The sequence below is a fragment of the Acinetobacter sp. 25-47-130 genome (assembly GCF_056779705.1).
The window spans coordinates 1-57,671 of record NZ_JBWYII010000008.1; the positions used below are offsets into that span (position 1 = coordinate 1).

General features: G+C 38.2%; 50 protein-coding genes and 1 pseudogene (1 of these 51 running past the window's edge). 29 read left to right on the forward strand and 22 right to left on the reverse strand.

Annotation, left to right across the window (positions count from 1 at the left end; all coding sequences use genetic code 11):
* From AC1M83_RS10115 to pcaG, 6 genes and pseudogenes are all read left to right on the forward strand, one after another.
* A pseudogene (locus AC1M83_RS10115) lies at positions 1 to 107 on the forward strand (hypothetical protein); the annotation flags it as partial.
* 62 nt (positions 108 to 169) lie between these two features.
* Entirely contained in the window at positions 170 to 1,528 is a 1,359-nt protein-coding gene (gene pcaB / locus AC1M83_RS10120) for a 3-carboxy-cis,cis-muconate cycloisomerase (RefSeq protein WP_481590582.1), read from the forward strand.
* Positions 1,525 to 2,307, forward strand: coding sequence for a 3-oxoadipate enol-lactonase (gene pcaD / locus AC1M83_RS10125; protein WP_171076801.1), 783 nt, complete (start codon positions 1,525 to 1,527; stop codon positions 2,305 to 2,307). The genes pcaB and pcaD overlap by 4 nt, the downstream gene beginning before the upstream one ends.
* Before the next feature lie 47 nt (positions 2,308 to 2,354).
* Entirely contained in the window at positions 2,355 to 2,753 is a 399-nt protein-coding gene (pcaC, locus tag AC1M83_RS10130) for a 4-carboxymuconolactone decarboxylase (protein ID WP_035269644.1), read from the forward strand.
* A 35-nt stretch (positions 2,754 to 2,788) separates the two neighbouring features.
* Complete coding sequence (gene pcaH, locus AC1M83_RS10135; RefSeq protein ID WP_481588854.1) at positions 2,789 to 3,514, forward strand: protocatechuate 3,4-dioxygenase subunit beta; 726 nt, start codon at positions 2,789 to 2,791, stop codon at positions 3,512 to 3,514.
* Between the two features lie 14 nt (positions 3,515 to 3,528).
* On the forward strand, positions 3,529 to 4,158 hold the full coding sequence (pcaG, locus tag AC1M83_RS10140; protein WP_481590583.1) for a protocatechuate 3,4-dioxygenase subunit alpha: 630 nt from the start codon (positions 3,529 to 3,531) through the stop codon (positions 4,156 to 4,158).
* Positions 4,159 to 4,277: 119 nt separating this feature from the next.
* Here pcaG and AC1M83_RS10145 read toward each other — a convergent pair whose 3' ends face one another.
* The 8 genes from AC1M83_RS10145 to AC1M83_RS10180 form a co-directional block, all read right to left on the reverse strand.
* On the reverse strand, positions 4,278 to 5,627 hold the full coding sequence (locus AC1M83_RS10145; RefSeq protein WP_481590584.1) for an MFS transporter: 1,350 nt from the start codon (positions 5,625 to 5,627) through the stop codon (positions 4,278 to 4,280).
* A gap of 14 nt (positions 5,628 to 5,641) precedes the next feature.
* The gene (locus AC1M83_RS10150) at positions 5,642 to 6,028 is read right to left on the reverse strand and encodes a PaaI family thioesterase (protein ID WP_481588857.1); all 387 of its coding nucleotides are present in this window, start codon (positions 6,026 to 6,028) and stop codon (positions 5,642 to 5,644) included.
* 22 nt (positions 6,029 to 6,050) lie between these two features.
* Entirely contained in the window at positions 6,051 to 6,584 is a 534-nt protein-coding gene (locus tag AC1M83_RS10155) for a DUF3237 domain-containing protein (RefSeq protein WP_481588858.1), read from the reverse strand.
* A gap of 52 nt (positions 6,585 to 6,636) precedes the next feature.
* Positions 6,637 to 7,890: an OprD family outer membrane porin gene (locus tag AC1M83_RS10160; RefSeq protein ID WP_481590585.1), complete on the reverse strand. Its 1,254-nt coding sequence runs from the start codon at positions 7,888 to 7,890 to the stop codon at positions 6,637 to 6,639.
* Between the two features lie 48 nt (positions 7,891 to 7,938).
* Complete coding sequence (locus AC1M83_RS10165; RefSeq protein ID WP_481590586.1) at positions 7,939 to 9,078, reverse strand: acyl-CoA dehydrogenase family protein; 1,140 nt, start codon at positions 9,076 to 9,078, stop codon at positions 7,939 to 7,941.
* Positions 9,079 to 9,150: 72 nt separating this feature from the next.
* Positions 9,151 to 11,037 carry a feruloyl-CoA synthase gene (locus tag AC1M83_RS10170; protein WP_481590587.1) on the reverse strand — a complete coding sequence of 629 codons (1,887 nt, stop codon included), beginning with the start codon at positions 11,035 to 11,037 and terminating at the stop codon, positions 9,151 to 9,153.
* A gap of 78 nt (positions 11,038 to 11,115) precedes the next feature.
* A complete protein-coding gene (locus AC1M83_RS10175; RefSeq protein WP_481590588.1) occupies positions 11,116 to 12,567 on the reverse strand; it encodes an aldehyde dehydrogenase in 1,452 nt (483 codons plus the stop codon).
* A gap of 49 nt (positions 12,568 to 12,616) precedes the next feature.
* On the reverse strand, positions 12,617 to 13,450 hold the full coding sequence (locus AC1M83_RS10180) for a p-hydroxycinnamoyl CoA hydratase/lyase (RefSeq protein ID WP_035270071.1): 834 nt from the start codon (positions 13,448 to 13,450) through the stop codon (positions 12,617 to 12,619).
* Positions 13,451 to 13,721: 271 nt separating this feature from the next.
* Here AC1M83_RS10180 and mhpT point away from each other — a divergent pair, with 271 nt between their 5' ends.
* The 3 genes from mhpT (at position 13,722) to AC1M83_RS10195 (ending at position 16,293) form a co-directional block, all read left to right on the forward strand.
* Complete coding sequence (gene mhpT, locus AC1M83_RS10185) at positions 13,722 to 14,954, forward strand: 3-(3-hydroxy-phenyl)propionate transporter MhpT (RefSeq protein ID WP_481590589.1); 1,233 nt, start codon at positions 13,722 to 13,724, stop codon at positions 14,952 to 14,954.
* Positions 14,955 to 15,018: 64 nt separating this feature from the next.
* Positions 15,019 to 15,477 carry a MarR family winged helix-turn-helix transcriptional regulator gene (locus AC1M83_RS10190; RefSeq protein WP_179997673.1) on the forward strand — a complete coding sequence of 153 codons (459 nt, stop codon included), beginning with the start codon at positions 15,019 to 15,021 and terminating at the stop codon, positions 15,475 to 15,477.
* A gap of 126 nt (positions 15,478 to 15,603) precedes the next feature.
* Positions 15,604 to 16,293: a GntR family transcriptional regulator gene (locus AC1M83_RS10195; protein ID WP_481590590.1), complete on the forward strand. Its 690-nt coding sequence runs from the start codon at positions 15,604 to 15,606 to the stop codon at positions 16,291 to 16,293.
* Positions 16,294 to 16,343: 50 nt separating this feature from the next.
* Here the strand turns inward: AC1M83_RS10195 and AC1M83_RS10200 are convergent, their stop codons facing one another.
* The 3 genes from AC1M83_RS10200 to AC1M83_RS10210 form a co-directional block, all read right to left on the reverse strand.
* Positions 16,344 to 17,285, reverse strand: a complete 942-nt coding sequence (locus AC1M83_RS10200) for a PDR/VanB family oxidoreductase (RefSeq protein ID WP_481590591.1) — start codon at positions 17,283 to 17,285, stop codon at positions 16,344 to 16,346.
* A 51-nt stretch (positions 17,286 to 17,336) separates the two neighbouring features.
* Positions 17,337 to 18,401, reverse strand: a complete 1,065-nt coding sequence (locus tag AC1M83_RS10205) for an aromatic ring-hydroxylating dioxygenase subunit alpha (RefSeq protein WP_481590592.1) — start codon at positions 18,399 to 18,401, stop codon at positions 17,337 to 17,339.
* Positions 18,402 to 18,668: 267 nt separating this feature from the next.
* The gene (locus AC1M83_RS10210) at positions 18,669 to 18,872 is read right to left on the reverse strand and encodes an acyl-CoA thioesterase (protein ID WP_481590593.1); all 204 of its coding nucleotides are present in this window, start codon (positions 18,870 to 18,872) and stop codon (positions 18,669 to 18,671) included.
* A 353-nt stretch (positions 18,873 to 19,225) separates the two neighbouring features.
* Between AC1M83_RS10210 and AC1M83_RS10215 the strand changes: the two genes are divergently transcribed.
* The gene (locus AC1M83_RS10215; protein ID WP_051586611.1) at positions 19,226 to 19,675 is read left to right on the forward strand and encodes a hypothetical protein; all 450 of its coding nucleotides are present in this window, start codon (positions 19,226 to 19,228) and stop codon (positions 19,673 to 19,675) included.
* 8 nt (positions 19,676 to 19,683) lie between these two features.
* On the opposite strand, the gene AC1M83_RS10220 is transcribed toward AC1M83_RS10215, so the two are convergent.
* On the reverse strand, positions 19,684 to 20,580 hold the full coding sequence (locus AC1M83_RS10220) for an alpha/beta hydrolase family protein (protein WP_481590594.1): 897 nt from the start codon (positions 20,578 to 20,580) through the stop codon (positions 19,684 to 19,686).
* Positions 20,581 to 20,602: 22 nt separating this feature from the next.
* Entirely contained in the window at positions 20,603 to 21,394 is a 792-nt protein-coding gene (locus AC1M83_RS10225; RefSeq protein WP_481590595.1) for a crotonase/enoyl-CoA hydratase family protein, read from the reverse strand.
* Positions 21,395 to 21,567: 173 nt separating this feature from the next.
* Here AC1M83_RS10225 and pnuC point away from each other — a divergent pair, with 173 nt between their 5' ends.
* The 8 genes from pnuC (at position 21,568) to AC1M83_RS10265 (ending at position 28,985) form a co-directional block, all read left to right on the forward strand.
* A complete protein-coding gene (pnuC, locus tag AC1M83_RS10230) occupies positions 21,568 to 22,149 on the forward strand; it encodes a nicotinamide riboside transporter PnuC (RefSeq protein ID WP_481590596.1) in 582 nt (193 codons plus the stop codon).
* 101 nt (positions 22,150 to 22,250) lie between these two features.
* Entirely contained in the window at positions 22,251 to 22,517 is a 267-nt protein-coding gene (locus AC1M83_RS10235) for a hypothetical protein (protein ID WP_481590597.1), read from the forward strand.
* Between the two features lie 366 nt (positions 22,518 to 22,883).
* Entirely contained in the window at positions 22,884 to 24,017 is a 1,134-nt protein-coding gene (locus AC1M83_RS10240; RefSeq protein WP_481590598.1) for a GGDEF domain-containing protein, read from the forward strand.
* 151 nt (positions 24,018 to 24,168) lie between these two features.
* Positions 24,169 to 24,657 carry a peptide deformylase gene (gene def, locus AC1M83_RS10245; RefSeq protein ID WP_481586554.1) on the forward strand — a complete coding sequence of 163 codons (489 nt, stop codon included), beginning with the start codon at positions 24,169 to 24,171 and terminating at the stop codon, positions 24,655 to 24,657.
* A gap of 56 nt (positions 24,658 to 24,713) precedes the next feature.
* Positions 24,714 to 25,874: a GGDEF domain-containing protein gene (locus tag AC1M83_RS10250; protein WP_179997681.1), complete on the forward strand. Its 1,161-nt coding sequence runs from the start codon at positions 24,714 to 24,716 to the stop codon at positions 25,872 to 25,874.
* A 225-nt stretch (positions 25,875 to 26,099) separates the two neighbouring features.
* Positions 26,100 to 27,320 carry a GGDEF domain-containing protein gene (locus tag AC1M83_RS10255; protein ID WP_481590599.1) on the forward strand — a complete coding sequence of 407 codons (1,221 nt, stop codon included), beginning with the start codon at positions 26,100 to 26,102 and terminating at the stop codon, positions 27,318 to 27,320.
* Positions 27,321 to 27,361: 41 nt separating this feature from the next.
* A complete protein-coding gene (locus AC1M83_RS10260; protein ID WP_481590600.1) occupies positions 27,362 to 28,621 on the forward strand; it encodes a glutaminase in 1,260 nt (419 codons plus the stop codon).
* A gap of 70 nt (positions 28,622 to 28,691) precedes the next feature.
* A complete protein-coding gene (locus tag AC1M83_RS10265) occupies positions 28,692 to 28,985 on the forward strand; it encodes a cold shock domain-containing protein (protein WP_481586536.1) in 294 nt (97 codons plus the stop codon).
* Positions 28,986 to 29,057: 72 nt separating this feature from the next.
* Here AC1M83_RS10265 and dhaK read toward each other — a convergent pair whose 3' ends face one another.
* Positions 29,058 to 30,788: a dihydroxyacetone kinase subunit DhaK gene (gene dhaK / locus AC1M83_RS10270; protein WP_481590601.1), complete on the reverse strand. Its 1,731-nt coding sequence runs from the start codon at positions 30,786 to 30,788 to the stop codon at positions 29,058 to 29,060.
* A 440-nt stretch (positions 30,789 to 31,228) separates the two neighbouring features.
* Between dhaK and AC1M83_RS10275 the strand changes: the two genes are divergently transcribed.
* Together AC1M83_RS10275 and AC1M83_RS10280 are read left to right on the forward strand one after the other, a co-directional pair.
* On the forward strand, positions 31,229 to 33,067 hold the full coding sequence (locus tag AC1M83_RS10275; protein ID WP_481590602.1) for a Piwi domain-containing protein: 1,839 nt from the start codon (positions 31,229 to 31,231) through the stop codon (positions 33,065 to 33,067).
* Positions 33,068 to 34,153 carry an SIR2 family protein gene (locus AC1M83_RS10280; protein ID WP_481590603.1) on the forward strand — a complete coding sequence of 362 codons (1,086 nt, stop codon included), beginning with the start codon at positions 33,068 to 33,070 and terminating at the stop codon, positions 34,151 to 34,153.
* A gap of 30 nt (positions 34,154 to 34,183) precedes the next feature.
* Here the strand turns inward: AC1M83_RS10280 and metH are convergent, their stop codons facing one another.
* On the reverse strand, positions 34,184 to 37,870 hold the full coding sequence (gene metH, locus AC1M83_RS10285) for a methionine synthase (RefSeq protein WP_481590604.1): 3,687 nt from the start codon (positions 37,868 to 37,870) through the stop codon (positions 34,184 to 34,186).
* 458 nt (positions 37,871 to 38,328) lie between these two features.
* Here metH and AC1M83_RS10290 point away from each other — a divergent pair, with 458 nt between their 5' ends.
* Positions 38,329 to 39,951, forward strand: a complete 1,623-nt coding sequence (locus AC1M83_RS10290) for an inorganic phosphate transporter (protein ID WP_035269616.1) — start codon at positions 38,329 to 38,331, stop codon at positions 39,949 to 39,951.
* Positions 39,952 to 40,025: 74 nt separating this feature from the next.
* Here the strand turns inward: AC1M83_RS10290 and AC1M83_RS10295 are convergent, their stop codons facing one another.
* The 3 genes from AC1M83_RS10295 to AC1M83_RS10305 all read right to left on the reverse strand — a co-directional run bounded on the left by AC1M83_RS10295 (position 40,026) and on the right by AC1M83_RS10305 (position 43,453).
* Positions 40,026 to 41,567, reverse strand: a complete 1,542-nt coding sequence (locus tag AC1M83_RS10295; protein WP_481590605.1) for a hypothetical protein — start codon at positions 41,565 to 41,567, stop codon at positions 40,026 to 40,028.
* Positions 41,568 to 41,725: 158 nt separating this feature from the next.
* On the reverse strand, positions 41,726 to 42,679 hold the full coding sequence (locus AC1M83_RS10300; RefSeq protein ID WP_481586530.1) for an ABC transporter substrate-binding protein: 954 nt from the start codon (positions 42,677 to 42,679) through the stop codon (positions 41,726 to 41,728).
* Between the two features lie 156 nt (positions 42,680 to 42,835).
* The gene (locus AC1M83_RS10305) at positions 42,836 to 43,453 is read right to left on the reverse strand and encodes a rhomboid family intramembrane serine protease (RefSeq protein ID WP_035269610.1); all 618 of its coding nucleotides are present in this window, start codon (positions 43,451 to 43,453) and stop codon (positions 42,836 to 42,838) included.
* Between the two features lie 159 nt (positions 43,454 to 43,612).
* Here AC1M83_RS10305 and nfuA point away from each other — a divergent pair, with 159 nt between their 5' ends.
* The 3 genes from nfuA (at position 43,613) to AC1M83_RS10320 (ending at position 48,074) form a co-directional block, all read left to right on the forward strand.
* The gene (gene nfuA / locus AC1M83_RS10310; protein ID WP_035269609.1) at positions 43,613 to 44,251 is read left to right on the forward strand and encodes a Fe-S biogenesis protein NfuA; all 639 of its coding nucleotides are present in this window, start codon (positions 43,613 to 43,615) and stop codon (positions 44,249 to 44,251) included.
* A 222-nt stretch (positions 44,252 to 44,473) separates the two neighbouring features.
* On the forward strand, positions 44,474 to 46,732 hold the full coding sequence (locus tag AC1M83_RS10315) for a TonB-dependent receptor domain-containing protein (protein WP_481590606.1): 2,259 nt from the start codon (positions 44,474 to 44,476) through the stop codon (positions 46,730 to 46,732).
* Positions 46,733 to 46,802: 70 nt separating this feature from the next.
* Entirely contained in the window at positions 46,803 to 48,074 is a 1,272-nt protein-coding gene (locus AC1M83_RS10320; protein ID WP_481590607.1) for a class I SAM-dependent methyltransferase, read from the forward strand.
* Positions 48,075 to 48,102: 28 nt separating this feature from the next.
* Here the strand turns inward: AC1M83_RS10320 and AC1M83_RS10325 are convergent, their stop codons facing one another.
* Both AC1M83_RS10325 and AC1M83_RS10330 read right to left on the reverse strand, forming a co-directional pair.
* Positions 48,103 to 49,104 carry a hypothetical protein gene (locus AC1M83_RS10325; RefSeq protein WP_481590608.1) on the reverse strand — a complete coding sequence of 334 codons (1,002 nt, stop codon included), beginning with the start codon at positions 49,102 to 49,104 and terminating at the stop codon, positions 48,103 to 48,105.
* A gap of 17 nt (positions 49,105 to 49,121) precedes the next feature.
* The gene (locus tag AC1M83_RS10330) at positions 49,122 to 50,132 is read right to left on the reverse strand and encodes an alpha/beta fold hydrolase (RefSeq protein WP_481590609.1); all 1,011 of its coding nucleotides are present in this window, start codon (positions 50,130 to 50,132) and stop codon (positions 49,122 to 49,124) included.
* 320 nt (positions 50,133 to 50,452) lie between these two features.
* On the opposite strand from AC1M83_RS10330, the gene AC1M83_RS10335 reads away from it, so the two are divergent.
* A complete protein-coding gene (locus AC1M83_RS10335; RefSeq protein WP_035266649.1) occupies positions 50,453 to 51,067 on the forward strand; it encodes a carbonic anhydrase in 615 nt (204 codons plus the stop codon).
* A gap of 76 nt (positions 51,068 to 51,143) precedes the next feature.
* Here AC1M83_RS10335 and AC1M83_RS10340 read toward each other — a convergent pair whose 3' ends face one another.
* Positions 51,144 to 51,788, reverse strand: a complete 645-nt coding sequence (locus AC1M83_RS10340) for an arylesterase (protein WP_481586523.1) — start codon at positions 51,786 to 51,788, stop codon at positions 51,144 to 51,146.
* Between the two features lie 41 nt (positions 51,789 to 51,829).
* On the opposite strand from AC1M83_RS10340, the gene AC1M83_RS10345 reads away from it, so the two are divergent.
* Together AC1M83_RS10345 and AC1M83_RS10350 are read left to right on the forward strand one after the other, a co-directional pair.
* Positions 51,830 to 52,543 carry an ABC transporter ATP-binding protein gene (locus AC1M83_RS10345; RefSeq protein WP_481590640.1) on the forward strand — a complete coding sequence of 238 codons (714 nt, stop codon included), beginning with the start codon at positions 51,830 to 51,832 and terminating at the stop codon, positions 52,541 to 52,543.
* Positions 52,540 to 55,026: an ABC transporter permease gene (locus AC1M83_RS10350; protein WP_481590610.1), complete on the forward strand. Its 2,487-nt coding sequence runs from the start codon at positions 52,540 to 52,542 to the stop codon at positions 55,024 to 55,026. Before AC1M83_RS10345 ends, AC1M83_RS10350 begins: the two co-directional genes overlap by 4 nt.
* A 31-nt stretch (positions 55,027 to 55,057) precedes the next feature.
* On the opposite strand, the gene AC1M83_RS10355 is transcribed toward AC1M83_RS10350, so the two are convergent.
* Positions 55,058 to 55,870: a rhomboid family intramembrane serine protease gene (locus tag AC1M83_RS10355; RefSeq protein ID WP_481590611.1), complete on the reverse strand. Its 813-nt coding sequence runs from the start codon at positions 55,868 to 55,870 to the stop codon at positions 55,058 to 55,060.
* Between the two features lie 76 nt (positions 55,871 to 55,946).
* Here AC1M83_RS10355 and mtgA point away from each other — a divergent pair, with 76 nt between their 5' ends.
* Positions 55,947 to 56,621 carry a monofunctional biosynthetic peptidoglycan transglycosylase gene (mtgA, locus tag AC1M83_RS10360; RefSeq protein WP_035266660.1) on the forward strand — a complete coding sequence of 225 codons (675 nt, stop codon included), beginning with the start codon at positions 55,947 to 55,949 and terminating at the stop codon, positions 56,619 to 56,621.
* 124 nt (positions 56,622 to 56,745) lie between these two features.
* Positions 56,746 to 57,671 carry the beginning of a polyphosphate kinase 1 gene (gene ppk1 / locus AC1M83_RS10365; protein WP_035266707.1) on the forward strand. The gene runs 1,153 nt beyond the window's last position, so the window shows 926 of its 2,079 coding nt (coding positions 1-926); it begins with the start codon at positions 56,746 to 56,748; its stop codon lies off the right edge, out of view.

The following is a 57,671-nucleotide window of genomic DNA, read 5'->3' on the forward strand; positions in this document are numbered from 1 at the left end:
TGACGACTGCACTGAATCAACTTGAAGCAACTGGTGGCAAATATGCATTGTGCTCTATGTGTATCGGTGTGGGTCAAGGCATCGCTTTAATAATTGAAAAAGTTTAACAGCAATTTTTGGACAGACGCTTTATGGTGAAACACATGATGAAGCGTAATAGGGATAAGTTATGAGTCAGTTATATGCGAGTTTGTTTTATCAGAATGATGTAAATATCATATTTAGTGATGAAGCACTCGTAAAATATATGTTGCGTGCAGAGGTTGCACTGGCTCAAGCTCAAGCTGAAGTTGGTGTTATTCCCTTAATTGCTGCTGAAACGATTCAACGTGTTGCAGCACAAGAAATTCATTCCATTATTAATTTTGATCATTTGGCACAGTCCAGTGGTCTCGCTGGCAATATTGCAATTCCATTCGTAAAGCAATTCACTGCTGCTGTGAAAAAAATCAATGAAGATGCTTCTCGTTATGTGCATTGGGGTGCGACCAGCCAAGATATCATTGATACGGCCTTTATGCTGCAAGCTCAAGATGCGTTACAGCTGATCGAAAAGCAACTTATTCAAGCTATTCAGGCAACTAAAAAACTGACGATTCAATACCGTGATCAGGTGATGATTGGACGTACATGGTTGCAACAAGGTTTACCACTTACCTTTGGACATAAAACAGCACGGTGGCTCTCTAGTTTAGATCGAGATTTAAAGCGTGTTCAGCAGTTACAGCAACATGTCTTAACAGCACAGTTAGGGGGTGCGGTAGGTACTTTAGCTTCACTAACTGAATATGGTTCGGCTGTAGTGAGTACCTACGCACAAAAACTTGGTTTAAATACGCCCGTATGTACATGGCATGGGGAGCGAGATCGTGTAGCCGACATTGCACATGTACTTGCAACGATTACAGGAAACTTGGGCAAGATGGCCCGTGACTGGTCACTCATGATGCAAACAGAAATTGCAGAAGTGTTTGAACCGAGTGGTGCTGGGCGTGGAGGGTCATCGACGATGCCTCATAAGCGTAATCCTGTTGCAGCTGCTTCAATTCTAGCCGCTGCAAATCGCGTCCCTGCATTAATGTCAAGTATCTACCAAAGCTTAGTACAAGAACATGAACGAAGTTTAGGTGCATGGCATGCTGAATGGCTAGCGTTACCAGAGTTATTTCAACTGACGGCGGGTAGTTTAAGTAGAGCAATCGATGTATTTACGGGATTAGAAGTAGATCCTGAAAATATGTTCAGAAATTTAGAGTGCACGCAAGGATTAATCATGGCTGAAGCACTGATGATGTCACTCGCATCTCAGATGGGTCGATTGAATGCACATCATCTTGTGGAAGCTGCTTGTAAGCAAGCAGTTGCCGAACAACGACACTTACTCGATGTTGTACAAAATAATCCAGAAATATTAGCTATTTTTGATCTAGATCAACTCCGTCAGATTTTTAATCCGCAACATTATCTAGGAAATACTCAAGCACAAATAGATGCGGTACTAGAGAGCGTTCAAGGAAGTACACCATAATGACATTAATCAATAATCGTAATGGTCAGCAGCTTGCGGTCTATCGTTTTGGTGACGATACAAAACCAAGCATCATTTTTTCAAACTCACTGGGCACTGATCATGGCATGTGGCAAGCCCAAATTGATTATTTTTCCAAAGATTATGATGTGATTTGCTACGACACACGTGGTCATGGAAGAAGTAGTGTCATTGAAAATACCACAATCATTGATTTAGCCAATGATGTCCTTGATGTACTCAATCATTTCTCTATAGAAAAAGCGCATTTTTGTGGTATCTCCATGGGAGGAGTTACTGGGATTCAATTAGGCATAATTGCACCAGAGCGTTTTAACTCTATTACCATTGCAAATTCAGCAGCAAAAATTGGAAATGCCGAGGCATGGTTGAGTCGTGCAGATGCGGTTGAACAAAATGGTTTGGCTGATATCGTCAGTACTACACATACGCGTTGGTTTAGTGAACAATTTGATTATTTACACGATGTGACAGCTCAAAAAACCATTCAGAGTTTGTCTGTCACTCAGCCTAAAGGCTATGCAGCCTCTTGTCGTGCTTTAGCTCAGACGGATTTACGCAATCAACTTGGAAAAATTATTGTGCCTTGTTTGGCATTATGTGGCGGCTTAGATCCTGTGACCACAGTGAATGATGGTGAGTTTTTAAAACAACATATACCTGACTGTCAACTTGCAGTCATAGATGCATCGCATTTATCCAATATTGAGCGACCAGTTGAATTTAACCAAGCATTGCTTGCTTTTATTCAGTCTTAAGCACATCTGAACATCAAATAATTTCAATTTTAAAGAGGAACAACCCCATGAATGATGAAGAACGTTATAAGCAGGGGCTAGAAGTCCGTACTGAAGTCTTGGGTGAAGCCCATGTCGGGCGTTCACTTGAAAATTTAAACGAATTTAATGCTGATTTTCAAAACTTTATTAGTCGTTTTGCATGGGGTGAGGTTTGGTCAAGACCAGGACTGCCAAGACACACACGTAGTTTGGTGACGATTGGAATCTTACTTGCATTGGGGCGTGAAGCAGAGCTCAGAATGCATATTCGTGCTTGTTTCAACAATGGCGTTACCAAAGATGATCTTAAAGAATTATTTTTGCATGCGTCTTTATATGCAGGACTTCCTGCAGCCAATGCTGCAATGCATATGGCAGAAGAAGTATTTGCAGAGTTAGGCATTTCGCCTGAGAAAATTAAATAAACGGACGATATTTTAAATTGAATAAGGAGAGATTCATGTCTCAAATTCTGATGGGTGCTTATGCACAGCGAAATACAGATGATCATCCGCCAGCATATGCGCCGGGATATAAAACCAGTGTATTACGTTCGCCGAAAAATGCACTGATTTCGATTGCGCAAACATTAACCGAGGTTACTGCACCTCACTTTAGCGCAGACTTATTGGGTCCTAAAGACAATGATTTAATTTTAAATTATGCAAAAGATGGTTTACCTGTTGGTGAACGGGTCATTATTCATGGTTATTTACGTGATCAATTTGGTCGTGCTGTCAAAAATGCTCTGATTGAAGTATGGCAAGCAAATGCCTCAGGACGTTATCGCCATCCAAATGATCAGTATGTGGGAGCTATGGACCCTAACTTTGGTGGTTGCGGTCGAATGCTCACAGATGAAAATGGATTCTTCATTTTTAGAACGATAAAGCCAGGACCTTATCCGTGGCGTAACCGTATCAATGAGTGGCGTCCAGCACATATCCATTTTTCTGTGATGGCAGATGGCTGGGCACAGCGTTTGATTTCCCAGTTTTATTTTGAAGGCGATACATTAATTGATAGCTGTCCAATTTTAAAAACTGTTCCTTCAGAACAACAGCGAAGAGCTTTAATTGCGCTCGAAGACAAGAGCAACTTTATTGAAGCAGATAGTCGTTGCTATCGTTTTGACATTACTTTACGTGGTCGTCGTGCGACATATTTTGAAAATGATTTGACTTGATAGGGAGCATCAGGATGAATGGCTGGAAATTTGAAGAATTACATGAAACACCATCTCAAACAGGTGGTCCATATGTCCATATTGGATTAATGCCTAATCAAGCTGGTATAGAAGTATTTGAGCATAGCTTCAATAATCAAATGGTGAAAGATGGCACTCAAGGTGAATGTATTCGCCTCGAAGGGCAAGTTTTTGACGGTTTGGGTTTACCACTTCGCGATGTACTCGTAGAAATTTGGCAAGCTGATGCCAATGGTGTTTATCCAAGTCAGCAGGATACGCAAGGGAAGCAGCCAGATCCAAACTTTTTAGGTTGGGGTAGAGCGGGTGCGGATTTTGACACTGGTTTTTGGAGCTTTGATACCATCAAACCAGGTGCTGTTCCTGGACGTAAGGGTTCACAGCAAGCACCACATATCGCGCTGGTTATTTTTGCGCGTGGTATCAATTTAGGTTTACATACTCGAGTTTACTTCGAGGATGAAGCTGAAGCGAATGCGAAAGACCCAATTTTGAATGGTATTGAGTGGGCGCCACGTCGTCAAACACTCATTGCTAAGCGTGAAGAGCGTGATGGTCAGATCGTTTATCGTTTCGATATTCGTATTCAAGGTGAAAATGAAACTGTATTCTTTGATATTTAAACTTTGAACAAGAAATTAAAAAGGTCAGTGATTTCACTGACCTTTTGTTGTTTCTATCAATAGATTTTGATGAAACAACTTATCTTAACAATACAAAGTTATATATTCGTGAGCATAAATTATTGAGGCTCTTTTTGTAAAACGACATATGGTGTATTTACTACGGATTTTTGTTTTAACTTATAGATGATGAAAATGGCAATAGCTGCTAAAACAAATGCAAAACCAAAATTTCCGTACAATTCTAAAGGCGAGTTCCCTAGGTCTAAAAAGTATCCCGCAATGATTGGAGAGAAAATACCACCAAAACGACCAACACCAGTTGCAATCCCCACGCCTGTTGATCGTACATCTGCCTCATAGAGCTGTGTAGAAATGGCATAGATTCCAGCTAAACAGCCATTAATAAAGAATCCTAGCGTTGTGGCAACGATGATTAATATATTTAAATTATCTGTATTGTTCACAAACAATAAAATACATACGTACGTGAGGATTAAAAAGGCAATTTGATTGATGTATACGCTGACTTTAGAACTAAGAACACCAATGATAAAACTACCTAAAATACCACCCACGCTGATCATCATGGCAGTTTTAATAGATAATGAGTTATCTAGACCAGAACTATTGAGAATTTTAGGTGTCCAGCCCATCACGAAATAAAAACCAAAAAGAATAAAGAATATAGAAACCCATAATACAAGGGATTTAACTAAATACTTGTGGTTAAATATTTCTACGTAAGAAGACTTTTGATTTTTTACATATGCTTTGGGGAGTGTGAGAATTGGTTTTTTATGCATTTTAGAGAAAATTTGATTCAATTTTTCCAAAGCATGTTTTGGTTGTTTTAGTAATAAATAATCGATCGATTCTGGTAAAAATTTCAATGAGCAAAGAAAAGCAAATGTAGTAACGAATCCACCAATTAGTAATACTTGTCTCCAACCGATACTTTCTAAGCTATATACAGCAAGTAGTGCTCCGCTAATTGCTCCAATCCCATAACCGGCAGATAATATCCCAACACTAAAACTTTTATATTTAGTTGGAGAATATTCACTGGCCAAAATCATAGCACTGATTTGAACACCACCAATACCAACACCAGTGAAAAATCTGCACAGAACCAATTGCTTAAAATCGGTGGCAAATGCAGATGCAAACATGCTCAAACCACAGATTAATAGACAAAGGTTAATTAAATTACGTCTACCGATTTTATCTGCGAGAGGTGCAAGTAAAAATGAGCAGACGGTCATACCAATTAAACCAGCACTAATTAAAGTTCCTATATTAGTACCAGTTAATGAAAACTCATTGGCAACTGAACTTGCCAAATAAGCCATTATCATGAAATCGAATCCATCGATAATGTATAAAATAAAACAGAAAAAAACGACAAATTTTTGATATAAACTTATTTTGTCGTTGTCGACACAGTCCTTTAATTTTAAGATATCCATTCTTTTTTTAATCCTTATAGAACCATAAATGCAGCACTGGTTTTTGCCACTAACTTTCCATGCTGCCAAGCTTCACTTTGAATGCTTAAAATTTTACGTCCTTCTTTGATGAACCACGCTTTTGCCAATACTTCACCAACTTCACATGGTCTGAAGAAATCAATTGTTAAATTAATTGTGGCAGCTGGTTTTTCTGTTTGATTTAAGGCAGCTAAAATACCCATTGCATCATCAAGCATGGCGCAGATCATGCCTCCTTCAACACTTCCCCTAGGATTGGTAAAACTTTCAAGAGCAATATATTGAACTGAAATTACTCGCTTTTCCTTGTCCCACTGAAGTTGATGACCACCTAATAAATGATGAATAGGGGGTAAATTAGATAAAACTTGTTCGTCCATTGAAAAGTACTCCTTTTAATATTTATTTCACTGCAAATGCATCATAGATCACGGCTTTTCCGAGACGCATTGCGCTTCCAACTGCAATTGTCTGATTTAACCATGCATATTTTTCTGAGCTAGTTTCAAACTGCATGGTTAATTTGAAGTAATATTGAGAGGGATTAACATCTTCGCCACGACTTAATTGTTCTAGTACTTGTGGTGAAGCATGGCGATAACCTTTAGTTTGTAAATAAATCAGAGCACCATCATCAGTTTCTAATAAATAGCGCGTATCTATATATGCCAAACCTTTGCTATCGACCTTTTGCCAATCTGCACCATTGTTAAGAATACGCCCCTTCAAACTTGGTCCAGAAAAAGTTCCTCCAGTGATTGGGATAATGCGTCTTTGCCCTAAATCTGAAGTTTTACCGAGTTCCCAAACTGGGGCTGTGAGTTCAACATTGAATGTTGCAAGGGGTTCAAGTTTTATGGGTTGTGGTGAATATTGGGTATTTGCCAGACTTAATGCACTGGTGGTATAGACCAATAAGCCGATTAGATATTTCATACTTATTATCCTTAGAGAGGGTAGGGTTCCTCAGTAAAGAACCCTTTTGTTATTATTTAAATTTCCACGTGTAATCAATATTGATACGAGTTTCATTGGCTGGCTTAATATTGGCGGTAATTGGCATATCATTATCGTAGATCGCGTAACGCGCGCGTAAACCTAAATTTTTTAGTGGACCATTTTGAACTGTGTAAGCTAGATCAAAATCCAATTCATCTTCCGAAAAATCTGTACCACCCAACTGTGGTGCGTAAATATTGCTACCATGGGTATAGCGGGTCATAAAACGAAGACCTGGAATATAGTCTTTAAAATCGTATTCATAACGTAGGCTATAAACACGCTCTTTCGCATTCAAAAACTCACCAGTCCAAGTATCAATTGCTAGTCCAGTTTCTCCTCCTGTTAAGTACGGAAAAGCAGTATCTCCAAAGTGGTGAAATGTAGAAAAGATAAACTTATGGTTTTGGTGTTGAAGTTCTGAATGGCTATGAAGTAAATGATTGTCAACTAAACCCGCTTTAGCAGTCCCATCTTCATCGCTAATGTAGTAACGCAACTGTGTTGTAAAAGTGGATTGATTTGAGATTGGATATTTATAGGTTATGCCTAACAACGATTGGCGATATAAGTCGTTAACATCCATATGAAATGCAGTCAACCGCAATGGATTATGAGTCAAGTCATAATGTCCACCTAAGTAATACAAATAATCTGTTTCTTCAGAAATATAACGACCATTTACTCCAGAGATCTTTATAGCTTCATAATTTGTAGAATCACGTTGATTGACTTCATCAATATAGGATGCTTGGAGATCCAGACCTTGAATATCTTTAGATTGAACTGCAACACCTCGATACGTTTGAGGTAAAAGTCGTGCTGGAGAGCCGACTAAAACAGGGGTCATGGGTTGAAGAGTCCCTATACGTACCTCGGTTTCAGAAACTTTAGCTTTTAAAGTGACTCCAACTTCACCATATTGATCTGCAGGCTCATTGGTTGCCAAGGAACGAATTAAGTTTCCTGTGCCTCCATATTTAGCATCAGCATCCAGTTTAAAACCTGCGGTCGCTAATAGATCTAAACCAAAACCAATCGTTCCATCGGTGAATCCAGATTGCGCTTTAAAGATAAATCCTTGTGTCCAGTCTCTTAATGCGGGGTATCTATTCTCAACTTTAAAGTCACGGTCAAAGTAGAAGTTACGTGCAGTTAATTCGACTTTACTTTGGTCGATAAAATTATTTGCAAATACTGGAGCGGTACATAATAGAAGTGGTGTGATCCATAATTTTTTCATCTTTATTTCATCCTGAAATAGTATTAATACATAGAGGTAATCTTTGTGTTATTTTCCTAAAAGTTCTCTTGCAACGATTTCTTTCATAATTTCATTGGTTCCCCCATAAATTTTTTGAACACGTGCATCGACATAAAATCGAGATATTGGATATTCCCGCATGTATCCATATCCCCCGAACAATTGCAGAAGTTGATCAATGACTTCACATTGGGTATCAGTGATGAAGCATTTCAATGCCGCAACTTCGCTTACATCCAATACTCCCTGTTGATAAAGCGACTTACATTTTTCGACAAAGGCTTCGGCTGCTAGAGTTTTAATTTTGGCTTGAGCGATTACAAAACGAGTATTTTGAAATTGTGCAATTGATTGTCCAAAAGCTTTACGTTCGAGGACATATTCTTGAGTAATTTCTAAAGCACCTTGCAAAGCGCCTAATGCCATGAGAGAAATACTCAAACGCTCACGTGGAAGTTCTTGCATGAGATAGCTAAAGCCTTGACCTTCCTGACCTAATAATTGGTCTTTAGGAACTCTGACTTGGTCAAAAAATAATTCGGCAGTGTCTTGAGATTGAAGTCCAATTTTTTTTAGACCACGACCTTTTTTTACTCCATCTAAATGAGCATCCACCAATAAAATCGAAATACCTTTAGCTCTTGCTTGAGGATCAGTTTTAGCAATTAAAACTATGAGATCTGCATGTTGACCATTCGATATAAACGTTTTTGAGCCATTTACCACATAATGATCGCCATCTAATAAGGCTTGAGTGCGGATGGCTTGTAGGTCTGAACCTGCATTGGCTTCAGTCATTGCAATAGCTGTAACAACTTCACCGGATACCATTTTAGGTAACCAATATTGTTTTTGATCTTCACTTCCAATATTCTGGATATAGGGTGAAACAAGCTCACTCTGACCACCGATTGCAACGGCTAACGCAGAGAAGCCCGCTCGAGCAGTTTCTTGAACGATCATTTGTGAATAATATATCGGTGCGCCGTAACCTCCATATTGTTCAGGCACATCGACGCATAAAAATCCATTTTGTCCAAGTTGATCCCAAACTTGTCGAGGCATGAGTCCTTGCTCTTCCCATGACTCATAATATGGGGCGACAAACTCTGCTAGGAAGCGTCGATAATTGTCCCGAAACAGCTCAAAATCACTATCTTTCTGCATAGCGTTATCCTAATTTTGAATGCAACTGTCTAAGCAGCGTTTGACTAAACGCTGCTGAATAAAAAAGTTGAGTTAATTTCTAAGGGTTGGAATGCGAATAATGAGAGGATTATTAATGTTTTTTTCGTATAACTCTTCCACCATTGCTATGCGACGTTTCAAGATACCACTTTGATTGAGATTGCCTTTATCAGTGGTTTCTCCTGCATCAAGAAGTGGAGGTTCAATCATGAGGTAAAGCATTGAAACAGTGTTTGAACTACCTGTCGCATCTTTGTTGAAATCAATTAAAAACTGCTTAAACCACTGTTGAACTTTAGGGTGTAGAAGCACCTCTTTAGTATCCACTAGACTCAAATCTAATCCTGCATACTCAGCGCAATCTGCAATTTTGGGAAATATTAAAAATCCAATCGCACTTAAATTAGAACCGGTGATACATACATCTTGAATAAGTCGATTACCTGTAATGAGAACTTTATTGCGTAAAGTTCCAACATTGACAAAGGTACCTGTATTCAACTTAAAATCTTCAGCTATACGGCCATCATACATGAGTCCTTGACTCGGGTCGGATGGATCCACTAACTTCACTGCATCCCCAGTGCGATAAAAGCCTTCATCATCAAAGATATTAGCTTGTTGTTCCATAGGCAGACGCCAGTAATGTTTCATGACATTTTTACCACGAACACAAAACTCAAGTTTGTCACCATAAGGAACTAATTTCACTTCACAACCTGGAGCTGGATATCCAATGAACCCAGCCATTACTTTGGGACCAGTTGTAAACACACATGATGGTGCAGTCTCAGTCATCCCCAAACCGCTCATGATACGAATACGTTCTCCACAGTGTGACTGCGCGATTTGATCAAGTCTGTTCCAACCAGCTTCTGATAGTGCAGCACCAGCAAAAAACAAAATTTTAACTCGACTAAAAAATTTTTCGCGTAACTCAGCATCTTGTTCAAGTGCTACGGTTATTTCTTCCCATCCTTTAGGAACGTTTAAATACACAGTAGGTGCAATTTCCTTAAGATTCCTGATGGTTTCTTCCATCTTTCCTGGAACTGGCTTGCCGTCATCAATATAAATTGTGCCGCCGTTATATAATGCGATTCCTACATTATGACTGCCACCAAAAGTATGATGCCATGCTAACCAATCAACTAATACTGGGGGGGTCTCTTCAAACTCAGGGAAGGTCTGAAGCAGCATCTGTTGATTGGTACATAGCATTAGATGCGTTGTAGGTACCGCTTTCGGCATTTTAGTTGAGCCAGATGTAAATAGAAATTTCGCTATTTGATGTTCATCAATGGTCTCATAATGATCTTTAATATCACTAATTTCAGAGGAGAGGAGTGAAGAGAAAGCAAGGCAATTTTTCTCACCAAATTTTCCAGAATTCGTAACGATCACAATATCATCTGTATCACAGCAATGTTCAATCGCTTTAGCAAAATCTTGACCATCATTAGCAAAAACCAAACCTGGTGTTAGAACATCAAACACATGTTTGAGCTTGCCAAAATCTTTAGAAATAAGTGAATAGGCAGGAGAAATTGCGGAGAATGGAATCCCTGCAAGCATTGCTCCCATTGACAAAGTAAGATGCTCTAGATCATTTCCAGATAGAATGACAATAGGACGTTCAATTGAAAGATGTGAATATTGTTTCAAACTTTGTGCAATACGCCATGCTCGATCTAATGTTTCTGCGTATGTAAGCTTAATCCATTCATCATCATGACCACGTTTTGCTGCGAATACACGATCGGGATGTGTTTGAGCATATTGAATTAAACGGTCAGTAATTTTTTGTGGGTATGGTTTAAGTTGTTCTTTTGGGGAAATATACAAAGTGCCATTTTTAGATTGAAACTCAATCTCGTGACTGCCTAATTTAACAAATCGCTCAGGATATTTATGCGTATGAACCGTCATATTCGACATTGTTTTCACTCCATGTATTTTTAGCTATTCTTTTCCAACGAAAAGAGCTGACTTCATGTCAACTCTTTGAAATATTCGTTAAATAGGGTAGTGACGAGTTTTGGTTTGCATGGTGATCCAACGCAGCTCAGTGAACTCTGCAACTGAGACTTTACTCCCAAATCGTCCATAACCACTTTGTTTCACGCCACCAAAAGGCATTTGCGCTTCATCATGAACGGTTGCACCATTAATATGACAAATACCTGATTCGATACGTTTAGCAACATCTAGAGCTAGGGATAAATCTTGACTAAAAACTGCTGCAGATAATCCAAATTCTGAGTCATTTGCTAAATCGATTGCTTCATCAACAGTTTTAAAACGTTGAACGGTGCACACAGGACCAAAAGACTCTTCGGCATAAATCTGCATATCTTTAGTGACGTCAACTACGATAGTAGGTTGCATCATAGCACCATCAATGCTTAAACCTAGTGGTAAATATGCACCTTTTTCACGTGCATCTTCAATTAAATTTTTGATTCTTGTTGCAGCTTTTAAACTTTCTAGAACGCCCAGGGGTTCTTCACTCTCAAGTGGATTTCCTGCTCTGATATTCTGAACTTTATTGATCAATTTTTCGATGAATTGGTCTGCAATTTTTTCATCCACAAGAACACGCTCTGTCGACATACAGATCTGTCCCTGATTGAAAAAAGCGCCGAAACTGATGGCATTAACGGCTTCGTCCAGGTCCGCTTGCTCCAATACAATGACCGGTGCTTTGCCACCAAGTTCCAGCAACACTGGTTTGAGGTATTTCGCTGCAGTTTGTGCAATTATTCGTCCTACATGCGTTGAACCTGTAAAATTAATTCTTTTAGTCAATGGATGACTGATTAAACGCTCTACAATCTGTGGAGCATCTTGCGGAGCATGAGTAATGACATTGACAACACCATCGCCAATACCTGCTTCATGAAGTACTTCCCCAATTAATCGATGTGTTGCAGGGCAAGCTTCAGATGCTTTAAGTACGACTGTATTCCCACAAGCCAGAGGCATCGCTAAGGCACGAGTGGCTAAGATAACAGGAGCATTCCACGGCGCCATACCAACGATGACACCACATGGAACGCGAACACCCATAGCGATATTGCCAGGAACATCTGATGGAATAATATTTCCATCAATTTGTGTAGTCATGGCTGCCGCTTCTCTCAGCATATTGGCAGCAAGATGGACATTAAAGCCATACCACGTCGCAGTTGAACCTATTTCATGTATTGCAGTTTGAATAAACTGTTCAGTTTTTTGATCCATCAAATCTGCAGCTTTAAGCAATTTTAAACGTCGGTCTGTTGGTGATAGAGCAGACCAAGTTTTGAATGCTTCATGCGCTGACTCAATTGCACGATCAACATCGCTTAAAGTCGCTGCTGCACTTGTTGATGCGATTGAGCCATTAATTGGACTGATTCTTTCAAAAGTTTGTCCTGAACTTGCTGCAACAGATTGGCCGTGAATAAGTAACTGTACGTTTTGCATGGTGAATGTTTCCTTACATGTCCATCATGACGAAAAAAGTAGATTCTGCTTAAGCAGGACGTTTATAAGTTTGAAGACCTGGTTTGATTGTTTTGTCATCCAAGAATTGCTTCATACCTTGTGCACGACCACCTTCATCATCACGGTAGTTGCATTGATCCAGTTTGGCGTATAAGTAATCTTCGTTTTGCTCCCAAGTCAGCTCACGACAGCGCTTAAAACCATTCTTCGCTGTACGCAGTACAACTGGATTCTTTTCAAGCAAATTATTTGCCAATTCAGTTACTTCTGCACGTAATTGAGCAAGTGGAACACTCTTGTTCACTAAGCCCATATTTGCAGCTTCAACACCAGAGAAGGTTTTGCCTGTCATGATGTAGTACATAGAAGCACGATGACCGACTGTATCAGCCATAGCTTTGCTCACTAAGTTACCTGGAGGAATTCCCCAATTCACTTCAGACAAGCCAAATGTAGCTTCATCTGCTGCAATGGCTAGATCACATGCGACTAGTGGTGAGAATCCACCACCGAAGCACCAGCCGTTTACCATTGCAATCGTTGGTTTTGAATAAAAACGAAGTAAATGCCATTGCCAACGTGATGCATCACGACGAATTCGCTCTTGGAAAATTTCTGGCTGGCTGTCAACCTCACGGAAGTACTCTTTCAAGTCCATACCTGCTGTCCAAGAATCCCCAGCACCAGTGAGTACCAAAACACCTGCTTCTGGATCGAGTTCAAGCGTTTCAAGTACATCAATCATTTCTTTATTTAAGGTTGGACTCATCGCATTTTTCTTTTCTGGGCGATTTAAAGTGACCCAAGCAATGCCAGCTTCAACTTTTACATCAACAGTGGACCAGCGATTTTGATAAGACATGATAAGCTCCTTAGTGTTTGTTTTATGTCCTGTTGGAATTAAGATAATATCAGTTAAACTTACATACAAGTGTTTTTTTGAATTTTTTATATAATTTTTATAATATATTGATATTTAATAAAATAATATTTTAAATGAATTTTATTTAAAAAAAAATATTGATTATTTTATAAGTTTAGGTGATATTTTTTGAGTTGCCTGGACGGAGGCAATACATAGGATGTGTATTTTTTTAAAAGTATTTTAAAAGCTCTAAAAGGGACAATAAAAAATGGAACAAAGTGTAAGTAGTAAGACTAAAGCTACGCTTACACTCGTACTGTGTTTCGCTATCGCTGTATTTGAAGGTTTCGATCTTCAATCAATGGGCGTAGCAGCACCACGGATGCGAGCAGAGTTTGGCTTAGATAATACTCAAATGGCATGGGCATTTAGCGCGGCAATCTTGGGTACTTTACCTGGTGCATTATTAGGAGGTCGTTACGCTGATAAAATTGGGCGTAAGGCAGTTCTATTGACCAGTATTTTAATTTTTGGAGTGATGTCAGTTCTAACGGCATATGCTTCTGATTATACACTGCTTTTAATCATTCGTTTCTTGACTGGTTTAGGGATGGGTGGCGCTTTACCAATGATGATCACCATGGCATCTGAGGCAGTATCAGAGAAACATAAAGGCATTGCAGTCAGTATTATGTATAGCGGTATTCCATTTGGTGGAATGTTGACATCATTCGTGGCAATGGGTTTAGCTGGTGATGCGCAATGGAGACATATCTTCTACATTGGTGGCTTCGCTCCAATTCTTTTAATCCCTTTGCTAATGAAGTATTTGCCGGAGTCTAAAGACTATTTAACAGCGACGAAGAATAAAACTTCTACCCCATTCTTTGAAGTGTTGTTTGCAAAAGAACGGCGTTTTTCCACGATTCAAATTTGGATCAGTTTTTTCTTTACGTTAGTTGTTTTATATTTTTTACTCAACTGGTTGCCACTATTGATGGGTGCACAAGGTTTAGGAAAAACAGAAGCGAACTATGTTCAAATTGGTTACAACATCGGTGGTATCTTCGGGTCGATTCTCATGGGAACTTTACTTGATAAGATTCGCATGAGTACTGTAATTAAATTTATATATATTGGCATCTTGTTATCACTGTGCTGTCTTGCAATATCTCCAACTGTTGCTTTACTTGTATTGTCTGCTGTGGGTTGTGGTCTATTTATTGTAGGTGGCCAATCAGCGCTCTATGGATTGGCAGCGATGTTCTATCCAACAGAAATGCGTGGCACGGGCGTAGGAGCTGCAGTCGCAGTAGGGCGTATAGGATCTTTTGCAGGGCCACTATTTGCTGGCATGCTACTGTCGTTAGGTTCTAGTTCAGCAATGGTCATTGGTGCAAGTATTCCACTGATTTTATTTGCAGCTATTGCGGCATTAATGCTTGTACGCAAGCCACGTCCAGAGCAGTCTGATGCTGTTCTAAATATAACTACACGTTAAACTTATGTTAAAAGTATGATTACGACAGTAGTCATACTTTTGTTCATCTATTAAGGAATATAAAATGTCAGAAGTTAATCATTCGATTCCGACACTGAGCTATATAATTGCAAGGGTTGATCGTATTGTGAGTAAACTTTTAACTGAACGTTTAAAAGACTTAGATATCACCTTATCTCAGTTTACAGCATTGTCAGTTATCGCTGCGAAAGGCAATCTATCTAATGCAAAACTTGCAGAACGTTCATTTATTAAACCGCAATCTACCAATAAAATTCTACAAGATTTACAAAACCACGATTGGATCAGTAGAGCTTCAGATCCCTCACATGGACGAAGAATTTTAATTAATGTAACGCCTAAAGGATTTGAAAAACTCGAACAATGTCGAAACATTGTTAATGAGATAGAACAAAAAATGTTAGATGGGGTAGATATCCATTTAGCTTATTTAATTCGAAACAATCTAGAGTTAATGGCAACCAATCTTCAAAAAATAAATATTGATGATACGAACTCATAATCACCTCAGTTATCAAAAATAGAATAGTGAATTTCCGGCCTAAAAGAGTCCTTTAAGTCAACAGAGATTGATATTCCAAATCTGACTCGTTAGGATCAATCATGATCAAAAAAATTGAGTAGTTATATGTCTTCAGGGCAGCAAGTGTTAATTGAACTTCGCAAAATGATTATTTCTGGGGAGATTGCAGGAGGTTCCCGTTTGGCTGAAATTCCGACTGCTGAAATGCTAGGTGTATCACGTCAACCCATTCGAATGGCTTTTCGGCTTTTAGAGCAAGAAGGCTTACTCGTTAAAAATCCAACTCGAGGCTATACTGTTCGAGAAATTTCATCCAAATTAGTTCATGATGCGTTGCATGTACGTGGCGTTTTAGAAGGTCTAGCTGCAAAAACGCTTGCTGAAAAAGGCATGACGATAGATCAACATCAAACACTTTTGAATTGTATTACCCAAATTGATTCCATATTCAATAAACCAGAATTAACAAGCGATGATTTAGAAACCTACCATCATTACAACACTATTTTTCACAATACTATTATTCAAGGCTCGGATAATATTGCAATTGTGCAAGCACTTAGTAAAAACAATCAGTTACCTATGGCATCTGCACAAGCACTGACTTATGATAAAAATAATGCGCTGTCTGAAATTCGTCGTTTGCAATATGCGCATATCCAACACTGCTCAATATTCAATGCATTAAAGCAAAAAGACTCAGCACGCGCTGAAAGTTTAATGCGTGAGCATAGTCATGTGGTTACTTTAGGGGAGACTATGCGTTCAATATTTCACACAGATGGGTCTATATAAAAAACCCTTCAATTAATGAAGGGCTACACTTGAAAATCTATCGATCCCAATTAAACATCAATGATAATTCGTTGAGATTTGGCTCTTGAGCAACAAGGTGTGAATTGATCATTTGCAGCTTGTTCCTCTTCAGTTAAATACATATCTCTGTGATCAATTTCACCTTCAACTACATTCACTAAACAAGTGCCACAAATACCTTGTTCACAAGATAAAGGGATACAGATTCCAGCATGTTCTAAAGCTTGTGCTGCAGATTGATCAGCTGCGACATGAATACGTTGCCCTGTTTTTAAAATCTCAATTTCAAAACTGCCATCTTGACTGGTATCAATAGCTTGTGCGCTGAAATGCTCTTTATGTACTTGATGACTAGGCCAAGAGAGCGTATCAGCGGTATGGATCACATAGTTCATAAAACCATCTGGGCCACATACATAAATATGATGATCGATATGAGGAGAGGCAAAGACCGTATTCAAAAGAATATGTGTTTCAGGTTCATCATCAATATGGATGTGGACGGAATCTCCTAGACCCTCTAAATCTTGTTGGAATGCAATAGAAGCTCTCGTTTTCACAAAATACAGTAATTGGAAGGACTGATTATTGCGTTTAAGCTCTTTAGCCATTGCTAAGATAGGAGTGATACCGATTCCACCTGCACACAAATATGCATATTCTGTCTCAGGAACCAAGGCAAACAAATTTCGTGGTTCACTAATCTTGAGCTGCTGACCCTCACGAAGTTGTTCATGAATAAATTTAGAACCACCACGTGATAAAGGATCATTCAGGACACCAATGACGTAACGGTGCTGCTCTGAACTACAATTTGCCAAAGAATACTGTCTAATTAATTGATTACCTAAGTGCACATCAATATGTGCACCGGCTTGAAAAGCTGGTAATAATTCACCATGGGTGTTTACCAGTTCGAAAGATAAAATGTGTTCATTATGACGATAAATCTTCTGAATAGTCACATCCATGTGAGTATTGCTCCTTGGTAAAATGAAAAACTGATAAAATGTGGGTTTACTTTAAACAACATTCAAAGTTGTAATTTTCTGCTCATCATTCGTTTGCTCTAAGCTGATCAAGCGGTCAATTACTTTTCGAGATTGAACACCGCCTGCATCAATATTCAGCATCAGCAATTTACGATCAGGATGTCTCAATAAATTCTGTTGCTGTTGTTCAAGCATATTTAAATCTTCCGAGAAAATTTTGCCCTGTCCCTCACGAATTTGGTTAGTTAATTCGATGTTGTCAGGTTGGAAGTGTCGAGCCATTCCCCAGAAATACCAGTGAGACGTTTCCGTTTCAGGGGTAATAAAATCTACAACGATTGAAGACACTTTTTTATTTTCCGGTGCGTTGTAACCACCATGTCCTGCGTGGGCAACACCAACTTCAATATGAACATTGCTAGGTGCATGAAAGTGACAAATTTGCCAACGGTCTACTAGAACATCTGCAGCGAGATTATTACCTTTTAGAGCCATTTGCCAAAATGGAGGTGCATAAATGTTTTCCATATGACGTTCAGTCACAACGTGGTCACCATCAACACGAGTGGTTGGTGCAGCTTCATCAATTTCTTTTTGACCAATGCTGTTTGCATGAACATATGTTTCATGGGTGAGATCCATTAAGTTATCAATCATCAAGCGGTAATCACAGTTGATGTGGAATAGTCCACCACCATAGGCCCATTCTGGATTTTCAGCCCACTCTAAAGTTGGGAGTTGATCTTCACTTGCAAGCGATTGGTCTCCTGGCCATACCCAAATAAAGCCAAATTTTTCAATTGCGCGATAGCTTTTATTGCAAGGAAAGCCACGTACACGTTGCCCAGGCATTGAAACCGTTTTGCCGTCACATCCCATCACTAACCCATGATAACCACAGACCAGTTGACCATCTTCAACAAAGCCTAATGACAAAGGTGCACCGCGATGTGGGCAAAAATCTTCAACGGCATGTATTTGGTTTTCTTTTCCACGATAAAAAACCATTTTTTCACCGCAAATTTGTCTTCCTAGAGGCTTATCTTGTACTTCTTCAGGTCGTGCCGCCACATACCAAGCATTTTTTACAAACATGAGTTGATCTCCTTATCAATTGGATCCAATAATTCTATTTTTTAGATAGAAAGTCAATAATAATCTTTAAAAATAAATATTTTGGATCCATTTTTGAGAGAGCATTTAAATAATAATTATTTTTGAGCAAAAATGATGGCAAATCACCATCCAAGAATATGGCGAAATTGATTCATTGTCAGAGAGGGCACGAGGGTTAATTTATTAAACAAAAAATGCTTAAACTTGATGGATTATTGGGATTTAATTTTTAGCTTCATTAGAAAATTAAAATTGACCTAATTTTTTCATTTGACGACGACGTCTCGTGAGCCCCAAGATTTCTTGGCGATCTTGAATTTCTTGAGCAGAATAAGGAAGCGTCTGTTGCAATGCTTCGAGTTGTTGAAGATGACTGTTTTCAATGAGGAAGCAATCATGCTCAACAGGCCATGCACTGGTAATGGGTTTGCGTTTACGGGAATAGTTCATGGTTAAATTATAAAATTTGAGAAAAGAATAGTGTAGATGCGTATCAAGTTAAACGACAAAACATGTCGTAATGATTTAGAACACTGAGATTTTAAACCCTATTTTAATGAGAATCTTTCAACGTACTTTTAAGTCATATTCATTGAATAAAATTACCTAGATTTACACGGTTTACATAACATGTGGATTTTGAAATGAGTTGTTACGTTTCGTGCCATCCCTCTACTGGTTTTTAAGTTAATATTTTAAAAGTTAAAACTTAATAACACCAAGAAAATTAACAATAAAAATAAAGAAATAATCATTTCTGTAATGAACGATTCAATGAATAATCATCGGAATGAGTAAAAAATATGATGCTAATCGTGGTGTGTTTTGCTTTGGTCAGTTGCTATGCCGTATGGCGACTATTATTACAACCTAAATTGATTATGGGGAATACGCAGAGGCACTTTGATTTAACAAAACTCCTCAAGCCTACTGATCTCAGCCAGCCGGCGCGCTTGGTGTATGATACGGATTCTGTCGAAGATATTCGTATGTTTGATGAGGTTGCAAAATTACTGTTTGAGAAACGTGTAAATCATCGTGATATCAAGTTTGCTCAGCAAATTCAATATGAGTTTTTGAACAAGATGCCATCACGAACTTTATGTCAGATCAATCAATTTGATTTAGGTGAGTGGTCGATTTTATGGGAATATCGTAATCAATCCCTTGAATACTATGTGAGTCAATATGGCATCATGTATCGACATACTGACGCACAAGGGGTAGAGCATCAATCTGACTTTATTCAGTAATTTAGAATTTAATCATTAACTAAATTGAGATAATTTTGGAGCATGTCATCCCAAATTTTTTCTGCGCCTTTTTTGAAATATCCCATGTGTCCAATTGCAGGCATTTGATACTGTTTGGCTGTGATATCAATGTAGCGCATATCAGCAGAACGATAATGTTGCATAAAGGCTTGCCTCGAATTTGGGAGAGCCCAATCATCATCTAATGCTGAAACAGCATAAATTTTGGTTTTAACACTTGCATATTGTGCTTTTAAATCTTGTTGCTCGGGGTCAGCGAAAAAATATAACGGATTTTTGCACCAACGACGCCACTGTTGATATACCCCTAAAGGCAGATCAGAGCCCATATTGAATTTACTCCAAGGTAAATAACCTGTGACTGCGACAATGGGTGGAAACACAATACTCCACATCACGGATACTTTGAATCTTTCTTTGAACGGCATATATCCTGCCCAACCTGCACCTGTACCGTAGCAACACATGGCACTGACTTGATGATGATTAGGGGTAAGTCCCAAGGCTTGACCACCATAAGAGTGTGCAGTCATAAATAAGGGGAAAGTATCGCTAGAAAAGTATTCAATGGCACCAGCGAGATCAAGTTTCCCCCAATCCAAATAACTCATTTTAAAACCTTTGAGTTGTGCTGGAGATGATGCCCCCACACCACGATAATCAAAGGTTAGCACTTCAAAACCACGTTCTGCAGCATACTCTGCAAATCTGCGATAAAAAGGTTGGGGAACCGCTGTCGCTGAAGCCACAATAATACGTGCAACAGTCTTCACACCAGATGATAGGTAGCGAGTGCCGGTGAGCATATAGTTATCTAAGGCAGGAAACTGAACTTGAGTTTTATTGATGCTCGGCATCTGGTTCACATTTGGAATAGCTTGCATGTCTATATTTCCCGATATTGAACTATTGACCTTTAAAGCGAGGTTGACGTTTTTCGCTCATTGCTCGCATACCTTCGACTGCATCTTCAGATTGTATTAGTGGAAGAAGATGAGTCTTTAACTGATTAAAAGCGTACTGCTCATCATGTGAAATCGCTTCGTGAGCAGCTGTCAAGGTGGCTTGAACAGCGAGTGGAGCAGCTGAAGCGATGGATTCGGCAAGTTCAATGGCACGGTCAAGCGGATCTTGTTCTGTTACTTCAGTAATCAAATGAAGTCGAAATGCAGTTGCAGCATCAAAAAAATCCCCCGTCAATAAGTAGCGCATTGCATTAGACCAACCTGCAGTTTTAACGAAGCGTGAAGTTGCTCCGCCAAAGGGGAGGATGCCACGTTGCACTTCAAGTTGAGTAAATTGGGTATTTTGATGGGCAATACAGATATCGGCATTCAACATCAGTTCGATTCCAGCAGTAAAACAATACCCCTTCACAGCGACAACGACTGGTTTTTTTCGTTTACGACCAGTCGTGCCCCATGGGTTAATCAAGTTCATATCTTCCGAAAATATACCATCTGACATACGCGGCTGAAGCTCAACCAGATCTAATCCTGCCGTAAAGTGCTCTCCATGTGCATAAATCACAGCACAGCGTAAATCAGACTGGTCTTCATAGGTGGTAAGTGCTTGTGAAAGTTCATCAATCATAGGACTGTCGAATGCATTGCGCTTCGCAGCACGGTTTAAACCAATCAACATCAGATGATTGCGAATTTCAATGGTTATTCTGGTCGTTTGAGTTGTATTCATCATTATTATTTTCCATTGAGGATATTCTATTTTTAGAGGAGTTTAATGGTTAGGTCAAAACTGTGCAGTTCAAATTGAACAGCGCTAAGTCGTGTTCGTTAAGAATCATGTATGGTGCCATTCAATATGCGTTAGGATAGGCGTATCAAATAAACCACGATCATTTTACGTAGTGTATGAGCCTTTTAGAAATTATTTCAGTATTGATGAGTGTATTGGGTGTAACCCTCACGATTCGCCGTAATATTTGGTGTTGGCCTGTGAATCTCGTGGCTTATGGCTTATATGCAAAGTTATTTTATGACTATCAACTCTATGGTGAAACGATATTGCAATGCGTGTTTATCGGTTTAGGAGTGTATGGTTGGTGGATATGGAAAGCTCAGTTTAAACAGCAAGAGCAACTTGCCATCAATCGTATTCAAGGGTTGAGAATTATCAAACATGTGTTTTTTACAATGTTGGCAGGATTTATTTTTGGTTTAGGTTTGGATTATTTTACGGATGCTTCCATTCCTTATTTAGATGCTCAATTGGCGAGTTTGAGTTTGCTCATTACATATTGGACGTCTAAACGATATTTGGAAATTTGGCCTGCTTGGATCGCAGTGGATATCATCTATGTCATGATGTTTATGTATAAAGATCTATACTTGACGGCTGGTCTTTATGGCGCATTTACTGTTTTAGCATTCTTAGGTTATCTTCAGTGGAAGAAAAAATATCAAGTTCAACAGCAAACCGTCTACTCACTCTGAAAAATTTACATCCTTGGACATTGATTTGAATGATTCGATCTGCAAAATTAAGCAGATCGATGTAACAATGAAATTGAATTTAACCAGTAGACTTTAAATGTATGATTATCCACTTTTGGGAAGCTCGATTTCTGCAATTTGTAAAATCATTACAACAGCATCCTCACCGTTATCTTAATTTTGTATCCGTTGCCGATTTTTATCAATGTCAGTGGTTAAAAACGCTTCCTCCTCATACTGAATATTTTTGTACTGGATTAGACGATGGTGCAGAGCAATTTGATATTTTGATTCAATATTTGCATCATCAAGTCAGTATTCACATTGCACAAGAAATTAAAGTAATTTATCGAGAACTCGATCTCTAAGAGTTCTAAGAGTTAGGAGTGTACTTAGCAATTTTTAGCTGAGTCAAATCAAAATGCTTGAGCGTATCGCTAGCTGGATTTAAGCAAAAAAAGCTTTAAAAAAAAATAGAATAAATGGTAAAAAAACCTTGATAAATCCTAATCTTAAGGTTAGATTGTGATAATAAGTGCAATTATAATAAAAAATATGTGACTTTAGTCACTATATTTTATAGGGGTGAAATAAATTTAATGATTTTAGAGTCAAATGAAAATATAGTTTATTTTGATGAGCTGTTTCAATTGAGTTAGTTCATTATGTTAAGACTATTCAATCGAATTTTTCGCCCCTATACACTTCATTCATTTATGAATCAAAGTGTGTTGATGAATTGGAGTAACTTAAATAAATGTATTCTGGTCATGGTATTGGGCGGGCTTGCACATATCACCTGGATTACATGGTATTTATTTTCATTTCATCATCCTGCATTACATCATTGGCTCAATCCTGATTATTATTATTTTCACCTATCACGGATGTTGCTGTGCTGTGTATTACAGTTCTTACTGATTATTCCTTGTGTCATATGGCGTCATAAAGAATGGGTGATACAATATTTACCTTACTTTATTATTTTGGTATTTTCCGTAAGCTTTATTTATGGTGGCTATTCGGTTGGTATCAGTAGTCCTGCTACCGTTGCGGGATTTATCAGTATTTTAACAGTTGGTCTGGTTTTATTTGAACGCAAGATTGTATATCTGCTTTTTTTACCAGTCACTGTATATATGCTCATTGCAATTGTCAGTAGTGCATTAGGTTATATGACCTACGCACCGGTCTTTAGTGATCAGCTCAATTATTCAGTCATGGTATTTAATGAATTCTGGGTTTATTCACAACTTTATTTTTACGTGCCTATTTTTTTTGCGACTTTTGTATTGTTTGAGATTTTGTTGACGCAATGGAGAAATCGAGAAAAACAAATTAATTTAATGAGTCAAATGGACCCGCTGACGGGGATTTATAACCGTCGAAAAATAGGTTTAGAACTCAATGAAATTCAATTACAAGAACGAAAATTTGCTCTCATTCTGTTAGATCTTGATCATTTTAAGAGTATTAATGATAACTATGGTCATGATATCGGAGACAACGTCTTAAAGCGTGTTGCCAATGTACTACGTCAAAATATACGTGATACAGATATTGTCGGGCGATTTGGTGGTGAAGAGTTTGTGATGCTGTTGCAGAATAAAAACCTCAGAGCTGCGATGGAGGTCGCAGAGCGGTGTCGCAAAGAAATTGAAAATGAGCTCTTTTATATCGATGAACGTACGACGATCAGAGTGACAGCAAGCTTTGGTATAGCCATTTCTGAATTTAATTTAAATAAAGAAGCGGTGATTCGTCATGCAGATCAAGCATTATATCTAGCAAAAAAACGTGGTCGTAATCAGGTTAGACACTACTACGAACTTCAGGATGCTGATGTCATACAAAAAAGTGAAACTTGAGCCGTAAAATTATCAGGTCACAAATTCGTCATTTAAATCAGTTTTACTTCATCTTGAAATGCTTTAAGATTGGTTGACTATTAATCAAATATTTGATTTAAAATTTAAAAAATTATGAAGATCAAATTCTTATCATAATTGAGATGAACGTATTATGACGATACTACCCGTTGCTCAAAAAGGTGAAGTGATCCTTGAATTGGTTGCATCGCCGGTAAGTGAACTTGAGTTTAGTAGTAGCTGGTTAACGCATCTGGTTGAAGCAATGAATTTTACGATGCAACAGCGCAATGGTGTCGGTATTGCTGCACCACAAGTTTATGTCTCTAAAAGGATTATTATCGTCGCTTCAAAACCCAATATACGGTATCCCGATGCGCCTGAGATGGAGCCTATTTACATGATTAATCCTGAAATATTGGAGCGTTCTGATCATGTTGTTTTAGGAGAAGAGGGATGTTTAAGTGTAGAGAATCGACGTGCGGAAGTAGCTCGAGCTTCATCAATCCGTGTCCGTTATCGTAATATGCAAGGACAGGAAATTACTGAGACTTTTTCAGGATTCCCTGCACGAATTATTCAACACGAAATTGACCATCTTGATGGGATCTTGTTTGTAGAGCGAGTTCACGCTGCTTAAAAAGACAATATAAAAGATAAAAGGACAGAATGAAGTTAATCAGGAAGATTCAACATATGATTAAGCGATTGTATCGTATGGCCAATACGTACATCCTTGATCCTCAAAATATGCTGATCAATTGGAGTGATTTTAAAAAGGGACGGCTTATCCTCTTTTTTGGAATTCTAAGCCAACTTGAGGTCGCTCGCTGGTTAATTGTGGCTTTTTATACTCCTGAAAAAGCACAGTGGTTAAATCCTGACTATTTTGAATTACGTGTTACCCAATTGTTGGTGACCTCCGTGATTTATCTTGTCCTGTTTTGGAGTTGTTTCAAGTTTCAGCATATCGCTAAGTTTCAAACCTTCATTGCTTACTTTGCCCCTAGTTTCTTTGGAATGACCATGATTTATTCAGGGTATTCGATTGGAATTTATAGTCCTGCAACAATGGCAGGGTTCATTAGTATTGTATTGGTCGGGTTGGTATTTTATAGCCGTAAAATTATTTATGGGATTGCAATTCCAATTACGATATACACGTTATTAACGTGTTACTTGACGCATATCGATCGAATTCGTTATGCACCTATGTTTAGTGATGAGTTGAATAAAAGTATCGTTTACCAAAATGATTTTTGGGTCATGAGCATGGTACAGCTCTACGTGCCCATTTTACTTATGAGTGTTTTATTCTTTGAGATTTTACTCACCCAATGGCGCAGTCGTGAAAAACAATTCGAAACCAGCAGTAAATTTGATGCACTAACGAACGTTTATAACCGTCGTCAAATCAATGAAGTGTTATCACATTTTCAGCAGGATCGTGCTGATTATGCTGTGATCTTATTGGATTTGGATCATTTCAAACAAATTAATGATCAATATGGTCATGCAGCAGGAGATGAAGTCCTGAAACAGGTGGCGACGCGTTTGGAATATCATGTTCGTATTGGTGATACGGTTGGACGTTATGGCGGTGAAGAATTTATATTAATTCTGGACAATCTCAGTCGTGATCAAGCGGTTGATATCGCAGAACGTTGCCGTAACGCAATTGCACAGCAGCCAATTGTGCTGGATGATGGAACCTCGTTAAATGTGACGGCAAGCTTTGGTATTGCATTATCCCATGAGTTATCTGATCAAGACGTCATTACGCATTGTGCAGATCACGCTTTATATATTGCCAAAGAAAGCGGACGAAATCAGGTACAGTTATATCAGTCAGCTTAGTTGAATGATTAAATTTCGGTTTTGGTACTACTAACTATAGAGAAACATACGCTTAGGTTTTTTTTATAGCAATGCTTTTGTTTTGGTCAGTGATCATCAAATTCATACCGTAAATTGATCTGATCGATAAAGCAGTCTTTTTAATGCTTAAAGCGCATTGACATGATCGCTGAATACATCCAAATTTTAATAAAAATAAATATGAATATTCGATAATACAATTAGATGATGACTCGAGAGAATGAAGTACAACAACAGCGCAGTTTATTGCAAGCTATCAAATATGTCTTGTTAGAATCTGATCGTTCTATTATTAACTGGTCCAACTTTAATAAAGGGATTCTGTTACTTATATTTGGGCTGTTGATGCTCATCGGTCATTGGTTGTGGTACTACCTAACTTTCCATTCAGAATATCAAATTTGGTTAGATCCAGAATATTATCCTCATCGGACATTGACCACATGTTCACAAGTGATTTTGACCATGTGTTTTCTGATAATCGCTTTAATGCTTCGTAAAAATGCTACTGCTCGCCGAATCTTGGGCTATTTAATCCCCTTATTTTATGGATTGATTGTCATTTTTTCAGGATACACGGTTGGGATTTATAGTCCTGCGGTGATGGCGGGAACGGTCAATATTGTATTAATTGGTTTTGTGTTATATGAACAGCGCATCATCTATAGCGTCTCTTTTATTATTGCTTGTATTATCTTGTGGTTGGCAGTACTGACGGCCAATGGTCAACTGACTTATGCACCATTATTTAGTGATGCACTGAATCAATCTAATTTGTATGCCAATCCTTTTTGGCTGAAAAGTATGGCGGTACTATATTTACCCATACTGTTGTGCTCAGCAGTTTTTTTTGAGTTGATCTTGTCGCAGTGGAGACGACGTGAGCGTAAGATTGAAATACTAAGTCAGAAAGATGCGTTAACCAACCTCTATAACCGTCGTTACATCAATCAGTTTATTAGTAAGTTAATTCAACAAAATCGCAGCTTTGCTTTCATCATCTTAGATCTCGATTTCTTCAAGCAGATTAATGACAATTATGGTCATGATGTTGGTGATCTTGTACTTAAACGTATTGCTCTCATTTTAAAACAGCAAACACGAGAAGAGGATATAGTGGGACGACTCGGTGGTGAAGAGTTTGTTCTAGTACTTAAAGATGGTGATATCGACGAAGCATTAATCATCGCAGAACGCTGCCGTCGAACGATCGAAAGTGAAAAAATTGAGATTAGCCCAGCGACTTTTATTCAAGTGACCGCAAGCTTTGGCGTGGCGATGTCACAAAATTTACCACATCTACCCACAGACGAAGTAAAGCAAAGGATTTATAGTGCAGCGGATAGAGCACTATATCTTGCAAAGCAAAATGGTCGTAATCAAGTCAAATGTGACACGATATCGACAGCTGAATTTCAAATTTGAGATCTTATCTTGGGTCTCCACTCATCACCAAGAGAATAAAAATGAAGACACCTGTACCTGATTATCTTGCCCATGTATTGGACCAATGTCATGCGAATACCGAAGGAGCATTAGCTGACTATATTCCAGAACTGGCAGCTGCCAATCCAAATCGTATCGCTTTAGCACTTTCAACCATTGATGGTACGATTTATTCGTCAGGGGATGATGAAGTTGAGTTCACGATTCAATCAATGTCTAAACCATTTGCTTATGCGTTAGCGATTCAAGAACATGGTTTGGCTCAGGTATTAGAAAAAGTTGGTGTTGAACCTTCGGGGGAAGCATTTAATCAAATCTCATTAGAAAAAGAACGATCGATTCCCAAGAACCCAATGATTAACTCGGGTGCGATTACGACACATTCTTTATTACCTCATAAAAAGACTGTTTCTCGTGCAGAACATTTACGACGTTTCTTGAGTGAACTGTGTGGGCGCGAATTAACCTTTGATGAGCAAGTCTATCAATCTGAACTCAAGACAGCATTTCGTAATCTTTCGATTGGATATATGTTGCGTACCGTCGGCGTGCTAGAAGAAGACCCAGAGCATATTGTTCATGGTTATATTCAACAGTGTGCGATTAAAGTCACCGTGAAAGATTTAGCACGAATGGGCAGTGTATTGGCGAATGGCGGAAAAGACCCTGTTACGGGAAAATGTATTTTAGATCGTCAGGTATGTCGTCAGGTACTTAGTGTCATGATGACGTGTGGTATGTACGATGCAGCTGGAGATTGGTTGACCACCGTTGGTATTCCTGCCAAAAGTGGTGTGGCAGGGGGGATCATTGGTGTCTTACCAGGTCAGGTTGGAATTGCGGTTTTTTCGCCTAAATTAGACAGCCATGGCAACAGTGTTCGAGGTGTGGAAATCTTTGAACGTCTATCAAGTGATATGGGATTACATTTAATGGAGGGAACCCCTTCAGCACAAACCATTATCCAAAGTCGCCGTGAGTATGATGATGGCATGGTGGTGTATGAGCTACGTGGTGTCTTGCAATTTACAGAGACTGAAATGTTCTTGCGTGAGTTACAGAATGAGCCTGTAGGTAAAAATAAAGTAGTGCTTGATCTTACACATTTGACCTTGATCCATGATGTCGGTGCTCGAATGTTATTTGAAGGTGTGAAACGTCTACAGGATGATGGTCACAGAGTAGTGGTCTTAGATGCGGAATCATTGTTATCGGAACAACAAAGTAAAGGACACAAACGCGCCATTGTCCAACAGCATTTGCATGATTATTTAAAGTGATCAGCAAAGATGATGCGCTTTAAGATGCGTGTATAATATTGAAAATTGTATACCGTTTTTTGGGAATGTTATGAAGTCTGAAGTCCAGCAAGGCAAAATTAAAATTTATCATGCCGATAAAGGTTTTGGTTTTATTGGTGGTGCAGGTGAGGATATTTTTTTCCACATTTCTGACTTTCCTGCAGATGAAGGTGAGCCAAAACGTAATGACCGAGTCAAATTTCAGGTTGTTGAAAATCAAGGCAAATTAAAAGCAGTCAAAATTCAACGTGTAGCTGACCAGTCAGCGAAAGCGAAGAAGTCTCGTGTGGCATCACATAATCAGGCGATTACCAGCGCATTATTATCAAGTTTTAAAAAATAAAAAGCAAAAAAAGCCCTGAATCATCAGGGCTTTTTTACATAACTAATCAATCATTTATGTCATGTGTAGATGTTATTTTAGATGATCAGCAATATCGGTAAAAATCACGCCTAAACCATATGCACCTGCATCAGGATAGCCTAAGCTACGATCCCCGACAGTACCTGCACGACCCATACGTGCAACAATCTCTTTGGTCGATTCTGCGCCTTGAACAGCAGCTTGAGCACCTAAGATAAAGTTTTCCTTAAAGCTTTTATCGGTGTTGGCAGACCATGAATCTGCGCATGGCACTAAAGCATCGATCAACGTTTTATCACCGACAACAGCGCCACGTCCAAATGAACGTTCGCCTGTGGTTTGAATACCTTTTACTGCGGCTTGCAGCATATCGGCAAAATCCGCCACGCTTAACGTGGTTTTACCTTGAATGGCTTTACTTGCGGCACGGAATGCTGAACCCCAGATTGGACCTGATGCACCGCCACAATGTTCCATAATGATCATGGAGCTATTGAGCAAGAATTCATCCATATGCTTCGCTTGGATCAAGCTTTGCCATTCTTTCTTGAGTTGTTTAAAGCCTTTAGCCACACTCATGCCGAAGTCGCCGTCACCTGCGTGTGCGTCTAACTCACAAAATGGCACTTCATTTTTAATAATACAGGCAGCCATGACATCGACCACATAGCGCATGTTTTCAATGGTGAATAGCTCATTTTGAATTTCAGCATGTTCTGCTGCAGTTTCAACTTTGCTATTGCCTTGATGTTGAGTAGCCGTATCTTTTATCGCAAACTCAATGGCTAAAGCTGGTGAACCATCAAGTTTAAAGGCAGGGGTGTTGGCTTGGGCATCTAAGTATGTTTTGAGTTCATCATCCAATTCAAGTAATGAAATGGATGCGCCATTCATGTCGATACTGGTCATATAGTTGCCGACAAAGGTACGGTAAATTTTGATGCCTTTACGCGCAAGGTGTGTGCATACATCATGGTTAAACAGATACAGTTCTTGCATTGGCGTTGAGCCAAAGCCATTGATCAAAACTGCGACTTCTTTCATGTCTGGGCGATCTAAAAACAGATCATCGACCATACGTTGTGCCAGTTCTTTTGCCGGCAAGATTTTTTCACGACGGATGCCCGGTTCACCGTGAATACCCACGCCGTATTCCATTTCATCATCAGCAAGCGTGAAGGTTGGTGTACCTTTAGCAGGAACAGTACATGAGCTATAGGCAAAACCTAAACTGATGACATTGTCAGCCGCTTTTTGAGCGACTGTTTTAACTTCACCTAATTCTAAGCCTTTAGATGCTGCTGCGCCTGCAATCTTATGAACAAAGACTGTGCCTGCGACACCACGACGACCGACTGTATATAAACTATCTTTAACCGCAATGTCATCTGCAACTTTCACAAAGTCGACTTGAATTCCGTCTTCAGTTGCTAAAGCTGCACCGTTCTGGAAATTCATCATATCACCAGAATAATTTTTGATGATCATTAGCACGCCTTTGTCAGTTGCGACGTGCTGCAATGCTTTATAGACCTGAATTTGTGAAGGTGATGCAAAGACATCGCCACATACGGCCGCATCTAACATGCCTTGACCGACAAAGCCTGCATGTGCAGGTTCATGCCCGCTACCGCCACCACTGATGAGAGCAACATTATTGTGTTTTTCTTTTCTTGAAATGATTTTGTGAGACTCAGTGAATGCAAGTTCTGGGTGTGCCAAGACAAAGCCTTTGCACATGTCGACAACCAAGTTTTCAGGGTGGTTGATGAGTTTTTTCATGGAAATATCAAACTTTTGGTAATTTCATTAATAAGTTTTAATTATTCACTAAACTTGAAATATTTGCTGATCTAAAAATGTTAAAACGGATGATTTGGGGGCGGGTGGTTTTATTTTCACCTCTCCCTAACCCTCTCCTAAAAGGAGAGGGTATTTTATTTACTGAATTTATACTGGTTTTTACTTCATCATAATGAACGCTCTCTCTCCCTATGGGGTGAGAAGTACTGCTTCGCAAGGTGGGAGATAATTTAGTGATTAAGGCTGATAGTAGTCGCTACTTTTATGCAAAGGGAGCTTTGGAAACTAGTCTTTTAATAGTTTAGATTTTGCTAGGCCTTTAATTTGTTGAAGTGGAAGAAGTATGAGAGTTGATCTATTGCGTAACGAAAAAATATAGCTTAATATTTAAACAAATATTTGAATTTTAATAAAATAATATGGCTATTGAGCTCAATTTTTTTGAGATAGAAGAACAGAATTTTGAAATCAAAGTGTATATTCATCCTTTTGATTTTTGTCTGTTACATAGAGAAAATAAAAAATTTAAGTTAGAAGTAAATGGAAATCTAAATGATTATGAAGTTTCTTTCTTGGAGAGAGAAGATTTTGAAAAAATTACTATTTCAAGTTTTAAAAATAAATTCTTAACATTATGGTATATAAGTAATTTACTAAAAAATAGTGGGTTAGAATTCTCAGATGTTGATGAATTTGAGAAAAATAAGATTAAATTTTTTGTTGAAGTAGAAAAATATGATGTTGGAGTTAGGGAAATTTATATTCAGCCTGAATATATTTCAAAATTAAAAAAGTTTGGATTTATAATAGGCTTTCATTTTAGGAATTTAAATGAATATAATACTGTTAAGGAACAGCAACTTTCCTTTTCGTTGACTAATGAAAGTTTTCCTAAAGCTAATTCTTTCTATAATAAAGATATTAGATTTTTTCTGAGTAGTAATTTTAATAAAAAAATAATACCGATATTTGAGAAAATAAATTTTAAAATTATTGCAAAGCCTTTGAGTATAAATGAAAATATTTTAGCTAATTGCTTTTATTCAAATAATGAGATAGAGCAGATAAGTAATTTTAATTTATTAAAAAATAATAAAAAATATAAAAAAGCGATACAGAAAAATTATTATTTTATATTTCGTAAAAGTGAAAGGGAGTTTGCATTAAAAGTCCATAATACATTATCAGGACAATTATATCCTAGCTATGTTTCTGGACTAAAAAATATGTTTGATATTGATATAAAAAATTTAACTAATAAATTTGAAATATTTAACTTTGATGATGAAACTGTTGATCGTATAGAATCTGATATCTTACATAAAGATAAAGATGCATTTTTGATATTTTGTATGCCTAAAAGAGAGGCTGATTATGCAGAGAAATTCTATTTGGAGTGTAAATTAAGGTGTTTAAAAAATGATGTATCATCACAATTTTTATATCTTGATCGATTATTTTATAGTGATAAATTAAAATATAGTGGTTCTAACATTGCACTGCAAATATTTTGTAAATCTGGAGGTATACCATGGAAAGTTACTAATAGGAAATTAAGCGAAGAAAAACTTATAATTGGTATTGGTACTTGTCATAAAAACAATGAAAAATTTTACGCTTATGCAGTTTGCAGTGATTCATCAGGAGTATTTAACTTTTCAATGTCTTTATCCTTTTCTAAGGATAAGGAAAGTTATTTTAAACAATTAAGAGAAAGTTTGATTTATATACAAAAAAATCGATTGGAAAATAAATTTAAATCAATTGTATTTCACATTACTACAAGAATATCTATCTATGAAATGACAAGAATAGAAGAGATTATTAAAGAGGTTTTCGAGAAAGACTTGGAAATAGTTATATTGAAGCTTAATAAATCAAAAAAATATATTGGATTTTCAATAAATAGAAATGATTGTGTAGTCAAAAAAGGAAGTATTTTTGAACTTGATAAGAAAAAAACTCTGCTTTGGACAGATGGGTGTGTTAGTGATGAAAAGATTTCTAATCGCCCCTCTAAGCCTTTAGATATTGAATTGTTATATCCATCTGAAGGTGAAAATAAGATTGATTATCTAGATGATATATACAAACTTTCAAATGCAAATTGGCATGGATTCAATTCTAATTCATTACCTGTAAGTTTAGTCTATTCTAAAAATATAGCTAATTTTGTTGCATTACTTTATGAATATGGGAAAGAAGAAGAGCTTTCAGAACTTAGTTTAATTCAAACTAATATACCTTGGTTTTTATAAATGAATAGTATTGAAATTTTAGATAGTGAAAGTATTATTTTTGTATTGGGAGCTGGAGCAAGTGTTGATTCAAATATACCTCATGCAGCCAAAATGGTCTCCGAGTTTGAGGAGATTTTATCAGGGGAAAAGTATATAAAAGAAAAAGAGCTATATTTGTTACTAAAAAGTTCAATTCTATATCAGCGAGGATTAAGAGAATTTAACCCTTCTAATGTTGTGAGTATTGAGGATATTTTAAATGTAATAGAGTCTTTAAAACAAAAACAAGAAAATATTTTATATCCATTTATTGGGAATTGGTCTAATCAACTTATTAAGACCTCTGGAGAAGACTTTGATATAGTAGATAAGTTAGATGAAATGATTCGTAATTCATTATATAAATGGGTAACTTTGGATAATTATAATGTATCATCCTATTATTGTGCTATAGGTAGTTTATCTCGTGAAGTTAGTTTTCCAATCAGAATATTCTCATTAAATTATGATATTTGTGTTGAAGAAGCTTTCAGAAAAAATTCTTATAATTTAGAGTCGGGTTTTGATTTCGATACTTGTATTTGGTCATATGATAGGTTCGATCTACCTTTGGAAAGTAATGTAGATGCTTATCTATATAAATTGCATGGATCAATTAATTGGAAAAGAAATGAAAAGGGAGAGTTAATTACATCAGCATCTATACCTCAAGATCCTCAAGTGATTTTTGGGACAATGATGAAGATGAAATCTTTAGATCCTTATTTATTTAGTATATATGAACTTAGGCGTTGTTCATTACATTCAAATTTGAAGTTTATAGTAATTGTGGGATACAGCTTTAGTGATGATCATATTAATAAATTAATACAACAGGCCCTCATTAAAAATGATAATTTGAAATTATTAATAGTTGATCCTAGTATTGATCAGCCTGCTCAAGAAAAAATATTAAAGACACTTAATACAGGTTTACAATTAGGAAATCCAAAAATTGATATAGAAAAATTAATTCCAATGAAGATGACTGCAAGAATATTTTTTGAAAATTTATCTTTAGATGTTTTTAAACAACATTTAAATTCAGAAGATCTCCCATTTTAGGAAGATCTTCTAAATATTAGATATGTTTAGTTAAACAACAGAATCATCCAAATTCGGCGCTAACCAACGTTTCGCCTCATCTAACGTCCAACCTTTACGCTTCGCATAATCTTCAAGTTGATCACCAGAGATTTTACCCACGTTAAAGTATTCAGTCTCAGGGTTGGCGTAGTAGAAACCGCTGACTGATGAAGGCGGCCACATTGCAAAGCTACTGGTTAAGTAAGTTCCGATCTTATCAGTCGTACCTAACCAGTCAAACAATGGCGCTTTTTCAGAATGTTCAGGACAAGCAGGGTAGCCCGGTGCAGGACGAATACCCACATACTTCTCTTTGATCAACTCTTCATTCGAAAGCTGTTCATCGGCTTGGTAGCCCCAGAACTCTTTACGAATACGTTGGTGCAAGTGTTCAGCAAATGCTTCTGCAAAACGGTCACCCAAGGCTTGAACCATAATCGCGTTATAGTCATCACCTTTGGCTTTGTATTCTTGCGAAAGTTCTTCCGCACCAAAGATCGATACAGTGAAACCACCCAAATAATCTTGCGCCACGTCTTTCGGCGCTACAAAGTCAGCCAGTGAGAAATTCGCTTTGCCTGTCACTTTGTCAGACTGCTGACGAATATGCTCAAAGGTATGCGTCACATTGCCATTTTCATCAGTTACCGCAACAGTGTCTGCTGCAACACGGTTGGCAGGGTAAAGACTGAAAGTAGCGCGCGCATCGAAACGTTTATTTTCGATGATGTCTTTGAGCATCGCTTGTGCTTGTTCAAACAAATCACGTGCAGCTTCACCCACAACTTCATCTTCAAGGATTTTCGGGTATTTACCCGCCAAACTCCAAGAAATAAAGAATGGTGTCCAGTCGAAGTATTCCACCAAAGTTTCTAAAGGATAGTTGGTGAATGTTTCAGAACCAATAAAGTTTGGTTTTACAGGTGCATGCTTTTCAAAGTCAATTTTGAAGCCATTTTCAACTGATTCAGCATAAGACAGTTTTGCGGCTTTCGGTTGCTTATTCGCTAGACGTGTACGGATTTTTTCATAATCCGCTGCATAGTCCGCTGCCAATTGAGGCTTCATATCAGCAGATAAAAGTTGCGTTGCAACACCGACTGCACGAGAGGCATCAGCAGTGTAGTACACGCCATCATTGTGATATTGCGGCGCAATTTTCACGGCAGTATGCGCTTTCGATGTTGTCGCACCACCAATCATGAGTGGAATGTTAAAGCTTTTACGTTGCATTTCTTTGGCAACAAAAACCATTTCATCCAATGACGGTGTAATCAAACCTGATAAACCGATGATGTCAACTTTTTCATCAATCGCTGTTTGTAAGATTTTCTCACACGGTACCATCACGCCAAGGTCAACGATGTCATAACCGTTACAGCCAAGTACCACACCCACGATGTTTTTACCGATGTCGTGTACGTCGCCTTTAACAGTAGCAAGCAAGATTTTACCTTTGGCTTCGCCTTGGGTTTTTTCTGCTTCAATAAATGGGTTCAACCAAGCCACGGCTTGTTTCATCACACGTGCAGATTTCACCACTTGTGGTAAGAACATTTTGCCGGCACCGAACAGGTCACCCACCACGTTCATCCCTGCCATGAGTGGACCTTCGATCACATCAAGTGGACGAGCTGATTTTAAACGTGCTTCTTCAGTATCTTCATCGATATAAGTCGTAATACCTTTAACTAACGCGTATTCAAGACGTTTTTCTACAGGTTCATTGCGCCATTCAAGGTTTTCTTCAGCCTTTTGCGCACCCGCTTGACCACGATATTTTTCCGCAACAGCGAGCAATTTTTCAGTCGCTTCTTGACCGCTTGCGCCTTGGTTACGGTTCAGTACCACATCTTCAACAGCTTCTTTTAGCTCAGCATCGATATCATCATAAATTGCAAGCTGACCTGCGTTGACGATCCCCATGGTTAAGCCTTGTTGAATGCCGTGATACAAGAACACCGCATGGATCGCTTCACGAACAGGCTCATTACCACGGAATGAGAACGATACGTTTGAGATCCCGCCTGACACCATCGCATTTGGAAGGTTTTGTTTAATCCAACCGGTTGCTTCAATGAAGTCCACACCGTAGTTGTTGTGTTCTTCAATACCTGTTGCGACCGCAAACACGTTCGGGTCAAAAATAATATCTTCAGAAGGGAAGCCCACTTCATTGACTAAGACATCATAAGAACGTTTACAGATTTCTTTTTTACGTTCAGCAGTATCCGCCTGACCATTTTCATCAAACGCCATGACAATGACTGCCGCACCGTACTGACGGCAGAGGCGAGCACGTTCGACAAACTCGTCATAACCTTCTTTTAAGGAGATTGAGTTGACAACTGCTTTACCTTGGACGCATTTCAAACCTGCTTCAATGATCTCCCATTTAGAAGAGTCAAGCATGATTGGCACACGTGAAATATCAGGCTCAGACGCGATCAGATTCAGGAAATGCACCATCGCTTCTTGCGAATCCAGCATCCCTTCATCCATGTTGATGTCGATGATTTGCGCACCGGCTTCAACTTGTTGACGTGCCACATCTAAAGCTTCGGTGAAGTTACCTTCTTTAATTAAACGAAGGAATTTTTTAGAACCTGTCACGTTGGTACGTTCACCCACGTTCACAAACAAAGAATCTTTAGTAATGTTAAATGGTTCTAAACCACTTAAACGACATGCAGGTTCAATTTCAGGGATTTGACGCGGCGCAATACCTTCAACTGCTTGCGCAATCGCACGAATATGATCCGGCGTCGTACCACAACAACCACCCGTAATGTTAATTAAGCCACTTTCAGCAAATTCTTTAATAAATGCTGCAGTTTCTTCAGGAGTTTCATCATAACCACCGAAGGCATTTGGTAAGCCTGCGTTTGGATGCGCTGAAACAAAAGTATCCGCAACGTCAGACACGGTTTTGACGTGTGGACGCATCGCATCTGCACCCAGTGCACAGTTAAAGCCAATCGATAAAGGCTCTGCATGGCGCATTGAGTTCCAGAATGCTTCTGCGGTTTGACCTGTGAGTGTACGCCCAGATGCATCGGTAATGGTGCCCGAAATCATAATTGGCAGTTCGTAACCAATTTCTTTAAACACTTCTTTCACTGCAAAGATGGCAGCTTTGGCATTTAGGGTATCGAAGACCGTTTCAATCAAGATGATGTCTGCACCACCTTCAATTAATGCTTGAGTCGCTTCTATATAGTTAACTTTTAACTCATCAAAGGTGATGTTACGGAATGCCGGATCATTTACATTTGGTGAAATTGAAGTGGTACGTGACGTTGGTCCTAATACGCCCGCGACAAAACGTGGCTTTTCAGGTGTTGAGTATTTTTTACATGCTTCTTTGGCAATTCGAGCTGCTTCACGGTTAATCTCAGGAACCAAATCTTCCATATGGTAGTCAGACATTGAAACACGTGTTCCATTGAACGAGTTAGTTTCAATAATATCTGCACCAGCTTCAAGATAAGCTTCATGAATGCCTTGAATAATCTGTGGCTGAGTTAGAACCAATAAGTCGTTATTACCCTTAAGGTCGTAGGCCCAATCCTCAAAACGTTCACCACGGTAATCAGCTTCTTCCAATTTGTGGCGTTGGATCATGGTACCCATTGCACCATCAATAATCAGGATACGTTTGGCAAGAAGCGCTTTTAAGGTGGCGAGGGTAGACATCAAATGACTCTCACAAAAATCTGCACAAATAATGGTGCAATATTTTAGCAGAGTTACGTCCACTTTTCTGATAAATAAAAATTTATGAACCTATTCCCAAAAAATTAAGGATGAATTTCATCCATCAACTACGATGATCAATCTATCAAAACTGAAACTGTCTATATTTCATCATGTTGTCATAATCTAATGTAATAATAACTGCCGTTGTAACAAATGTGACAGTGATGTCATCTTTATTTCATCTATTTAATTACCGATTGAAATAAAGATTAAAGATGAGGGTTTTGTATTAACTATCTGATTATTATTGTTAAATTTTGAATATTGGTTGTTTTTAAAGTTTAATTTTCTTAAATAAGTGTCGTTTGGATGACTTATATGACAGCTCTTTGTCATATAATTGTAATAATTAAATTGAACAATAGAGGGGATATTTATCCTCTTTCTCTGCTTGCATGAATTCTAATCAAACTCCAGTTTCAGATTCAGCACAATCGTCAACGCCTATGCAGTCGACGAATGTTCACGTGCCAACGCCGAAATTCTTTATGCCAGTGTTCCTTACACTGATTGTTTCAACCTTGATTTACATTGGTTTTCAGTTGGCTGCTGATTTATCTCATGTGCCTGCTTTAAATCTTTATGCTGTGATCATGTTGGCCACGGCATTGTTTATCGCATTGGGTTTCGAGTTCGTTAACGGTTTCCATGACACGGCCAATGCTGTGGCAACAGTTATTTATACCAACGCTTTATCTGCACCTGTCGCTGTAATGTGGGCAGGCTTCTGTAACTTCCTTGGCGTAATGGTCGCAAGTGGTGCAGTTGCCTACGGTATTATCGCGCTATTGCCTGTTGAATTGATTATGAACGTCGGTTCAGGTGCTGGTTTTGCCATGGTCTTTGCCATGTTGATTGCCGCAATCGTATGGAACTTAGGAACTTGGTTCCTCGGTATCCCTGCTTCTAGCTCTCATACACTGATCGGTTCAATTTTAGGTGTGGGCATCATGAACTACATCTTAAACGCAGGTAATGGTGCGTCAGGTGTAGACATGGAACAGGTGATGAAAGTGGGTAAAGCACTTTTATTCTCACCATTAATCGGTTTTGCATTTGCGGCTGTATTGTTCTTATTGGTTAAAAAAATCTTTAAGAAACAAGTGGAATTATTCCAACCACCAGAAGGGAATAAACCGCCGCCGCCACTTATTCGTGCCATTTTGATTTTCACGTGTACCGGTGTAAGTTTTGCACACGGCTCAAATGATGGTCAAAAAGGTATGGGTCTGATTATGTTGATTCTGATCGGGATCGTGCCATTGGCATACTCTTTAAACAAGAGTCTAGATCAACAACATATCCAAACGTTTGGTCAGTTATCTGCTCAAACTGCTGATTTGATTTATCCAAATCACCAAGATATTCCAGATGAAAAAGCGCGTGAAATTATCACGTCATATATCCAAACCAAAGAAATCACACCTGAAGTTGTGCCAGCTTTGGCAAGCTTGACGGATCATTTAGGTGAAAAAGTAGGAAGCTACACATCCATTAAAGATGTTCCTGAAGATCAAGTGGCTGAATTCCGTAATGATATGTACCTCAGCACGACTGCATTCAAGCGTTTAGATAAAGCAGAAGCTTTACCTGCCATGACTGAAGCGCAAGAAAAAACAGTAGACAACTACCGTGATAACTTAGATTCATTCCTGCAATACATTCCAACATGGGTGAAAGTTGCGACTGCATTAGCATTAGGTCTAGGGACGATGGTAGGCTGGAAACGTATTGTTGTTACCGTTGGTGAGCGTATTGGTAAACAACACATGACTTATGGTCAGGGGATGTCTGCAGAGTTAGTTGCAATGTCAACGATTGCTGCTGCTGATGGCTTTGGTATGCCAGTGTCAACAACACACGTTTTAAACTCTGCTGTAGCAGGTACGATGGTTGCGAATAAGTCGGGCTTAAACTTCCAAATGGTTCGCACAATCTTATCAGCGTGGATTTTCACACTGCCAGCAACAATTTGTTTGTCAGGTGGTTTATTCTGGTTGTTCCTTCAGTTCACCTGATTGAATTCAATACTTAAAGACTAAAAAAGCGCTGAACAATCAGCGCTTTTTTTATGATCAATTGTTTATGACGCTTATTTTTGGAATTTAGACCAAAGTTTTTTCAAGGGGAGTTTTTCCTCAGCAAAACCATATAATGCGGCAAATGGTAGGGCGGTGCGTGCGAGATATGCTACACGCCATAATCCACCATGATTAGCACCATGCATGATTAAGTCTAATGGATGATTGAGGGCGATGTCAGGATTGGCAACCGACTGTGGGTTTCTCAAATCATGAATCCACAACGCAGCCATAATCGCATTGGTCGTCGCGGGTTCAAATGCTTCAACATCAAACAAATTGGCACCATTGAAAGCAGCTTTTAATAATGGGTTTTTGGTTACCGAATGTGTAGTGGTCGATGGAGCAATATTAATGCTGACACGTTGACCTTGTGACCGTGCTAACGTAGCGCGCCATTGTTGAATCCTTTTCGCCAACGCATAATTTGGACCTTGTTCAACCACAAGACAGTCGCAGATCCCATACTGTTTATCATGACATTGGAATAAGCGTTCTTCATTTTGTTTGAAAAAATAATCACGAGAGACAGTCGAAATACTCTTGGACAGAATATTTTCAAGTTTAGAGCGTGATTTAAACTTATCTAATCCACCTTGAATAACTTCCTGTGGTACAGCGTAGACGTCAGTGGGCGTACACATATACATTAAACTGGTATTGGATTTTTGTTGGCTGACATGTTGCATAATGGCATCCATCGCCATAGAAACACGAACGTGCTTTTCGCCATCTAAATACGCAATCGCGGCAAGATCTAAGTCTCGATCAAACTGGGTGAGCCAATGTGCAATCTCAGGGGTATCTGTTAATAAGTTAACGCCTAAACGCTCTGCAGCTTCACGTATAGATGCAGATGAATCTATTGATTCGACACTTGGAGCGTATAAGGTCGCATTGCCTTGCAGAACAGTATTCAAAATCTTTGTCCATACTCGCTCATGATTTAAATCAAGCGCCACGATATTGGCTTTCCATTTCGCCAGCCAAGGTAAAGGTCCTGCTTCAGAAGCTGCACCAAACAGCACCATTGTTCGATCCGAAAGGTCAAACCACTCTGGATGCTGCACACACGCTTGTAGTGCCTGTGAATGTGATGCTTCTATAATACCTCGGTCTAACCAAAGTTGAATTTGGTCGAGTAGGGCTTGACCTTCTAAATTTTTACCCTGATAAGGTACAAACCATTGCGGCTCAGCATTAGAGTTTCCTTGAAGTGTGTAGGTATTTAAATCTTTTGATTTAAGATTCATCACTTCATTCAATGCATGTGTATGTTGATCACGTTGAAAACTAAACTCTTCATAAGCTTGTTGAAGTCCATCTTGAGCGATGCGCAGCGCAGCTTCAGGTGATGAGAGCCCACATTCTACCAACCGTTTAAAATGAATCGGATAGGATTTTCGCCAATTCTTTTCATTGATAACTGCATCAGCGTATTCTGGCTGAATCTGTTGTAATGCCGCACTGACGATGCGTTGGCCTGATTTTGAACTGCTGGGTTTAGAGGACGTGTTAGAGGAAAATTGTAAACCATCAGGTTGATTAGACATGCAAAAAATCTCAAAAAAAATGAATAAATTCGCGGATGCCTACATTATCCTGACAAAATTAATGATCTAGGTGGCATTAATTACCAGATATTGATTGAATTATTACGAGATATTTCTAAAAAAAGGAAGCCGAAGACTTCCTTTATAAACAAAATCAATTATTTAGTATTTTTTATACCATTGATCAATTCTTCTAACATAAATGCAGTGTTATCTAAGCCAGCGCCCGTTAAATACCAGGCATCGGCATCAACAAAGATGACACGATTCTCTTTGACTGCTTGACTATTCTTGAGTAATGGATGTGATTGAATATGTTGTTTCGCAGCATAGTTTTGCGTGTTTACAGCACCACGGTCTAACACAATGATGAAATCAGGATTTTGTTTTATTGCATGTGCTAGACGCTCTAAATTGCGTTGCGCGGCAGCAAGAGCTTCTGGTGAGTTTGGAGCAGGTCGAGCACTTGAGGCTTGAGGTGCTGCAGACGGCACCACTGACTTTAAGCCAGAAATATCATAGGCAAATCCAAATCTTTCATTCTTTGCATGCGGTATAAAATTATCACCCATGGCAAAAAGCATCAGGCCGGATTTGCCTTTAGTGAGTTGTTTAAGTTGTGCTTGAAGGGCATAGACATGATCTAATTTAGATTGTGCGAGTTGTTCCTTATTAAACATTTTTGCTAAAAAAAGTGTGCGATTTTTCAGGTCTTGATTGAAGTTTTGAGTATCAGGCCAGAGGTTGATTGCAGGTGCAATTTTTTTGACCTCATTTAATTTTGCAGCAGAACGCCCGCCGACAATGATGAGATCTGGCTTTTGTTCTTTTAATAAGGTTTGGTTGGGTTCAAATAAAGATCCAGCTTTTACATATTGTTTGTCATTAAATTTTTTCAAAGCACCAACAAAAGTAGTTTCGGGTACGATTGATGCTTGAATACCTAAAGCATTCAGTGTATCCAACGCGGATAGTTCGTAAACAGCCAGCTTCTGTGGCGTATTTTGAAGTTGAATAGTTTGATCTTGATAAGTGAATTGAACAGGTTGAGCATATGAAACAAAGGCGCTGAATGAAAGAATGAGTGCCAATGGAAGTTTAATGTAAGTCATATCAATACCTCGAGGTTTGATAAAAGCTTAACATGAATATATAAATGATAATCATTATCATTGTTGAATTTGTGTTTTTGATTTATTTACCAGCATCAACTTTGAATTTAAGGGTATTTGTGCGGAGTGTTTTAAGCCCCCGCAATGATCAAAGAATTAGAGCGGTAGTTGAAGCAACTTGCTGAAGAAATGTGGAATAATTTGAGGTTCAATCAATATCGTAACCACGACACCGTAGGCTGCACCCCATAAATGTGCACTGTGGTTGATGTTACTGTTTCCACGTTTACCTGACCAAATACTATAAGCAACATAAAGCACGGCAAAAATAATGGCTGGAACTGGAATAAAGAAGACAAATATCAGTTTCCATGGTTGAAATAAAATATAAGCAAACAAGACTGCTGATACTGCTCCAGAGGCACCTAGACTTGCCCAGCGGTGATCATTTTTATGTTTTAAATAGCTTGGAATAATTGCCGCGATTAAACCGCCTAAATAGAACAGAACAAATCCGAGTTCATATAAGTATTGTCGATAAAAACTCTCAATTACACTTCCAAAGAAAAAGAGTGTGATCATATTGAACAGTAGATGTGTTCCATCTGCATGTATAAAACCATGCGTGATAAATCGATCGTATTGACCTTTCTGCATGGCTGGAGGCCAAAAAATCAAACGATTCATAATATTTTGATTGGAAAATGCAACCAGTGAAATGGCAACCGTAATTAAAACGATGGTGACAGTATGATTAAAAGGTAAATCAAGCATATGGATAAGATTGAATAAATTGCTTTAATTCTATTCATCATGCCATTTTTTTAAATTTAATTGTTATTAATATAATAATTCTGACAAATTTAGTTGAATTTTAAATATTATCCCCGATCTTCAGTTAAAATAGAGTCTTCAGCTTGAGGAAAAATTGTTATGTCGACTGAGAACACCAGCACTGCAGTTGCTGAAGAAATTCCAAATTTATTAATTACACCAACTGCGCAAGAGTATTTGTTTGAACTTTTAGAGAAGCAAAATACTCCTGGTATCGCGGTACGTGTTTTCGTAGAACATCCGGGTACACCACGTGCTGAATGCTGCATGGCGTATAGTGCACCAGATGAAGTCGTTCCAACCGACTATAAACAAGAATATCCAAAATTTGCTGCATATATTGATACACCATCAATCCCATACTTATTGGATGCAGTGATTGATTACAACAAAGATCGCTTTGGTGGTCAGTTGACTTTCCGTGCACCTAACTCGAAAGTGCCACGTGTAGGTCCAGATGCATCGATTGAAGAACGTATAACCTATGTATTACAGTCAGAAATTAACCCTGGTTTAGCAGGGCATGGTGGAAACTGTGCATTGGTTGAAGTGGTTGAAGATGCTGAGCATGGTTTAACAGCGGTCTTGAAATTTGGTGGTGGCTGTCAAGGGTGTTCAGCAATTGATGTGACACTTAAACAAGGTGTTGAAGTTACGCTAAAACAGCATATCCCAGAGTTACAACGTGTTGTGGACCAGACAGACCACAGTCAATCTGAAGGCGCTTATATGAAATAAGTTGCCTTTAAATTTACAAATGTTGATTTGAAAAGCTCCCATTAAAAGGGGGCTTTTTTTTATGAAAACTGAACAAAATGAGTAATATCAATAAAATTGAAATGTAAAAACAAAACTATAAATGAGAATAGTTATCATAATCTATTGCAAAGTGATTATCATTTGTTACAATGCGACACAATTCGAACAAGATCTCTCCACACATTCTTTGGTAATTACACAATGCATAAGACATTTTTAAAATCTAAGTTAGCGTTTGCTGTCTTAACCACCATGTCGGTTTCAAGTTTTGCACAAGAGCAAATTGGTCAAGATACTAATGCAAAACAAGATACAACTAAGTTAAAAACAATTGTCGTAACTTCAGCGAGTGGTTATGAGCAAAATATAGCGGATGCTGCTGCTACGATTTCAGTGATTACTGCCGAAGAATTAGAAAAAAAATCTTATAGTGATGTAACTGATGCATTGAAAAATGTTCCAGGTGTATTTGTACAAGGCGGTGGAACGAACCAGACGATCTCCATTCGGGGTATGGGATCAGCTTATACCCTATTTTTAGTAGATGGACGTCCAATGAATGATGGTAGTCTTTTAACAACAAATGGGGGGGTTCAAGGAGCATCAGTAAACTTCTTACCGCCAATAGAATCGATTGAACGTATTGAAGTGATTCGAGGCCCGTCATCCTCTCTATATGGTTCTGATGCAATGGGTGGTGTAATTAACATCATTACTAAAAAGCATCAAGATCGTTTGACTGCAAGTATTCGAACAGAATATATCAAAGCTGGTAAATCGAATGACGTTAACAACGACGCAACCAATACCAGCTTGTATGTAAATGCACCATTAATTGATAAGCTTCTTTCGGTTCAAGTTACAGCTGGTCTTCAAACGATTGAAGAAAGTTCATTACAAAAAAATACAGCCGAAACAGGTGAGAGTGAACCAGATTTTCAAAAAACAAATCTAGGTACAAAGTTTGTTTTTACACCAGATGAAAAAAACACACTCACTGCTGAATATGTAAGAACTCAACAAGAGCGTACACACAACCCAGGTAAAAGTTATACCCAGTATGTTTCAGTAACGGGTCCTAAAGTTGATATTGATGGTAAAGATTTCGTTCTATCTAATGGAAATTATTATCCAGCATATAATACGAATAATCGTAATGATGATGGTGAGCTAATCTATCGTTCAGATGTCGTACCGAATACAGGGACTTACTCAGAATTAGAAAAAAATAATTTTAGCCTTACTCATGATGGTGAGTACGACAATCTAAAACTCACTTCTTACTTGCAATATGATAAAGATAAAAATAATGCAATTACAGGGCGTACTGTGGGTAAAGTTCAAAATCCAGGGGGGATTTTATTTGAGACTATCACAGCCAATACCCAAGGAACGTACTTTTTCGAAGATCATAGTCTGACCATTGGCGGGCGATATTTAAAAGAAAATCTTGAGGATGGTACAAGTAACCAAAATTCAGCGATGGCTGGTAAAGTCACTAAAATGGATCGATATCAATGGTCAATTTTTGCAGAAGATACTTGGAATGTCAGTGATAAGTTAGCACTAACCTTAAGTGGTCGTTTCGATGAAAATGAGTTTTTTGGTGATAATTTCAGTCCAAAGGCATATGCAGTTTATAAAGCTACAGACAACGTGACTTTAAAAGGAGGTGTAATTTCAGGCTATAAAGCGCCGAGCTTACGTAATTCTTCTCCAGATTACATGCTGAACTCAATGGGCGGGGCAATTATGCCAAACCCAAATTTAAAGCCAGAAACCAGTTTAACGTATGAAACAGGTTTTGCATTCACTCATCCTGAATTGGGTTTGTCTGCAAGTCTTATGGTCTATCAAACAGACTTTAACGATAAAATTACTCGATCTGGTCGTTTAGATGGTAGTCGACTTCCCCCAAAAAATGACGGTGAGCCGCCTTACACTCAATCTGAAATTGATGATTTCGTTAATAGCAGTGCTTTCTATCAGTCCAACCCTAATCTGCCATATAACGCAAATGGTTATACACTCAACTATAACATTGATAAGGCCGAAATTAGAGGGCTTGAACTGACCACAGATTACAACATCACAGATTACTTAAAATATAGACACTCTTATACATTCACAGATAGTGAGCAAAAATCTGGACAGTATGAAGGTAAACCATTGAATAATTTGCCTAAACATATGTTTAATGTAGGCTTAGATTGGGACTTTAATGATCAATTGTATTTATGGACTCAATTGAATTATCGTGGCAAAACAGTGGGTGATACCGATGGAGATAAAACACCAGCTTATACATTTGTAGATGTTGGAGCTGTGTATAAGTATAGTGACCAATTCCAGCTATCTACTGGTGTATATAATGTTGCAAACAAAAATGTACTGAAAGATGGAAATGATTGGGTGCTTGATGGTCGACGTTACAGCTTTGCCTTGAATTATAAGTTTTAATGTCTTGTGCTTGGAGTGAGAGCGAGAATCTCACTCCAAGCTTTGAATAGTCGAGTTTATAAGGAAAATAATGAAGCGCGTCGATGGCTATGTGGTTGACACTATCTATCCTATGTTTTTTTATCCAGAGATGCAGCCAATTTGGCTGAGTACAATCAGCCAATTTCAAGGTTATATAGCGCCAGATATATCTCAAAATTTTCGATATTTAGAGTTAGGTTGTAGTTGTGGTCTTAACTTGATTGTGGCAGCAATTGCAAATCCGCACGCTGAGTTTGTCGGAGTGGATTTTAATGACAAACACATACAACGAGCTACAGAGCTTGCTCAATCCTTACAGTTAAGCAATATAAGATTCTTAAATATAGACTTTGAAAAATTTAACAAAAATAATAATGAAGTGTTTGATTTCATTGTCTGTCATGGAGTGTATTCTTGGGTTTCTGAACACAATCAATATTTTATTAGGCAGATTCTAGATAAATCTTTAAAGGACCAAGGGCTATTCTATTTACACTATATGTGCTTTCCTGGATCAGCTACTTTACAGCCTATTCAAAAAATCTTTAACATGGTTGATAAAAATACGTCTCAGCAATCTACTCAAAGTATTGAATTGTCTACAGCACTGGTGAGTGAATTAAATCGGAGAGGCGCTTTTATTGGATATGACAAAATACAAGGAATTGTGAATACATTAAAAAATGATACCAATTATCTTGCTCACGAACTTTTAACTGATTATTGGCAACCCCTTTATAGTGTAGATGTACATGAGATTTTAAAGATCGAAGCTGATCTATCATATATTGGGAGTGCAGTTCCAACTGAAAACTTAGATTCGCTTAGCATTCCAATCGACTTGCAACAGTTGATATCAGATGTGAATATTTCGAATACAAAAGAGTATCTAAAAGATATTGCTCGGGATTCAAAGCAGCGTATGGATTTGTTTCAAAAAAAATCAGTGAATTACCGTTTTGAAGACCATTTAGGAATTTTACATAAGATTAGATTAGATCTTATTCTTAACAATCAGCGATTGGATAATATTAATTTAAAAACATCGATTGGCCCAATTCAAGCTCCGAAGGAGGTGATCAGTGCCATTATTGAAAGTTTAAGAACAGGTTCTAAAACTTTTCAACAGTTACATCACCTTCCTTGTTTTCAGCAAAATTTAAAACTACTTGTTGAGAGTATATTTTTATTGATGAATTGCCATTATATCTATCCTATAAGCGAGCATAGAGAATCAAAGGACGTACGTAAAATAGAACGTCTCAATTCATGGCTGAGTGAGCATCAAATTCAGATTCAAATACCGACGACATATTTCTAATAAACCGCTCTAAGGAGCGGTTTTATAATTAAGATGTGAGAATACTTAGTGCAGATTCAGAATAGTAGAATTTTTCAAGATATACACGTGCACGTTGTTTAAGGTGTTCACTAGAAATCATATGCTTAATTACGGGGGAGAGTAGAGCACTTAATTCATTTTGCACAAGGCTTTCGTTGATATTGATATCTTGCATGATCAGATCAAAAGAGCGGTCTTGATTATGGCAATACCACGTGTAAATACCATCGTGTACTTGTTGCTTTAGATATTCAGTTTGACGGAGGTTGTCCCAAATATCATGTCCCATTGCCACAGTATTTGGTAGATCATTGATTTCAACATAGTTTTTAACAGCAGAGAGTGGGACTTGCTTTATTTTGTGCCAAAGATTGGCTTGAAAGTGGTATAGCTTATTATCATCAAAGTGTTGGTTAATCACTTGTTCGCTAATTTGACTGATCTTGATAATATTTTTTTGAAGATAATGTTTAACCGTATCATCAAGATTTGAATCAGTGACACTTTCAAGAACTGATTTCCCCATTTTCATAAAGCGGCCGACACCGGGTACTTTTTTATTCATCACTGAATTATCAATATAATCCTGAATAGAATGATGGATTAACTCGGTGAGCATACTCGAAAATGCGGGATTGTTCACAATACGTTTAATTAGAGCTTGGCGGTGAGCACTTTTAGATGAAATATAAAGTGCAATTCGATCAATGGTGTGAACCGAGATAATATCTTCGATTTGAGTCGTTTCATTAAGCGGGTGAACCAACGCAAATCGAATATGCTCCGCAATCTGTTGAATGAGAGAATCAGTTGCAGGTTTATTTAGAATTTGTTTTTGAAGCAGTGCATTAATCGCCTCGAAAGACCAAATTTGCTTTAAAGGTTGTTTTCTAAACCATTGATAAAAATATAAAAATTCATTTTCAATGGTGTCATCTTGAGAAAATTCATGATCAAGAAATGCCAAATGTGCCTCAATCAACTGTTCTATTTTAGGATTTTTTTCCATGAAAATTCTCAATATCCTTAATTTGATGATGACGTTTTAACGGTATTCATCTTATTTAAAAAACTTAAGTAATGTTGCGCCACAAGATCAGGTATTTCTACGATAGGTGTATGACCAATTTGATCTAATAGAATAGGGGGATGTGCTTTTTTTAAGGCGGTCCCTAATTCATGTGCAACTTCAACATTGACTATCTGATCTTGTTTTCCCCACAAAATCAATGTTTCAACCTCAATATTTTTTAACAATTGAGCAAATGATTCAACGGTGTACTGTTGATTGAGTTTAACAAGCTGATGAATCAACTCAGATGTATCCGCCGCGCGTTGAATAAGTGCTTGCTCTTGTTGTTTCTTGATTAAACTGGGTACGAAGGGAGCTTTATGCATGACTCTCCTAGAAACATAATTCAAGTCTCCAGGTTGTGAGATTAAAAGCTGCTTTAAATAAATTGGGTTATTGAGGAAGAATGTTTTGTTACTTCTGAATAATCCACCGACACTGATCAGAAATAAACTTTTCATTTCTTGAGGATATTTAGCAGCATACATCAGTCCGATTGATCCACCGACAGAGTGACCCGCTAGATTAAGCTGGTTTTCAATGCGTAATGCTTCTGCAAAACGACGTAACTGTTCAGTCAGATGAGGAAGTGATAAGTCAAATCCCTTCGGTGTTAGCGTTTGTCCACTTCCAGGCAAGTCAACAATAATGACACGATGTTGCTGTGTGAGATTCCGAGCTACATGATTCCAACTGTCTCGATTCATGCCTATACCATGAATGAGTAATAAGGCAGGTCGATCAGCAGGACCACCTTCGCTATAAGACCACACAACATCTCCGACGCGAATCGTTTTATTGGATAGTCCTGCCCAAGCACGTTCTTCATTTAAAACTTTTTGATAGTCGATAAATTCAACAGTATCTGCTCGGGTAGATGAGATACCGAGGCTGAGCATTAACGCGAGTAAAATGGAAAATAAATGTTGATGCTTTAATATGGGTAAAGGAAGATGAACAAACATGCAGGTGAAATCCCTTAAAACAGGGCGACATTATAATCAAGTGACTTTTATAAAGTAGTAGTTAAAAGTAAAAAAAAAATCCTATTTTTGTGATAATTGGTTCTCGATTTAAATAAGTTTTACTTCATAAACATAAATTTAAGCGCTGAATCAGCTGCTAAAGTGTTTCAGTAAGGAATGATCATAATCATCAGATTTGAAGAAATTGAAGATATTTTTAGCAATTAACAAAAATTGTAACAGAGTTTAAATTTTGTCAGTGACAATCAAAAAGCACAGTATTAAAATTACCTCAAACCTTGATAAACCATGGATACAAGATGCTAACTGCACAAGAAGCTTTAGAACGTTTAAAAATTGGTAATCAACGTTTTGTTGAAGGTCAAACCAAGCATCAACGATTATTGACGCATCATGAGCGCGCTCAGATGGCTGAAACTCAAGAGCCATTTGCGATTGTATTAGGATGTTCTGATTCACGTGTTCCAGCTGAAATGGTTTTTGATCAGGGCTTAGGTGATTTATTTGTTATTCGTGTAGCAGGCAATATCGTAGCTCCATCTCAAGTTGGAAGTGTGGAGTTTGCAGCCGAAAGTTTTAATTGTCCTTTAGTGATTGTATTGGGTCATACACATTGCGGCGCAATCGACTCAACGATTGAAGCATTACGTAATCCTCAACAACCGCCATCTGTTAATTTGATGTCTATTGTCAATCGCGTACGTCCATCAGTCGAAATTTTAATGCAAACTGAGTTAAAAGATGATTTGAAAAAGCTTTCAGTACACGCGGTTCGCTCAAATGTTTTTGCTTCAGTTAACCAGTTGCGCCATGGTTCTGCGGTGTTGGAAAACTTGATTGCACAAGGTAAATTAAAAGTTGTAGGTGCAGAATACTCACTTGAAACAGGTGAAGTTACATTCTTTGACTTCTAATATCAGCATTTTAAAAAAGCCAGCTTAAGCTGGCTTTTTTATTGATTGGGATTTATGGATCTCTATGTCTATAACTTTATAGAGCGCCTTTAATATAAGGATATGCATTATTTAAGAGTTTAGGTTGAGCTTGTTCATTAGGATGAATCAGATCTTTTTGCATGAGTTTATTATTTCCAGCAACACCTTCTAGAAAAAAAGGGAGCAACTTCACATTAAATTGCTGGCTCACAACTTTATAATTATTTTCAAAGGCTTTGCTATACGCTGAGCCATAGTTTGGAGGAATCTTCATGCCAAATATGAGGACTTTGGCATTAGATTTTTGGCTCAATTGAACTAATCGAGTTAGGTTTTGTTGAATCATTTTTGGAGGTTGACCTCGTAAACCGTCATTACCTCCCAATTCAATTACGACAATATCTGGTTTGTGTGTTTGTAGCAATTTAGGCAAACGTGCTAATGCACCACTGCTTGTTTCACCACTGACACTTGCATTGACCACTCGATGTTGTTTCGGATACTGTTGATCAAGACGTTTTTGCAAAAGATTGACCCAACCTTTCTCGGTGGGTACGCCGTAACCAGCACTTAAACTATCACCAAGAATAAGGATAGTTTTTGCAAAGCTATTGATCGGTAAAAGAAACAGACAACTGCAGATAAATAAAAAGGCAGTTTTTCTCAACGTAACAATATTTAAACTTTGACTGATTTGCATAAAGGCTTTCTATGGTTCGTAATGACTCAACTTCTTCAATCATGCCACAAGCGTTAATTTCTGCACAGCAATTGACACAAACGATACAGATCCAACAAAAAAAGTTGACGATTTTTGAGAATCTAAATCTACAAATTTATCCTGGCGAGCAAGTCGCAATCACAGGCAGATCGGGTTCTGGAAAATCTACACTCTTGGGAATTCTGGCGACATTAGATCAGCCAAGTTCAGGAACATTGTCGATTAATGGTATAGCAGTTGAGCAATTAAGCGAAGAGAAACGCGCTCAAATTAGACTTGAAAATATTGGTTTTGTATTTCAATCCTTTCAGCTTTTACCTTCTTTATCTGCGCTTGAAAATGTCATGTTACCGCTGAGAATTCAAAAGAATTTTGATTATGCCAAAGCAGAACAACAAGCCCTTTATTGGTTGAACAAAGTGGGTTTAGATCGTCAAAGTACTCAAACACCTAAAGTACTGTCTGGGGGAGAACAACAACGCGTAGCAATTGCACGCGCTTTAATTGCTGAGCCCAAAATTGTATTTGCGGATGAACCAACGGGAAATTTAGATGGGACGACAGCCCAGGAGATTGAACAGCTTTTATTTGATTTGAATCGGGAGCTGGGCACTACATTGGTTTTAGTCACCCATGATCAAAAGCTAGCACAAAAATGTGAGACGCATTATGAATTGATCGATGGTCAATTAGAAAAAGTGCAAGGCGCTTCAGCTTCTGGAGAGCGTGTATGAGTGCGCTATTCAAACCTTTGTTGAAGCAAAGTTTTGCTAGCACAGGGATTTATTTGCTCATTTTTGCATTGAGTCTCGCGATTAGTGCGACAACCGCTTTAAAGTTCAGTAATGACCAGATTCAACAAGCTGTTTCATTGCAGGCTGCTAAGCTTCAAGCTGCAGATCTAGTGTTGAGTGATCAATATCCGCTCAATGAAAAATTTAAACAGAAGGCGAACCAACTCAATCTACAACAGTCCCAAGTGACGGTTTTTGGTTCAATGGCACATACTGATGAACAATTTGTCATGGTGAATGTCAAAGCGATTGAGTCCAATTTTCCGCTACGTGGTGAACTCATTATTCAACCTGATCAAACTGCTATTCGGTCAGAAGAGGTATGGCTGAGTCAACGTGCTTTAGATTTATTAAATGTCAAAATAGGGGAGAGGGTTCAAATCGCAGATGCGAGTTTTACAGTCACAGGAGTCATTGAAAAGGATTCTAACCAAGAACTCGGATTTTCAGCCTTTTCACCTACAGTGATCATTTCACAATCTGATGTTGCGGCAACCAATGCGATTCAGCCTGGAAGTCGTATCGAATATCGTCTGCTTATGTCTGGTGAGCCGAATAGACTTAATGAGTTTACGGCTTATTTTGATCAGCTCTATCCTAAAAAAATGATTGAACCAAATGCAGATGATCAGCAAGCAATGGAAACCCAAAGCTCAATTCGCTTGAGAACTGCGGATGAGGCGAATACCCGCTTGATGCGTCCAATTGAAAATCTAGATACTTTTTTACAGCTTGCAAACATTCTTACAATTTTACTGTGCGGTATTGCAATTGCGTTGACCAGTCAACGGTACGTTCAACAAAATCAAGATCATGTTGCTTTAATGAGATGTATGGGGGCTGCAAAGTTCCAAATTCTTAAGAACTATATTGCATTGCTTATGATTGCCGTCGCAATTGCGATGTTCATCGGTACTGGGTTAGGGATTGGTCTAGGCTATATTTTATTGCAGTTTATGTTGCAACTAATTCCGCATTTAGACATCCAATTTAGCTTGTTTGATTTGGTTTTGGGTCCTTTGCCGATTGCAATATTCACCAGTGTCATTGTGATGTTTGGATTTATTGTCCCAAGTTTGATGCAGCTCTTAAATACGCCTCCAATTCGTGTTATCCGTGAGGATGTTAAATCTACGCGTTCTCTCTTGACCTTATTGGGAGCGGGAGCTGTAAGTCTTATTTTATTTTGTATTTTGCTCACTCAAAATATACAGCTCTCATTGCTCGTTATCGGTACGATCTTCGCATTGTGTGCAAGTATGTTCAGCATAGTTTGGTTGCTATTAAAGATGATCAAATCTTTGAAAAATAGATGGTCAGCCTATGTACGTGTACCTAATCAAACAGCATTTCAAATTACTGCACTTGCATTAGGTCTGAGCCTGATTACAGTTCTTGTAGTATTAAGGACGGATCTATTAGATCGTTGGCAGCAACAGTTACCTGAAGGTACGCCAAATCAATTTATTTATGGTCTTCCTCCATTTGAAGTTGAGCAATTTAAAGCTCAGATCGAAAAAGAAGGTTGGCCAAGTACACCCTTGTATCCGAATATCCGCGGACGCCTAATTAAACATAATGGTCAGCCATTTTCGGAATCATTAAGAGCGCAAAATAACTCACTCAGACGAGAGTTGAATTTGACTCAAGCTCAAGGCTATCCAGAAGATAATGTCATTGTCAGTGGGCAGCCACAATTGCAGCAGGTGGGAGATGTTTCTGTTGAAGCAAATCTTGCTGAAGAGTTAGGGATAAAAGTGGGTGATCAACTCAGCTTTAGCTTGCCAGAAGGTGAACTTCAAGCCAAAGTTGTAAATTTAAGAACAGTCGAGTGGGAAAGCTTCAGTCCAAATTTTTTCTTCATTTTTGCACCGAATACGATGGATGAAAATGCTGGAAGTTATTTAGGAAGTTTTTTTGTACCTCAAGATGAAAAATCCAAGTTGGTCAATCTGATTCAGCAGTTCTCAAATACTGTATTTATCGATGTTTCCTTAATTTTAGAGGAAATTAAAAACTTAGTATCTGTTCTGGTTCAGATTATTACCATTCTTGCGCTTCTCGTCAGTGTTTCAGGTTTTTTGGTGTTGATTGCTTGCATTAATTTATTGATGGATGAGCGAAAGCGAGAAGTCGCGATTTTAAGATCATTTGGCAGCTCAAAATCCAATTTGAAAAATATGCTGAGTTTAGAAATTGGATTTATCGGCTTTATGGCTGGCTTAGTATCGTGTTTTTTTGCTGAGGTCATCAGTGTGATCGCCAGTTATAAAATGGATCTCGCTATACAACCGCATTGGGAAATCTGGGTAATTCTACCTATGAGCATGATGATCTTATGTGCGCTGATTGGTCGTTATCGTTTAAGCTACTTAACTGAGATTCCTCCATTAAAAAGCTTGCGCGAACTCAATCAATCATAAAATTTATGAGGTCTAAAAAATGCAATTGGAATTAATATGCCAATTGCATTTTCATTTGCTGCAACATTTCAGCCCAAATGGGTTGTATTCCGCTCACTAAGCCTAAGTTATATTGATACATGAGCCAACATAAGAAGATGCCTAGAGGAAGTACCACGATGGTGGTGGTGAAGCCTAGTCTAAATCGTTGACCGATGTACCAACATAAAGCCATGACTGCACCCATCAACATTCCACCAATATGCGCTGCATTATTTATTCCAGGGATCATGAATCCCATACCAATATTTAATGCCAAGATGATCAGCAGCGATTTACGATCAAAGAGAAATTGTTGTTGTGGTAAAGGGGGAAAAAGAGATAAGAGCGTTAAAGCACCACCTAAACCCATAACGGCACCTGATGCACCTGCGGATACACGTGGAAATAAATCATGGTTGACATGCTCCAATAGCTCGTAACTATTCCGAATATCAATCAGTCCACTGACCAAGCTTCCCATAATGCCTGCTAATAGGTACAAACCTAGAAAATAAACATGCCCAAATGTTTTCTCAGCGACATTGCCAAAGATATACAATGCCCACATATTGAGCATTAAATGAATAAGACCAAAATGAAAAAATGTACTGCTGAAGATCCGAAGGGGTTCCTCTAAATAAGTCAGCGGTGCATAATCAGCACCCCAGCGTAAAGCATCTATTGTTGCTGGGTTTGATACATCCACTCCGCTAAAGATTTGCCAGATAAAAAGTCCAACATTCAGTGTAATGAGTAAAAACGTAATCTGACTTAAGGGTAGACGTGATTGGCTTTGAAATTGGGGTGGTTGCATTTCAGTCATGTCATTGTATTCTGTGATAATGATATGGATTAAGGTCAAGCATGCACTAAGCTAACAAAAGGAGCAACACACTGACATGAAAGCATTTATTGTTCGAACTTTATTGGTCATTGTCAGTATCATCCTTGTAATTCAACTATGGATTTTTTCAAGTCTTGCATGGTGGAGAACCAATGCTGTTGATACAACGATGCTCATGCGTTGGACATATTGGACCGACAGTTCGAAGCCTATTCAGCATCAATGGCGTGATTATGAGAATATCAGTGATCATCTGAAACGTGCGATTATTGCAGCTGAAGATGCTAAATTTATGCAACATCATGGTTTTGATTTTGACGGCATAAAACATGCTTTGGAAAGAAATAAAGAAAAAGAACAAGTGGTTGCGGGTGGATCTACCATTTCCCAACAATTATCCAAAAATCTATTTTTATTTAATAAGCGTTCTTTTTTACGTAAAGGACAAGAGGCTGTCGCTACTGTCATGATGGAGCGTATGTGGTCAAAACAACGCATTCTTGAGGTATACATGAACTCCATTGAATTTGGAGATCATATTTTTGGTGTGGAAGCTGCAGCACGTCATTATTTTGGAAAATCGGCAAGCAGTCTAACACGTGAGCAAGCCGCATTTTTGGCAGCGATCTTGCCGAATCCGCGTTATTATCAACACCACCGTCAAGATCGTAAACTCAAAAATAAACAGCGAATTATTTTGCGTTACATGAATGCTTCAAGAATTCCGTGAGATGTAATTGTCTAAAAAACTTTCGTGAGATCAAAAATGCACAGTGATCATGTGCATTTTTTATGAAAATGTCATAAATTTGAAGCATACTTAAGACAGATCTTTAGCATGCAGGTTTTGTGGTATGAATACCGCGATGACAAATACTCCAACTGAATATACTTATAATGAACGATATATCAATCGTGAACTTTCGATTTTAGATTTTCATCTTCGTGTTTTAGAACAAGCGGTTGATCCATTGCATCCATTGCTTGAGCGAATGAATTTCTTATTGATTTTTTCAAGAAATATGGACGAATTCTTTGAAATTCGTGTTGCGGGTGTCATGGAGCAATTGGAGCTCGGTAATGAAAGCCGTAGTCCAGATGGGTTAACACCAAAGCAAGTTCTTGAGAAAATTTCTCAGACTGCGCATGCTGCAATAGAGCGTCAATATCGTATTTTGAATGATGAAATTTTTCCAAAATTACGTGAAGAAGATATCTGCTTCTTACGTCGTGGAGAGTTGACACCTGCTCAATCCCAATGGATTAAAAAATATTTTCAGGAACAAGTTGCGCCAGTACTTACTCCAATTAGTTTAGATCCAGCACATCCATTCCCGCGTTTAGTCAACAAATCACTCAACTTTATCGTCACGCTAGAAGGTAAAGATGCTTTTGGACGACAGATTGATTTAGCCGTTGTCCCTGCGCCACGTTCTTTACCACGTGTGGTTCGTTTACCTGACGAGTTAACCGATGGTAAAGAACACCACGTGATGCTGTCAGCGATTATTCATGAGCATGTCTCTGATTTATTCCCAGGAATGACTGCGACAGGATGTTATCAATTCCGTGTGACGCGAAATGCGGATTTAGCCCTTAATGAAGATGTCGAAGATTTGGCAAAAGCATTAAAAGGGGAGTTAAACTCTCGTCGATTCGGACGTGCTGTCCGTTTAGAAGTGACAGAAAATTGTCCAAAACATATTTATGATTATCTTCTCAACGAATTCGACTTACATGAAGAACAATTATATAAAGTCGATGGACCTGTGAACTTGGC

What these genes read in the sequence shown, in the direction of transcription:
- pcaB (WP_481590582.1), top strand. Translation starts at nt 170, where the DNA reads ATGAGTCAGTTATATGCGAGTTTGTTTTATCAGAATGATGTAAATATC.
- pcaC (WP_035269644.1), top strand. Translation starts at nt 2,355, where the DNA reads ATGAATGATGAAGAACGTTATAAGCAGGGGCTAGAAGTCCGTACTGAA.
- pcaH (WP_481588854.1), top strand. Translation starts at nt 2,789, where the DNA reads ATGTCTCAAATTCTGATGGGTGCTTATGCACAGCGAAATACAGATGAT.
- pcaG (WP_481590583.1), top strand. Translation starts at nt 3,529, where the DNA reads ATGAATGGCTGGAAATTTGAAGAATTACATGAAACACCATCTCAAACA.
- AC1M83_RS10145 (WP_481590584.1), bottom strand. Translation starts at nt 5,627, where the DNA reads ATGGATATCTTAAAATTAAAGGACTGTGTCGACAACGACAAAATAAGT.
- AC1M83_RS10150 (WP_481588857.1), bottom strand. Translation starts at nt 6,028, where the DNA reads ATGGACGAACAAGTTTTATCTAATTTACCCCCTATTCATCATTTATTA.
- AC1M83_RS10155 (WP_481588858.1), bottom strand. Translation starts at nt 6,584, where the DNA reads ATGAAATATCTAATCGGCTTATTGGTCTATACCACCAGTGCATTAAGT.
- AC1M83_RS10160 (WP_481590585.1), bottom strand. Translation starts at nt 7,890, where the DNA reads ATGAAAAAATTATGGATCACACCACTTCTATTATGTACCGCTCCAGTA.
- AC1M83_RS10165 (WP_481590586.1), bottom strand. Translation starts at nt 9,078, where the DNA reads ATGCAGAAAGATAGTGATTTTGAGCTGTTTCGGGACAATTATCGACGC.
- AC1M83_RS10170 (WP_481590587.1), bottom strand. Translation starts at nt 11,037, where the DNA reads ATGTCGAATATGACGGTTCATACGCATAAATATCCTGAGCGATTTGTT.
- AC1M83_RS10175 (WP_481590588.1), bottom strand. Translation starts at nt 12,567, where the DNA reads ATGCAAAACGTACAGTTACTTATTCACGGCCAATCTGTTGCAGCAAGT.
- AC1M83_RS10180 (WP_035270071.1), bottom strand. Translation starts at nt 13,450, where the DNA reads ATGTCTTATCAAAATCGCTGGTCCACTGTTGATGTAAAAGTTGAAGCT.
- mhpT (WP_481590589.1), top strand. Translation starts at nt 13,722, where the DNA reads ATGGAACAAAGTGTAAGTAGTAAGACTAAAGCTACGCTTACACTCGTA.
- AC1M83_RS10190 (WP_179997673.1), top strand. Translation starts at nt 15,019, where the DNA reads ATGTCAGAAGTTAATCATTCGATTCCGACACTGAGCTATATAATTGCA.
- AC1M83_RS10195 (WP_481590590.1), top strand. Translation starts at nt 15,604, where the DNA reads ATGTCTTCAGGGCAGCAAGTGTTAATTGAACTTCGCAAAATGATTATT.
- AC1M83_RS10200 (WP_481590591.1), bottom strand. Translation starts at nt 17,285, where the DNA reads ATGGATGTGACTATTCAGAAGATTTATCGTCATAATGAACACATTTTA.
- AC1M83_RS10205 (WP_481590592.1), bottom strand. Translation starts at nt 18,401, where the DNA reads ATGTTTGTAAAAAATGCTTGGTATGTGGCGGCACGACCTGAAGAAGTA.
- AC1M83_RS10210 (WP_481590593.1), bottom strand. Translation starts at nt 18,872, where the DNA reads ATGAACTATTCCCGTAAACGCAAACCCATTACCAGTGCATGGCCTGTT.
- AC1M83_RS10215 (WP_051586611.1), top strand. Translation starts at nt 19,226, where the DNA reads ATGATGCTAATCGTGGTGTGTTTTGCTTTGGTCAGTTGCTATGCCGTA.
- AC1M83_RS10220 (WP_481590594.1), bottom strand. Translation starts at nt 20,580, where the DNA reads ATGCAAGCTATTCCAAATGTGAACCAGATGCCGAGCATCAATAAAACT.
- AC1M83_RS10225 (WP_481590595.1), bottom strand. Translation starts at nt 21,394, where the DNA reads ATGATGAATACAACTCAAACGACCAGAATAACCATTGAAATTCGCAAT.
- pnuC (WP_481590596.1), top strand. Translation starts at nt 21,568, where the DNA reads ATGAGCCTTTTAGAAATTATTTCAGTATTGATGAGTGTATTGGGTGTA.
- AC1M83_RS10235 (WP_481590597.1), top strand. Translation starts at nt 22,251, where the DNA reads ATGATTATCCACTTTTGGGAAGCTCGATTTCTGCAATTTGTAAAATCA.
- AC1M83_RS10240 (WP_481590598.1), top strand. Translation starts at nt 22,884, where the DNA reads ATGAATTGGAGTAACTTAAATAAATGTATTCTGGTCATGGTATTGGGC.
- AC1M83_RS10250 (WP_179997681.1), top strand. Translation starts at nt 24,714, where the DNA reads ATGATTAAGCGATTGTATCGTATGGCCAATACGTACATCCTTGATCCT.
- AC1M83_RS10255 (WP_481590599.1), top strand. Translation starts at nt 26,100, where the DNA reads ATGATGACTCGAGAGAATGAAGTACAACAACAGCGCAGTTTATTGCAA.
- AC1M83_RS10260 (WP_481590600.1), top strand. Translation starts at nt 27,362, where the DNA reads ATGAAGACACCTGTACCTGATTATCTTGCCCATGTATTGGACCAATGT.
- AC1M83_RS10265 (WP_481586536.1), top strand. Translation starts at nt 28,692, where the DNA reads ATGAAGTCTGAAGTCCAGCAAGGCAAAATTAAAATTTATCATGCCGAT.
- dhaK (WP_481590601.1), bottom strand. Translation starts at nt 30,788, where the DNA reads ATGAAAAAACTCATCAACCACCCTGAAAACTTGGTTGTCGACATGTGC.
- AC1M83_RS10275 (WP_481590602.1), top strand. Translation starts at nt 31,229, where the DNA reads ATGGCTATTGAGCTCAATTTTTTTGAGATAGAAGAACAGAATTTTGAA.
- AC1M83_RS10280 (WP_481590603.1), top strand. Translation starts at nt 33,068, where the DNA reads ATGAATAGTATTGAAATTTTAGATAGTGAAAGTATTATTTTTGTATTG.
- metH (WP_481590604.1), bottom strand. Translation starts at nt 37,870, where the DNA reads ATGTCTACCCTCGCCACCTTAAAAGCGCTTCTTGCCAAACGTATCCTG.
- AC1M83_RS10290 (WP_035269616.1), top strand. Translation starts at nt 38,329, where the DNA reads ATGAATTCTAATCAAACTCCAGTTTCAGATTCAGCACAATCGTCAACG.
- AC1M83_RS10295 (WP_481590605.1), bottom strand. Translation starts at nt 41,567, where the DNA reads ATGTCTAATCAACCTGATGGTTTACAATTTTCCTCTAACACGTCCTCT.
- AC1M83_RS10300 (WP_481586530.1), bottom strand. Translation starts at nt 42,679, where the DNA reads ATGACTTACATTAAACTTCCATTGGCACTCATTCTTTCATTCAGCGCC.
- AC1M83_RS10305 (WP_035269610.1), bottom strand. Translation starts at nt 43,453, where the DNA reads ATGCTTGATTTACCTTTTAATCATACTGTCACCATCGTTTTAATTACG.
- nfuA (WP_035269609.1), top strand. Translation starts at nt 43,613, where the DNA reads ATGTCGACTGAGAACACCAGCACTGCAGTTGCTGAAGAAATTCCAAAT.
- AC1M83_RS10315 (WP_481590606.1), top strand. Translation starts at nt 44,474, where the DNA reads ATGCATAAGACATTTTTAAAATCTAAGTTAGCGTTTGCTGTCTTAACC.
- AC1M83_RS10320 (WP_481590607.1), top strand. Translation starts at nt 46,803, where the DNA reads ATGAAGCGCGTCGATGGCTATGTGGTTGACACTATCTATCCTATGTTT.
- AC1M83_RS10325 (WP_481590608.1), bottom strand. Translation starts at nt 49,104, where the DNA reads ATGGAAAAAAATCCTAAAATAGAACAGTTGATTGAGGCACATTTGGCA.
- AC1M83_RS10330 (WP_481590609.1), bottom strand. Translation starts at nt 50,132, where the DNA reads ATGTTTGTTCATCTTCCTTTACCCATATTAAAGCATCAACATTTATTT.
- AC1M83_RS10335 (WP_035266649.1), top strand. Translation starts at nt 50,453, where the DNA reads ATGCTAACTGCACAAGAAGCTTTAGAACGTTTAAAAATTGGTAATCAA.
- AC1M83_RS10340 (WP_481586523.1), bottom strand. Translation starts at nt 51,788, where the DNA reads ATGCAAATCAGTCAAAGTTTAAATATTGTTACGTTGAGAAAAACTGCC.
- AC1M83_RS10345 (WP_481590640.1), top strand. Translation starts at nt 51,830, where the DNA reads ATGCCACAAGCGTTAATTTCTGCACAGCAATTGACACAAACGATACAG.
- AC1M83_RS10350 (WP_481590610.1), top strand. Translation starts at nt 52,540, where the DNA reads ATGAGTGCGCTATTCAAACCTTTGTTGAAGCAAAGTTTTGCTAGCACA.
- AC1M83_RS10355 (WP_481590611.1), bottom strand. Translation starts at nt 55,870, where the DNA reads ATGACTGAAATGCAACCACCCCAATTTCAAAGCCAATCACGTCTACCC.
- mtgA (WP_035266660.1), top strand. Translation starts at nt 55,947, where the DNA reads ATGAAAGCATTTATTGTTCGAACTTTATTGGTCATTGTCAGTATCATC.